Source organism: Photobacterium frigidiphilum (genome assembly GCF_003025615.1).
GTDB classification, from domain to species: Bacteria; Pseudomonadota; Gammaproteobacteria; order Enterobacterales; family Vibrionaceae; genus Photobacterium; species Photobacterium frigidiphilum.
The window spans coordinates 57,672-115,342 of the sequence record NZ_PYMJ01000015.1 but is presented as its reverse complement, the minus strand read 5'-3'; the positions used below and the strand labels follow the sequence as shown (position 1 = coordinate 115,342).

Sequence of the window (57,671 nt, the reverse complement as noted above, 5' to 3'; positions counted from 1 at the left end):
CAATGCTTTTTAATTGTTGCTCGATATAATTAGCTGATACGAGAGAAACTTCGTGTTCAGCACTGCCACCGCCGCAGAGTAATAAAACATGGATCGAGCTCATTTTTATCCCTTTTAACACTGTCGGCAAAAATGTATCGACCGACTAAATTAGTTTGTCTGTAATGACGTATGCAGAAAAATGCAAAAAAGCACGCCAACACAATAAATATAACCCCATATTAATAAAAAAAAGCGAACTATTGCACCTTCTCTTACTTCTATTGGTTAAATATCTCAGTTTTACACTTAAAGCCAGCCGATATGACCAACTAAATAGCATTAATCAGCTGTATCGCTACTGTTAATTACTCGAATAACCTTCGCAGGCGTACCACCAACGAGTGTATCAGGCGGAACATCATGTGTAACAACACTACCAGCCGCGACGACTGAACGAGCACCAATGGTGACACCCTGACAGATCGATACATTACCACCAATCCAAACATCATTTTCGACAGTAATTGACTTACACCACGACTCCCATCGTCGACGAGATTCATGATCGAGTGAGTGTGTTGGCGTAAAAAACTGCGTCGATGGGCCAATTAACACATTATCGCCAATATAAATATCGGCATTATCTAGCATCACGATACCAGCATTAAGAAAAGTGCTGCTACCTATATGAATGGTTTTACCAAACTCGCAGCTGAAAGGCATGCGTATTACTGAGTTATCTCCCAAAGAACCGAGTAACAATTTCAATAATGCTTGGTGTTGAGATGAAGGCGACGATCGTAGCTGAATAATCAGTAACTCTGATTGCTGACGCAAAGTATCAATTGAGGCATCGTTACCATCGTATAGCAACCCTGAGCGCATTTTCTCTAATTCATTCATCTTGCTTAATTACCCTATCCAGCCATCATGGTAGCTTCAGATTATGTTGAGAAAAAAGAGAGCTCAAAGGCTCTCTTAATTTAGGATTAATTCAAACGGGAAAGTTTTGGTGTTGCTGATGCTTTAATCTCATCGAGGCTACGAATAAAGGGGCCATAATCTTTAACGTCTTGCGGTAATGCATTAAGAAAACGCTTAGCTTGTGCACGGCTATCAAATTGTCCATACAATAAGGTGTACCACGGTAATCCCTGCAGCTCTTTTTTATTCATCCATACTGGTTGGTTCGACGGAAGCTTATTCATATAAGTCGTGAAATTTTGATTATGACTCAATGCTAGCACTTGAATGGTGTAACCTTGATTAGTTACATTCGCGTACTTATAAACCGTTTTTTTAGGTTTTTCTACTGGCTTTACTGGCTCAGAAATAGCTTCTTCTGTGTATGCAACGGTTGTATCTTCCGTTGTTTTTTCAACTTTTGCTTCTTGCAAATGATCCATCATTGCAATTTGCTCTGCTGAATACACCTCTTCAGACGAAGACGTCGTCAGTTGCATTGTTTCTGAATCTGATGCACAACCCGCTAATACCGTAACTACGGCTAAAACAGCTATTTTTTTCATTACTTCTCTGCCAAAACGATATCTGCTTTTATTTTGCAGCCGTATGGATTACCGATCAAGCCTAAGCTTAAGATAGATCAATAACTATCGGTCATAAGTCACATGAATTAGGTTCAATTAGCCATATAACAGCCGTACAATATTGCACTATTAACAATTTTGGAGTTAACAATGGCAGATCCTCATATTAAGTGCGAATTAGACGGACTTGATAAACTTACCGTTCTACTGTACCGCTGCGCCCTTACCTTTTCTGCAATTATCATGTCTATTGTTGTATGGGAACCTACATTTGCTATTCCAGCCTTGGTTATAGCGGCACTGATTGCATCATCAACTGTACACATTTACGACAAGCGTTTTCGTTGGCTAATTCAAGGCAGTGGCTTATTTGCAGCAGTATGGTTAATTTCAGGCTTATGGCAACCTTTAGCATTAGGGGCGGCGCTGTTTGCATTTAGTGCATTAGCGATTAAAGAATACTTCTGCTTTCAACTAAAAATATTAATGCTAACACCTATTGCGCTTGCGGGCTTTTGGTTCTGCCTCGTGTTCGGACAAGAACATATTAGTATTGCTTTTAGCATGTCTGGTTCAATTTTACTGGCGGTTACAGCTTTCTCTAAATGGCGTATGCCACTGCATTACGATATTGGTGACAAGACGCGTTACCAAGTATAAATACTCTCTTAGCGGTATTTTTCAAGGTAGTTGGCACTCTTTACTTAAAAGATAAACTCAAGGATGCTACGGATAGAAAGTCCTTGGGTTTGATCACAGCCTCCATACATTAGTCAGAAACTCCCCTCGTCATCCGCTAATATACCCAAGCTACCTCAAGATGCTCGTTTCAGCGAGAATTGAGGTAGCTTGGGTATATCATTATGATATTTCAATATAAATTCGGGGTGAGAATATGAACGGATTGGATAAACTGCTTAAGCCAAAATCCATTACCGTTATTGGCGCATCAGATAACCCAAATAGAGCGGGTAACGTTGTTATTCGTAATTTGCTCGCAGGAAGTTTTCATGGACCGATAATGCCCGTTACGCCAAAGTATGATGCCGTTGCCGGCGTGCTTGCTTATCCTACTATTGATAGCCTTCCCCGAATTCCCGATCTCGCGATACTTTGCACCAATGCGCATCGTAATGCCGATATTATTGATCAGCTGGGTAAAAAAGGCGTGAAGTTCGCTATCGTCTTGGCGGCAGGTATGAATACAAGCGTTTCTTCAAAAGGTGAGTCAGAAGAAACAAAAATGTATAACGTCGCCAAGCAACACGGAATGCGTATTGTAGGCCCTAATAGTATGGGGCTAATCTTACCTTGGTTAAACCTGAATGCATCGTTTTCCCCTATTTCAGCCAATAAGGGTAACATTGCATTTATCTCTCAATCTGCTGCAGTTTGCACCACGATTCTTGATTGGGCTAAAAACAAAAGCATTGGTTTTTCTACTTTCCTTTCGCTGGGTGATGCGTGTGATGTTAACTTTGCAGAGTTGCTTGATTACTTATGCAGAGACAGTAAAACCGAAGCAATTTTATTGTACGTCGACTCAATAAAAGATGCTCGTCGCTTTATGTCTGCTGCACGAGCGGCTGCACGAAATCGTCGAATTCTTGTATTAAAAAGTGGCAGAACAGAAGCAGGTAGTGCAGCTGCACACCTACATACTGGCGGTGAAATTGGGCTTGATGCGGTATATGACGCCGCCATTCGACGATCAGGTATGTTACGCGTACACAATACCCACGAGTTATTCGCAGCAGTAGAAACATTAGCGCACTCAGTGCCGTTACGTGGTGAACGACTCGCCATCATCACCAATGGTGGCGGGCCCGCAATTATGGCGGTAGATGCCTTATCTGATCGCGGCGGAAAACTGGCAGTGTTAAGCAATGAAACCATCGAGAAGTTATCAGACGTTTTACCCTCTTGCTGGTCACATGCAAACCCCGTCGATATTATTGGCGACGCTGATGTCACACGGTATGAAAAAGCAGTCAACATATTATTAGACAGCGATGATTTCGATGCGTTATTAATCATGCACTCACCATCCGCTATTGCCCCTGGTAATAAAACCGCGCAACGTTTAACGGAAGTATTAGCCGCTCACCCTCGCACTAAGCGCTTTAATGTACTTACCAATTGGTCGGGTGAGAACGAAGCAGCACAATCGCGAAAAATCTTCACTGAAGCGGGCTTTCCTGCTTATCGCACCCCAGAAAGTGCTATTTCAGCCTTCATGCACTTAGTCGAATACCGACGAAATCAAAAACAATTGATGGAAACACCTATTTCATTTGGTGATACATCGATTGTATCGGGTGAAAACAAGCGTAACCCACGCCACGTTCACGATGTATTGAACCACTTGCTTGCACAAGACATCACCCATTTAGAAACACATGAAGTACGCCCTGTACTTGAAAGCTATGGCTTTAAAACGCTACCAACGTGGATAGCATCTGACCCTGCTGAAGCCGTGCATATTGCAGAACAAATTGGTTACCCCGTTGCTATTAAACTTCGCTCACCAGATATTCGCCATAAATCAGAAGTACACGGTGTATTGTTGCACTTGCGCACTGCCGATGAAGTAGCCAATGGCGCACAAGCTATTTTAGATCGCGTCTCAATGAATTACCCGAGTGCACGTATCGATGGCTTATTAGTACAGCGCATGGCAAGCCGCTCTGGCGCACAGGAATTACGTGTTTCTGTTCACAATGATTCGGTGTTTGGCCCTGTTATTTTAATGGGTGAAGATGCTGCTGCGTGGAATATTCACAAAGATGCCGCTGTTGCGATTCCTCCTTTGAATATGGCGTTAGCCCGCTATATGGTTATCAATGCAATTAAAACGGGCAAAATCAGACAACGCAGTAGCCTTGAACAAATTGATATTCCTGCACTGTGTAATTTATTAGTGAAGATATCGCAGCTAATCATCGATTGCCCTGAAATCGTCGATTTTGATATTCACCCACTGTTAGCATCGGGCACTGATATGACAGTGATTGATGCATCAATGACGTTACATCCATTCAGTGGCGACAAACAAGCACGCTTGGCTATTCGCCCATACCCCAAAGAACACGAAGAATCATTCACCTTAAAAGATGGGCGTAAAATATTATTAAGGCCAATCTTGCCTGAAGACGAACCCAAGCATAAAGATTTCATCTCGCATGTGTCTGTTGACGATTTATATAAGCGCTTCTTTTCCGATGTTGGCGAATTTAATCATGAAGCGTTAGCCAATTTTACCCAAATTGATTACGACAGAGAAATGGCATTCGTCGCCACCAGCCTAATCACCAACGATGAAGGAAAACCAGAAGAAATTATCATTGGTGTTACTCGCGCTTTATCGGATCCTGAAAATGTTGAGTCTGAATTTGCGATCTTAGTAAGATCTGATTTGAAAGGCGTAGGGTTAGGCCGGATCTTAATGGAGAAAATCATCCGTTACTGCACACAGAGTGGTGTTAAAAGAATAACCGGAATGACGATGCCTTCTAACCGAGGCATGATAATGCTCGCCCAAAAGGTTGGTTTTAAAATTGACGTTCAAATGGCTGATGGCGTTGTTGAGATGCTCTTACCATTAGCAACCGATACACCAGAATAGTGATGAAAAAAGCGAGTTAATAACATTAATAATAAGACTCACCGTTATTAACTCGCCTTCTTACTTTGGTATTAACCGCATAATGCTAACGCTGATTGTAGCACTGTAAACTATTATCAAGACGCTGCGTTGAATTAAGTACTAGTTGAGCTGTTTTTTCCAAAGTTTTTCAATTTTTTTAATACACCACACTTTTGCTTTGCCCATTTGATTTCGATTCCATGCAAGCACCATATCAAGCTCGTAAACAGGATCATCACCAATCACTTCCAGCTCACCGCTTTCAAGTGCCGACTGTGCATAACACATAGGTAATGTGCCAATTCCCATACCTGTTTTTAACGCCGCCAACTTATCATTCATCGTACTGACTGTAACAAGAGCTTGTTCTTCTAGAATATTATGCGATAGAGGTGGCATATTACGTGCGGTGTCAGCAACCGCAATCGCAAGATATTGTTTACGAACAGCAGGATCTAACGGGTTCTCTTGTTTATGAATAGGATGATCAGGATGAGCAACCCACAGAGTCGCTAATTTACCTAACGGTTGAATTTTCACTTCAGGAGGTGCAACAGTAGGTGCCGGTGCAATCAATAAATCGGCACGATCTTGCGCTAATGCTTCCCAACAACCTGCAAGAATCTCTTCTTTAAAGCGAATACGGGTTTTGCTTTCTTTCCCCAATTCAGCCACCAGCGGTAGCATACTATTTACGCTCACTAGCCCATCATAAGCAATTGTTAAATCAAGCTCCCATCCATGCGCGAGTGCACTGGCATCTGCAATCATTTCATCGGCAGCTAATAATAATAACCGACCACGTTCAAGCAACAATTGCCCAGCTTTAGTAAAAACAGCTCGGTGTCCTGAACGATCAAAAATAACTAAATCCAGATCTTGTTCAAGCTTTTGAACTTGATAACTTAATGAAGATGGTGCTCTGCCTAATTCTTCTGAGGCTGCAGCAAAGCTTTTCCGACGATCTATCGCATCAAGTACGATCAAAGCTTCAAAAGATAGTAATTTATTCACGACATCTCCAATCTATGAATTGTTTAGCGTATATATGCCACTATTAATTTATAGTAACTAGTGATTATAATTATAAAAATTATCACGCAGTTATAAGCGATTTTAACCAACAAGGATGGTCAGGTACTTGTCTAGACTGATATTACACGTTATAGGCCACTGGTTTTTAAGTCAACGCTTTCAGAAGGACAAACAAGCATAGCAACACTTTCTTGTTAACTGACTATACTTATTCGTTTTTTTACATCATGGATGCTAACCACTATGTATATAAGATCCTCCTTAGCTATCGCATTAAGCTTTTCTTCTCAGTGTATTCGTTCTTGTGTTAAACCTGCGGTTATCCTGTGGCTAGCCAGTTCGTTTTCAGTGCATGCCAATTCCGAACAAGCTTCGACAACGCCAATAACATCTATTCCTACCGTTACATACCAATATCTAGAACCCAATTTAGCGCAAGATAAAAAAGCCATGCAATTAATTAAGCAATCAGATGCGATTAAGATGGTAAGCGACATAAGCCGCCAGCATGTGCAATTTTCACCCAAGCTCACTATTGTTTTCGGTGCAAAGGATGGCCCTCTCTATGATCCTGAAATCCACCAAATTCAGATTCCCTATCAATACATCAATGACGCGATGATACGCTTTACCCAAAACCATTATGCAGAAACAGGCATAGATGAAGTTCAAGCGACACTCGACACTTTAGCGCATACATTACTTCATGAATTAGGCCATGCATTTATCGCAGACAGAGACATTCCTATCTTGGGTAAAGAAGAAGATGCCGTCGATAATTTTGCAACAATAATACTACTCAACTATGTCGACAATGGTGCTGACATTGCAATCAGTTCAGCTGACCTCTTCGCTTTTGAAGATCAAGACATAGACACATTCGATGACCTCGATTTTATCGATGAACATAGTTTAGATATTCAACGTTACTTTCATATGCTGTGCTTAATTTATGGCAGTGATCCTGACGAATATAAAAGTTTGCTATCAGAAATCGATGATGGATCACGACAAGAACGTGAAGATACCTGCATTTATGAATATGAATCAATCTCTCGGAATTGGTTAAGGTATTTAAACTAATCTTGTCATTGAAATTAGGTATCCAGCCGCATTCAAATAATCAATAAAGTGAATATAATTTCAAAATCGCAAGTGTCACCCTCGGTAAATTTCTAACCTTAGCGATAATTTAGTCATTAGAGTGAATAAGCGGAATTTCTATAAGAGTGTGATCTACATAAAAAAATATCTATCCAATGTTGTTAGAGTATTGCCTCTACAAACGAAAAGTAGACTCTATTCAAAGCAAATATTAAGGATAATACGCATGACACCGAAATCTCTGACAGATACTATTTTATCGTTAAAGCAACACACTGCTCAAATCATAGAGATATCGACCCAAAGCAGTGATGATGTAATATCTCATGATATTCGCGAAATGGCGCTAACCGATTTACTCGAGATAGAACACACGATAGAACATATACAAGCATCTCTTAACACGGCAATCAATGCGCTTGATACCGACAATAAATACTTACTCAAAGATGCGTTATTTTCAGCCATGCATGCAATTAACCATCAATCGCCAGTGCGATCTTTTGACAAATACGAAAGCGCCCCCTCTCTTGCTGGATAAATCGTCAGAGTGGTATAAACAAATTTATCGCACAAAAAAGCCCTCACAATCTGAGGGCTTTTTTATTTGAGCAGTTATCTATTTGAATAAAATAACTATTTAAGATATCGCGGTTACATTAACCACTTCCACCAGATGAATATCGCAAGGAAGCCAAATAGATACGTTAAGCCAGCCCAAGACAACACTTTCATCGAACGGCTCATCGATAACTCTTCAGGTAGCTTAGTACGTGTTACCAGCAAATAGTTAACTAAAGCAAAGATTGGTGTGGTCATGAATGCCAGTACCATTGCGAAATCTAACATAGGCATAAGCGCCGATGTGAAGAACAATAAGATCCCCATTGCACTGCCGCCAACAATTAGCATCCAAGCATTGTGGTAACGACGCTGATCAAGTTCTTTCTTCTGAATAAGTAAATTGGCTTCTGCTAATGCACGTGAATAGCCATCGATTACCGTAATAGTACTACCGAAGATACAAAAGAAGGCGATAACAGCAATAAGGTAACGAGACCACTCACCAATCGTTGAGGCATACATACCCACTAGTTGATGCGAGAACCCAATACCTGATGTTTTCAACTCTGCACCATTACCGTTTAATACTAATGCCCCTAAGGCTAAAAATACGATAGCCAATAATGCTGTACCAATGTAGCCCACATTAAAATCAAACAGGGCCGACTTTACCGTTACATTTTGTTCTTTACGTTGGCTCTTCAACCACAAAGACGTTAAACATGAAATTTCAATTGGGGCAGGCATCCATCCCATCATCACAACAAGAAAACCAATAGAGGCAATGGCCCAAGGTGATGGAGCTTCAAAATCAGCAGGTGCAACACTGCCCTTACTTGCCGCCACAATTACCGCACTTACCGTTGCTATAACAAGTACAACCATGATGGTTTTCGACAGTGCATCAAGCGCCTTATAATGCCCTGCAAACAAAATAGCCAAACATGCCACCATCACGACACCCGCTAAAGTGGTTAACGGTAATTCGAATGGTAAAAAATATCCTAATAAGCTCGCACTAAATAGCAGCAAGGCTGCCGTATTCACAATACCTGAAATTAAGTTAAGCCCAGTGAATAACCATAAGTAACCGCGCCCCATTTCACTGTATCCTTGAATAAGGCTATTACCCGTGCCCATCGTATATTGAACACCAGCTCTAAAAAATGGGTATTTAAAAAAGTTAACTAATAGAATTAGCCCCGCCAATTGCCAGCCAAAAATTGCCCCCGCTTTTGTTGATGCAACAAGGTGTGAGCCGCCAACAGCAGCTGTTGCCATCATAATGCCAGGACCAAGGGAATGTATCAGTTGTTTTAACCGGCTACTCGGCACTGAACCAGTTGAAGCTGAAGCGGTATTTTGCATAATCACATCCTGATGATTTTTATAGTTGTTTTATTTATATTTTTTTAGTGCTATCAGGTTATTTCTTAACGCTGATAGCCTTTTTTCTCAGTTTTAAACAAAATTAGCAACCCTTCAAAATAACCCGTAAAGTGAATAAAACCACAAAATAACCAATACCCAGTTATTACCTCTATTTTATGAGTGTGTAACAGATCTGTTATCAGGTATAAATGATAAAAAAAACAATAAAAAAAACCTTTTATTTCAGTACTATTTGAGAAAAGCAGAATTTACATCTAGAAAACTCTCACTCACCTCGGCGACATGCCGACAGTGGAAAATAGTACGACTCATTGGTATAAAACCTCACCCAAGCACTATTCTTGGTTTTCTCTCTTTAATATGTACATTTCTTCTCAAAACATTTTTCTCATAATATAGACGAAAAAAATCCGCCTAATACACGCTTCACGGTTTATGCTTAAAAGACCTTATCAGACAGCTATCTACCTGATACAGATAATAATTATGTCCCGTAATAACACATTCAAATTCATTGGGAAGTGCATAGAAAACAAAACGAATACAGCAAAACACCAAACAACGCATTTATAGGGTGAAGTAATTACTGAAGGATATGACACAAACCGAATCTGACGTTCCATTAAAAACAACGAGTTCAACACCATCAAGAACTCACAAAAAGCGTTACCTACGCTTCATTCTGCTGTTTTTATTAATCAGTCTTTTGCTGCCCAGTATTTTTATTCCACCTTGGCTAGCCACTAAAGGGATAGAGATCATCTCAATTTCAGGCGTAAACTTTAATAATGGTTTAATGATAGAGAAGATCTCTGTGGTGATAAGCCAATATCGATTAAGGTTCACCAATATTTCTGTCGGGCGATTTATTGATAATGAAAGTGCTATATCTGCCGCCTCGTGGCGTTTATTTGCAGAAAAGACAGACATCCGGTTACCCACAGAGCTAGAGGGTACGCTAAATAAGCAAGGGATACGTCTGCAATACATTCACTTATTCGACACCTCACTCAACTTTACCGATTTATCTTCCCCCTATATATTCAGCGCCCATGCTAGACGTATCACAACTGCTGCATTTCATTCTGACGGTACAGAGCTTAGAGCAAAGCAAGCCGTTAACAATGTGGATTTAGTGCTAGCGACACAACCAGACTTCACGATCAGTGGAATGATTCAGCAAGGGGACTTTTCACTCTTTTTTCCTAACCTAAAAACATCACCACATTATCCACTGCAATTTAGTAAATCTAACTTTTCAATTGCTTGGCGTCCTAACAGTACACCGTTATCGATTCACATCGCTAAAATTGAACCAAGGTGGAAAACCATTAACGAAGGATTTAAACAGCACGTTACCAATGCATCGCTAGAAATGGATATCAACCGCCCAACAAAAACCATGATGTTACATGCAGACACGGCCTTACTCGATCAACCTACCCGACTACCTAGCTTTATCGAACAACCTGATAACGAAAACAAAAGCATTCATTTAGGGCAAACCATTGCAAACCTCGCCCAATTGCCCTTTAAAAAGCTAAAAGTGAAGAAGTTTACTTACGGACAACTGATTCTTGATGCCAAGCTCGTGCTTGAAACACCCACACTACAATCAGGAAAAAAATCTAAACTGGCGAGGTTCACTCTAAAAGGTAAAGCACTCGCCCCTAACCCTTACAACCTTAACGTACACATCAAACATTTAAATCAAGACGATGCGTATTTTACTGGCTTGATGTCGGGTCCTAAAGGTAATTCACTTAACTGTAAGGCAAACATTCGCTTTAGCCAGCCATTACCTAAAGACCTAACCTGTACTGCTGATTTTAAAAATACCAAAGATATTACCGAACGATTCAAATTCAACAATATCCCCAGTGCGAAGCTCATTCACCCTATTGTTATTACAGCAAAGCAATTGGAGAGTGATGAGAAAAACGTGGTGATTGATAACAAAGTAATCGATGCAAAGTATCAGATCGACATATCAATGCCAAAATCGTTACCCGTCGAACTCAATCATTATGCTGTATATGTGGCAGGGTTATTTTCCAACAATTTCACGACATTAAATAAACCGCATTCATTCAAAAAAACGAAGACTTCAATGCAAACTGTTGCCAATATCGAACTCATAACAGATGGGCAATTACGTTTAATCGCGCGATACCATCAAGAAAAATTCAAATTAACCTTAATCAATAAGTCGGAAATAATACGCTTAAAAAACAAAAAGACACAATCAGAAATTACACATGTATTCAAAGCATTAACGTGCGAAAGCAAGACACCACAACACACGTTACAATGTCACATAAAGGGGGATGTAAAAGCGAGAATAGCGTTTTTATCTCCCATCGAAAATCTGCATTTAAAGACATTTTCGCTACGTTCAAATCTCGATATGCAGTTAGGCAGTAATACTGCGATCTCTTTTCTTGATACTCAAATAGCAAGCGAGCGATTAGTCTATTCCGGTCATCCTGAGTTTCTGGTTTCTGAGGCCTCTAATGCCCAATTAAGCATTGATAGTCTATTACTCAATTACAACACAGTGAGTGGCTTAACATTAACCCAAGCCAAACCAACAGATGCCTCTTTTTCTGCGAGTTTATATGCAGAAAAAATTATTAATAACGCCCCTATTTCAGAGAAAAAACACCAACAGATTGAGACTAAAAACACACCGATCCCCACTCAAAAATACAGTGGAAAGCTTGAGCTTAGCATCGCTGAATTTCGTTTAAACAAGCCTATTGATAAGCCACTAAAACTACAAAGTAATTATCAAACAACAATAAGCATGAAACAGAATCAGCAGCGTTTACCCCCTTTTTCTAGTCAGGGAAACCTTTCTTTCAATCCTGAAAAGCTAATAATTACTGGTGATTTAACTAATTACAAAATGGCACGTTTAGCCCGTTTTACCGTTAATTCTTATCTGAAACGTCAAAAAACCCAAATAGAGTTACACCGTAATGAAGTCTCCTTTTCATCAACTAACTCTTTGAAAAAACACTTTTTGCCACATTTACCGATTGATTACGATCTTAACCAAGGCTCTGTTGCCTTACAGGCAAATGTTCTTATCGATAAAGGGGTTACCTCTGGAGATATATCACTCTTTGCAAATAGCTTGTCGGGCTACTATAGAGGATTTCATTTTGCGAATGTCGACTCTTCGACCACACTATTATTTACTCCTCAGGGTATTAAATCAAAGTTCCCCATTAGTATTCATGCCGAATTAGTACATTTAGGCGTGCTATTCAGCAATGTTTCTATGGTATTTGAATTAGACACAGCAAAAGAAAAATACCAGTTACACCGTGTATTTGCAGAGGTTTTCGGGGGCAATATTAGTACGCATAATGTATCAATTAATAGCCTGACTACGATTGAAAATATCCCTATCGTGATACATAACCTTCATCTTGAACAAGCCTTGGCACACATCGAGCACGAAGAAGTAGAATTAACGGGTATTTTAGATGGCCAAATACCATTGGCGATTCATGACGGTTTGCCTGTTGTAACGAACGGTAAGTTACACTCTCGATACCCTGGTGGTGTATTACGTTACTTAGAAGGCTCACGTATCGACAAAAATGTAGAGGCAGCAGGAGAAAATAGCATACTAGTCGTTAGTAAGATTCTCAAAAATTATAACTACGACGCGCTTGCTATTGATATAGACTATTCTAAAGAAGGTAAATTAAAAGCAAGTTCACGATTTAAAGGTCGTAATCCTCAGTTTCAAAATGGAAGACCTGTGAATTTAAACCTAAATATTGAAGACGACATTCCAGCATTACTAAAAACGATGAACGCTATTGATTCATCACAATTGGAAGGTCTATTTTTAAAACAGTTGGGTATAGATGAGTAGCAACTTTTTCGCGCAAATATTAAACTAAGGCTAAGAAGGTCACAGCCCCATGGATATACAACTAAAATTTTCGTTCATACTCACGGTTCTTACATTGGTACTAATGCTATCGATGACGACTGGCTGCACGCCAACGGTACAAGTGACAGCGTCTGATAAACCCATCGAGATTAACCTTAATGTTAAGATTGAACACGAGATCAGAATTAAAGTTGATAAAGAAATTGATGATTTATTTAGTGATGATGATGTATTCTGAATGCGCAGGGAGAATGCCATGAAGAATTTACTATTATTTTGTATCGCGATATTCATGAGTGCAAGTGTGTTCGCACTTGACTTACAGCAAGCTAAATCACAAGGCTTAGTGGGTGAAACCAATAAAGGCTATATTGCTGTTGTCACCTCTAGCGCATCTTCTGATGTCAAAAAACTCGTGTCTCAAGTCAATTCACAGCGTAAAAGTCGCTATAAAAAAATCGCGGTATCTCACGGGTTAAGCGAAGTAGAAGTCGGCAAACTTGCCGCAAAAAAAGCACTCGAAAAAACACAAAACGGACATTACTACCAAACACCTTCAGGTAAGTGGAATAAGAAGTGATACCTTACCTTTGTTCGATATAAATTTTACCGTAATCAAGATAAAAAGCTATTTAGAACCATTTAACGACATGTTCAATAATATTGAACCCTAGCATCAAAATATTTAAATCTACGAAATATTTTTCAACACGTATACTGCTCTCACTTTTATTTCCTCATTTTAGTGTAATCAATGCCATCTAATAAGCCTTCTCGTAAACCGTATACTTTTCAGTTCAAAGGGAAAGAATTTCAGGCGTCTGACTCCCTATTTTTTATCATTGCGCTTTTATGCCTGCTGCCTGTTATCAGCTCACCAGTCGCTCTTATCTTAGGCTTTACATTAGCCAGCTTTGGATTTGTTCCAACCAAAGTGAACATAGCCGCAGCCACTAAGAAATTACTCGCTTATTCAATCATCGGTCTTGGCTTTGGTATTCACCTTGATCAAGCAATAGCGGCCAGTACACAAGGTTTTGGTTTAATTGTTGGCTCAATATTTTTCACTCTGATTTTCGGTTGGTTTCTTACCAAGGCGCTACGCTTAGACCAAAAGACCGGACACTTAATTGCTTCAGGTACGGCTATTTGTGGTGGTAGTGCCATTGCTGCAGTCGCACCTGCGATTAATGCTCGAGACGATCAAACCTCTTTAGCATTAGCAACAGTCTTTGTACTGAACTCCATTGCACTGTTCATCTTCCCTGCGATTGGTCATTTACTTGAAATGAGCCAACACGCTTTTGGCACTTGGGCTGCTATTGCTATTCACGATACATCATCTGTGGTGGGTGCTGCGGGCGCTTACGGTGATGAAGCATTACGAACGGCCACAACCATTAAACTGGCACGTGCATTATGGATTGTGCCCATTGCCTTTTTAAGTGCATTACTGTTCAAAGGTGACAATAAGAAAATTGGTATTCCTTACTTTATTTTGTTTTATTGCCTTGCGATTGTATTCGCGCACTTTGTTCCGTCTTTAGAAAGTATTTATAGCCACATATTCGTTGCTTCTAAACGGCTATTAGTTGTGTGCTTATTCTTAATCGGTTCAGGCATTACCATTCAGAAGCTACGCGCAGCAGGGCTGAAGCCACTGTTATTAGGCGTTTTACTCTGGGTGGCTATTGGCGTGGGCTCTTTAAGCTATATCTTACTCAATGTAGCCTAGGGCGTGTTGACGTTTCAAGATTCTGCCTGCTGAGAGCGCTTTTTTCAGATAAAAAGACAGAAATTGCAAAAACAAAACGAGTGCAGCCGCACTCGTTTTTTATGGGGTAATATCGATGTTTTTACTGTTCGTATAATCTGCTTTAAAAACGGGTGTGCTCTCGTTCCCATTATCGCTTTCGTTATTCTGTTTCTTTTGCTGCTTCTTATCTGATGATTTAACAGCTCGAATCCACACTAAGGCTAATAAAACCAAAAAAGCGGTAAGATCTAATAATGCCGTTACTAAGCCTGATGTCATCAAAGACCCAAGTATCAACAATAAAACAACCACGGCACCAATCCATTTATACATAAGTACTATCCTTCTTTTCTGTTCTATCATTATCGTGAAAGATCAGGTAGAAAGAAAAATACCGTTTACCTCTATGACATAAACAAAAGCTATAAGTGGCGAGGTTTTAATATCTGTTTTGATATAAGGCGAATATTAAGACAGACCCTAGCACTTTGCGATAGGCATGTAGCCCTTAAAAATTGAACATCAAATTGATTGAAGCGTATTTATCACATCGATTTGATGCCTAATAACACTTTCGATATGAGTTCACGCAATTAATTTATTGACTGAAACGATACTTCAACTTTAAAGCAATACTATCAACGTCATTAGCATCGATAAAATATCGCGTTACTCCTAGTCCAACCATCCAGTTTTCACTAATCTCTGACTCAATATCAAACCCTAAGTAAGGGTCTATACCATCATCACTCTGTTTAATCGTGCTTCCCTGCACCGCACTGTCACATAAGCAGCTTTCAAAGTCAGTCTTCCAGTACATTCCCCCTACAGTAGCATTTACAGTAAAGGTATCAGCCTGCCAGAAAGAATAACTCACATCAATCCCGACACCACTTACCAGTACAGGGGTTATTTTGGCTACATCCTGATGGCTTTCATCTGCTACCATACTGTCATTAATTGTGGCACTTCCTTTCCCTTGATCTATGTAACGAGCAACCAGCTCCCACTTAGCATTCAGTGAATAGCCGACCCCAATAGACCAAAAAAAATCAGTCCCATCACTATTAGTAACGGAACTGGCTTTCACATCCGATCGTTCATGTGCATTGCTGTACCCAAGATCTGTTTCAATAAACCAATTTGCTTGGCTGTTAAAACTAATAAGCGCAAGTAACCCAAGCCCTATTTTTCGACCATAACGACGGGTTAAGACCAACAATAACAGTAACAAAATTCCCCCTCCACCTACACTACCGCCCGCCGAGTTCTCAATCACACCGGAACGTTTCAAAGTAATCTGCACTTTCACTACCGCCAACGCTTCTAGTCCGCTATCGTCACGAATTCGGTAAGTTATGGCATCAACCCCTTCGTAACCAGCCAGAGGTGTATAAGTCAACGTCTGGTCACTATTGATTATTACTCCTCCTTCCTGAGCTGTTGCTGAGATAACGGTTAGGCTATCACCATCAGGATCAGTGTCGTTACTCAGCACATTAATAATCAATGCGGTTTGATCATCGGTTTCAGCCTGATCATCAACGGCTATAGGTGTCAAACTATTCACGACATTTACCGTTACATTGGCAAAAGCAGTACCGCCATTGTTATCTGTAATGCTATAGCTAACGGTTGCAACACCATAAAATTCATCTTCTGTGGTATAGAACAGTTGATTGTTGCTTATATCTACCGTTCCGAAATCTGCACTAACGTTAACAATATTGACTAAATCACCATCAGCATCACTATCATTACTCAGCACATCAATATGCACACTGCTATTGAGACTGATTGTGGCTGTATCGTTCTGGGCGATTGGCAATGTATTACCACTGGCTCTTACAGCAACACCGCCGGGATCAACAACAGTACCGTTCGCAATACTGTCATCATCATTCGGACCACCATCTTGAATTGTTACTTGAACACACCAATAGCCCTCTGTTAATCCTCGAACCCAAGTATGATCGCCTGGAGGTGGACAATAACCAGACTCTCCCTCACTCGAAGAGAGGTAATTAAACTGATCGATAGTAAAATCAATCCAGCCACTTTCTTTTTTAAACTTTCGATAAACTGCATTGGCCGGTATAGGTAGGCGCTGAGGAAAAACAACCTGATAACTCTGTCCAACTTGAGGTAGCCCATAAGCAATAAAGTCGAAAACCCCACCGATATTTTCTGCTTCCTTATCAGCGCTTAGTTTGGTGGCAATCTCGCTATCTAGCAGCTGAATCCCCCCCGTTTCATTACCTGAAATTGTATTTCCTTTTCGTAAGCATACACCCGGCTCACCTTCAACAAGATAGCGCCCAGATTCTATAGCCTGTTCCTGCATAACGTTACATTCACTGATCGCATCTTGGTAATCTGGAATACCATCCAGATCCGAATCAGAGAAACCTTCCTGATTATCTGGGATCAAATCACCATCAGTATCTTCAGCGCCTAACACCGCTAGCTGTTCGACCACCTCGATATAGATATCTGTCGATACTGATAATGATTCCACTGCATCGTCGGTGACCTTTAAGTTAAGTACATAAATGCCTGAAGTCAGTAATTCTGGAGAGAAAATATATTGTTTAGATTCTGTGCTGGTGTTGACCAACAACGGTTCTTGACTGCTCCATAAATAATCATGACTATCACCCACATTGCTGTCTGTCACTTCCGTGAGAATAGTGACATCCTTATCGCTACTCTCTATAAGCTGTCGTTGCTCAGATTGCTGGGAAACCGATATCGCGACTTTCGGGGCTATGTTCTGCTCAAGAATAGACAATGTATGCGTATTTTTACTGCCTAAATTACTCGTAGATTCAAGGGTGATGGTCAGTGACTCTTGACCTTCATCTTCGAGGTCATCAAAGATAGTGAATTGAATTTCGCCGACTCTGCCGCTTTCAATGACGACACTACCATCGCGAAGATCATGATCGCTATCATCACTACTTCCAGAGACGGTATAAGGGATCACGACAGGATAGCGTGGTGACAAACCATTCAGATAAACATGAACTTTGTGTGATGTGCCTTCTGTCGTATCGCTATTTTTCTCTATTTCCACCAACGGATGGACAGTCACCTTCTGGCTGGCTTCCGCAATATTGCCTTGTGAATCTTCAGTGCGCCAATAGGCGATGTTATTACCTGGCTGGAAGAAAGTTTGGCTATTTACTAATGAGATTGGTAAAGCCTTACCACTGTTGTCATAGGCTTTCGCCACACCAAGGGCCACTTTGGTAAACAATGCGTTAGCATTCAACTCAACATCCTCTGGAGGAGTGATTTGTGGCCCCTGTAATGCGCTGCTTTCTATCGTTAAGCGTACCAGCCCTATATCACTTCCGCCGTTTCCATCTATAACGTTGTATCTTAGTGTCACCGTTCCGTTTTGCTTAGCGCTAAACAATACTCTGTCATTAATAATGGTAACGATCCCCCACGTAGCACTGACCCAGTCGAGTCGCAAGCTATCATTATCAACATCACTATCATTACTCAGTACGTCAAGGGAGTAACTGCCGCTACTATTACCTTCCATCACATAGCTATCATCACTTGTTACTGGAGAATCATTAACAGCAGCAATCGCGAGATCCACAGTGTAGGTTGCGGAAGATGACTTCCCATCCGTTACCTGATAACTAAAGACATCGTTTCCGTAATAATTGACATAAGGAGTATAGATCCAACGTTGCCCATTATCGGTTGACTCTAGTGAGCCATGTTGTGGCTGGGTCATCGTTAATAGGCTCAAGGTAGCACTATCCACATCCTCAAGATTAGGTTCGATTGTGATACTGCTGTCTTCGTTAACGTTCACTGAAAGATTTTCTGCTATTGGTGCATCATTCACGTTACTCACAGTGATACTAAACGTTGGTAAAGCAACACTTTCTTCACCATCAGTGGCACTAATAACAATGTTACTCACAAGACCAACATCATTATTTGTTGGCGTTCCACTTAACGTACCTGTAGAGACATCAAAGTTTGCCCAACTCGGCTTGTTGATAATAGAGAAGCTTAAAGCGTCATTCGTATCAATATCGTCAACTTGTGGTGTGAATGTATAAGTCTCATCTTCATTAACGTGAGTTGATGGAGACCCTGTTATCGTTGGTGCATCATTAACATTCGTGACTGTGATTGCAAAAGCGGGTAATGCAGCCGTTTCTTGCCCATCACTAACACTCATTTCAATATTAAGGTACGTTCCAACATCTGCGTTATTTGCCGTACCGCTCAATACGCCACTAGATTCATCAAACGTCAGCCAAGCGGGTCGATTAGTTATACTGAATGTCAGCGTATCTTCATCAACATCATTCGCTTGAGGGATAAAGCTGTAACTTTCACCCTGAGCAATCTCTGTATTAGGTGTGCCCGATAGCGTAGGTACATCGTTAACCGCCTCTATTGTTATGCTCACTTGTGCACTATTTGATAGTGCATTTTCATTATCGCGGATGGTATAAGTGAAATTGTCACTGCCCTGACTGTTTTCATTCGGCGTGTAAACCAGCGTGCCATCACCATTATTGATTAGCACTCCACTTGTAGGTGCAGAGTCAATAGTGAGAGCTGTCGTATCGAGAGTCCCGTCCACATCACTGTCGTTGGCAATCACGTTTATCGTAATTGCATTATCTTCTGTTGTAATAACACGATCATCGTTTGCAAGTGGCACATCATTCACCTGTTGCACCGTAATCGTCACCTTCGCAGTATTCGACAATTTGCTCAGTTCATCACTCACCTGATAGGTGAAGTTATCTTCTCCACTAAAATTTGTTGCGGGTGTAAAAGAAATAGTCCCATTTCCTGCTACACTCACGCTACCCTGTGAAGGCGGGCTAATAACGCTAACACTGCTGAAATCTAACTGGCCGTCAATATCATTATCATTCCCTAAGACATTAATTGCATGCGTGCTATCTTCAAGCAAAGTCGCAATGTCGTCATTGGCGACAGGGGCATCATTGACACTATTAATTATCACATCAACGGTTACCTCTTCCGACGTCGCATCTTCATTATCTTTCACGATATAAGTAAAACTGTCTGTTCCATGGACGTTAGCTTCTGGGGTATAACTCACGACACCAAGTTCAGACACACCTATAGTGCCCTCTACTGGCTGGCGAACTACCGCAACGGTTGTGATATCCACAAAGCCATCTATATCACTGTCATTAAGCAATACCGCAATCTCTACCATCGTGTCTTCATCGGTGACTGCGTTATCAGCTAGTGCCACAGGTGCATCATTAATACCCGCAATATTAACTCTTACCTCAGCAGAATTAGACAGACGCCCAGTGCTATCCCGTACTGTATAGCTAAATACATCACTTCCCGTGTAATCTATCTCTGGTTCATAGAGGATCTGACCACTTTCTACGGTGGCTACACCATGCAAAGGTTGAATAACCACTATCAATGTGCTGCTATCCATACTGTCACCAGTATCGGAATCCGTGTCGTTTGCTAGAACATCGACGATAATAGGTTCATCTTCATCCGTTGCCGCCACATCGGCAACAGCAACAGGATCATCAGCGACCGCAGTTACGGTGATAGTGACCTTCGCAACTACCGACTGACCTCCATATACATCGTCCACTCGGTAATAAAAAGTATCGATGCCAGAATAATCATCATCAGGCACGTACGTCACCACGCCTGTACCAGTGTTCACGCTAGTGCTACCGTGAGTTGGTTGAGTCGTTACCGTAACGCTCGCGAGGTTTATTTCGCTATCACTGTCACTGTCATTATCCAGCACCGCAATTGCGACACTATTATCTTCTGCAACTGACTGGGTATCATCCGTTAAAATCGGGACATTGTTACCAATGGTAAAATTGTAGGTAGTCGTATCACTGATACCCGCGAAGGTGTTACCCGCCATATCGAGTAACGCATCAGACGAAAAATTGACATAGTAGCTATGTGTGGAGATAAAAGCGGTACTGGGATTAATCGTCACCTGCGCACCATCAATCAAAACATGACTACTGCTTAGACTGATCGTTTCCAGTAAACTAGTTTCAGCTTTATCATATATGCTGAGGCTACCCACTCCTGAAACCATATCTTCATTGAAACCCAACACCAATGACGCATTAATCAATACGTTATTCGCATCATCATCCGGCGTTAAAGACTGAATATAAGGACGTAAGCTATCATATTGAAGGGTAAATTGTTCGGCAGCTAGGCTAGCATTGCCAGATAAGTCGGTGAAAGCACCCGTTGATACCGTTACTGTTACCGCTCCGTCATTTAATGGCGTTAATGTTGCGTTGTAACTCGTACCGCTGCCGCTAAAACTGCTCAAACTTCCACCAACAACCGTGACATCACCCTCAACAAAGTCAGAACTGGCCTCACTTAAGGTGAAGGTCAATGTCGCGATTTCATCGGCTTTCAGGCTCGGTTTATCGCTGCCGATAGTAATGGTTGGCAACAAGGTATCAAGCGAAATACTAAGCTGAGTTGCCGCGGTATTGTCATTACCCGCGCTATCGATAAAGGTAGTTGCGGCCACATCAATGGTCGCTGCCGCGGTGCGATCACTGTCTGGCGAGAAGGTCGCAGAATAGCTGGTGCCGCTGCCCGTAAAGGCACTTAGGCTACCGCCAACTACGCTAATATCACCGTTCGCAAAATCTGAACTGGCTTCGCTTAAGGTGAAGGTCAACGCCGCAGTCTCACCTGCTTTCAGGCTCGGTTTGTCGCTGCCGATAGCAATAGTTGGCAACAAGGTATCAAGCGAAATGCTAAGCTGAGTTGCCGCAGTATTGTCATTACCCGCGCTATCGATGAAACTATTCGCGGCCACATTAATGGTCGCGGCCGCAGTGCGATCACTGTCTGGCGTAAATACTACCGAATAGCTGGTACCGCTGCCCGTAAAGGCACTTAACGAACCGCCAACAACGGTAATGTCACCGTTCGAAAAATCTGAACTGGCTTCGCTTAAAGTGAAGGTCAACGCCGCGGTTTCACCGGCTTTCAAACTCGATTTGTCGCTGCCGATAGTAATAGTTGGCAACAAGGTATCAAGCGAAATACTAAGCTGAGTTGCCGCAGTATTGCCATTACCCGCGCTGTCGATAAAGGTATTCGCGGCCACATCAATCGTCGCTGCCGCGGTGCGATCACTGTCTGGCGTAAAGGTCGCAGAATAGCTGGTGCCGCTGCCCGTAAAGGCACTTAAGCTACCACCAATTACGGTAATATCACCGATCGCAAAATCTGAACTGGCTTCGCTTAAGATGAAGGTCAACGCCGCGGTCTCACCTGCTTTCAGGCTCGGTTTGTCGCTACCGATAGCAATAGTTGGCAACAAGGTATCCAGTGTAAGCGAAAGCTGAGTTGCCGCGGTATTATCGTTACCCGCGCTATCGATAAAGGTATTCGCAGCCACATCAATGGTCGCTGCCGCAGTGCGATCATTATCCGGCGTAAATACTGCCGAATAGCTGGTACCGCTGCCGCTAAAGCTGCTCAAACTACCGCCAACAACCGTGATATCACCGTTCGCAAAATCTGAACTGGCTTCGCTTAAAGTGAAGGTTAATGTCGCGGTCTCATCGGCTTTCAGGCTCGGTTTATCGCTGCCGATAGTGATGGTTGGCAACAAGGTATCAAGCGAAATACTAAGCTGAGTTGCCGCGGTATTGTCATTACCCGCGCTGTCGATAAAGGTAGTCGCGGCCACATCAATGGTCGCGGCCGCAGTGCGATCACTGTCTGGCGTAAATACTACCGAATAACTGGTGCCACTGCCGCTAAAGCCGCTCAAACTTCCGCCCACAACCGTGATGTCACCGTTCGCAAAGTCAGAACTGGCTTCACTTAAGGTGAAGGTCAATGTCGCGGTCTCACCTGCTTTCAGGCTCAGTTTATCGCTGCCGATAGTGATGGTTGGCAATAAGGTATCTAGTGTAAGCGAAAGCTGAGTTGCCGCGGTATTATCGTTGCCTGCGCTGTCGATAAAGGTATTCGCGGCCACATTAATGGTCGCTGCCGCGGTGCGATCACTGTCTGGCGTAAATACTGCCGAATAGCTGGTACCGCTGCCGCTAAAGCTGCTCAAAATTCCGCCAACAACCGTGATATCACCGTTCGCAAAGTCAGAACTGGCTTCGCTTAAAGTGAAGGTCAATGTCGCGGTTTCATCGGCTTTCAGACTCGGTTTATCACTGGTAATGTTGATGGTTGGCAACAAGGTATCCAGTGTAAGCGAAAGCTGAGTTGCCGCGGTATTATCGTTACCCGCGCTGTCGATAAAGGTAGTCGCGGCCACATCAATCGTGGCTGCCGCAGTGCGATCACTGTCTGGCGTGAAGGTCGCAGAATAGCTGGTGCCGCTGCCGCTAAAGCTACTCAAGATTCCGCCAACAACCGTGATATCACCGTTCGCAAAGTCAGAACTGGCTTCACTTAAGGTGAAGGTCAACGCCGCGGTTTCACCTGCTTTCAGGCTCGGTTTGTCGCTGCCGATAGTAATGGTTGGCTCAGTAGTATCAATGGCAATCGCTTTGCTGGCACCAAGACTATTAGCCGTTCCTGGGGAAGGCAAAGTGAGCGTCGCATCATTACCTGCACTGTCTTTAATGGTTCCGCTGTTAAGGCTAAGCGCACTCGTATTTGTATAGTCCAGATCACTGGTGGTATCGCCTGCTTGTACTGTGTATTGGAAAGTTAGCGCTGCACTACCCGAGCCTGATATATAGTTTGCATATCGATCTGTCGTACCAGTATCTAGAAGCAAACGTGGTGTGCCCATCACCGTTACAGCCTCATCAAAGCTCACCGTTACATTAATGGCATCGCCTTCATTGTAATTGCCATTGCCTGTCGTGGCGCTTACAACCGTTACCGCCGAAGCAACACTATCAACAAGTACATTAGCCAGCGAGCCAACCGCGTTGAGAGTTGCGATTAGATCATTTCCCGCTGTATCTTGAATTTCGTTAGTACTCGTACTTAAAGAGGTAACCGAGATACCATCATCGTCATTCAAGCCAGTTTCAACGGTATAAACAAATACCAATGCTTTTGTACCAGAGCCCGATGAGTAAACCGCCGACTTAGTGGTCCCACCTATAATCAATGTCAAACTAGGCGATCCGCTGACGGTCACATTTTCATCGGTATTAACCGTAAAACTGAGAGTGTCGCCAGCAGTATAGGTACTGTTTTCAGGTACTGATATACTGGTTATCAATGGTTGGGTTGTGTCATCATCATCGCTGATCGTGATTGTTTTTTGTTGTATTCCATTTTCCGAAGCACCGCCACCAGAAACGCCAATAATGTCAATAATAATGGTTTCAGTACCTTCCTCATCACCATCGTCAGTTCCGGTAATTCCGGTTGCAGCATTGGCTGTCGTGGTGCCGCCTGTAATGATAATGCTGCTACTTGGCGACGCATAATCCGTACCGCTTGTTGCGGTTCCGGCATAGGTCAAATTGACTGTAACATCTTCATTGGAAGGATGTTCCAGTGTCGCAGTGATACTTGAGGTACCGCTGTTTTCGGCCACAGTATCGCTACCAACCGACAGAGATACCGTGGGTGCGGATTCAGCATCAGTGATGCTGATAGTCTGTTGCTGGGTACCGTCTTCACTACCAACCGAAACAGAAGAGATATCAACAATCACAGTTTCTGCGCTAGCAGCATCATACAAGGTATCTGCCACGCCCATGATCGCAGCTGAGCCAGAGCTACTCCCAGCGGAAATTAGAATAGTGTCTGATTTGGTATAATCCGTACTTACCGTGGCCGTGCCCAAGTAGGCCAAATTGACAGTAATATTTTCCGGCCACTGATTGTTCAAACTATTCGATAGAGAAGCAGTCAAAGTGCTAATACCTCCATCTTCATTGATGGTATTGGTATCTGCCCCCAGTATAACTTTGGGGTAGTTGGCGTAAATGGCATCATTTGCCTGACTAATCCCTGTGGTATAGGCACTGCTCGTATTGCCGCTTGAATCAGCAAGCGTCAGACTTACGGCAATATCAGAGCCAGCAGCCACATCTGTACCACCATCGGTGATAGTGAAAGTTGCAGTGTAAGCAGTGTCGCTAACTTTACTTAAGCTACCTAAGGTATAACCATTAATGGTTCCGCTGATTGCACCGCTGCCAGAAGTATAGTCATCACTGTCACTTGATACTGTAATGGTGGCTGTGACTGTATCGCCCACTTTATGGTCCGTGTTAGGGATAGAGACCGCGCCAATGGTCGGTACAACGTCATCGTTCACTGTCACGGCCAAACTCTTTTCGAAGGTTGTCGTACCATCGTTGGTTTGAATACAAATAGCATAGTTTCCAGGCGACAGCGCAAGTGCCGTTTCCAATGTACTGCCATTAAGTTGGAAGCTTGTATTATTGCCATCATTACCGCTACACGTGCCATTAGAAGCTGTGCCTGAACTTACCAAGGAGTAACTATGGCTATCACTCGCGTCTGTATCTGTTGTGGAAAATGTGCCGACATTTCCCCCTGTAGCGGTTGAACTTTGGCTAATACTGCTTGAACTCAGGCTAATATCCGTCGGTGCTGCATTCACGGATGCGGTAAATTGGCTACTGTTTGCGATAGATAGACCACTCGCACTTGCTTGTAAATTAAAGCTCTCGTTACTACTTCCCAAAGAGGTATAAATAAGCTGCATCCCGGAAAAAGTCGCAACTCCCGAACTGGGCGAAATAGTCACAGTTGAACTACTGCCATCCGTATCACCGGTAACAGACAAGTTTGCAGTACCAGCACCGTTCACTTCAGCTAAAGTAATACCTAAGCTGTAGTCCGTATCCACCGTGCCATCAGCGTTTTTTGCCGAAACAACGGGAACGATAATTAGGGTTTGGCTGGCACCACTTTGTACAGAAAGTGGTGCCGGTTGGGTGTCAAAAACAAGCTGTGTTGCCACTACGTCAGAAGTCACCGTATTGGCATTCACCGTTGACAGATCAGATCCTACACCATCCTCATCATTGGCAGTGAGAGTAAAGCTTTGCTGATCTGCTGTGGCGGTATAGGCGACATCGGTGAAGGTGGCTGTACCACTAATAGCGGCAACATCGACATCACCGGATAAATTCTCTGCATCCGCTTGGGTCAACTTCACTAATTCTGTGAAATCTGAGTCGGTATTTCCCGCGGCATCTTGTGCCGTCACAACGGGTTGTATTGTCAGGGTGCTGCCAGATGTAGAGCCAGCGGGTTGGGTGCTAAATACGAGCTGGGCTGCCGACACTGTTGTTGCCATATCTCCAGTAGATACAGCATTGTTGTTGCCGCTCATTTGGGTTTTATCGCTATCAACCGTTAAATCGGTATCACCATCGATAGAGATTGCGAAAGTCTGGTTGTCGGTGATTCCCGTGTTGTCGTTCCAATAGGCGGCGACGGTACAGGTGGTATTGCCGCCTTCCGCAATTGAAATGCCGGCTGATGTGAAACTGACGACCGAGCCGCTTGGCACGATACCAGATTGGGTTGTACAGCCGGAAAGATTGAACCTAAGTTTTGAAAAGTTAGTCGAGGCGCTGCCCGACAGGTTAAGGTCGATTTGGCTGACATCAAGAGAGAGACCGTCACCATTGCCGCCGTCTGCAATACTAAAATCAAACACATTTGTCGCATTGCCAGACCCCAAGGCTGTTGTGGGAATATCCACAGGCTCGGAGACGTCACCCGCAGCAGTTAATATGCCGCTACTATCGGCGGTTGCGCTGTTAACGTTATCTATGACCAGATTCTGGAAAGTAGCATTAGCAAGTTGTTCTCCTGGGTTATCTGTTGCGATAGTAAATTCAATGCGGGCGACTTGGCGGACTGGAGTAAAAGATCCAAAGATGGAGGTTAACGTAGAGCCGCCGCCGCTGCTTCCGTTACCGTTTGCAATTGTGCTGGTGCCAGACACAGATAGGGTGGTAATAATAGAGCCATCTGCCTTTTTAAATACAACCTGGGTTCCACTATCTAAAGTGTACGCTGTCCCAAATGAATAAATGTTCATTTCAGCCACATCAAAGTGCGTAGCATTGGTGCCATCGGCTTCGAAGATAAATGTTTCTGGCGATGTTACATATGATGGTTCTGGATATGGAATGGGGAAGAGCTCTGGAAGAAGGCTTGTGTCTAGGTTACTACTATAAGTAATTCTGTTGTCATTAAAACCAATAGTTTCCGTAGCGGCAGAAGTATGACTGAAGTGGGTTGCCACAATAACAACCAATAAGGTCAATAATTTGCAAAAACGTGAACTGGACATATCTACTGTATCCTTACAGTTAACCTGACTTCCACCTAAATTAAGTTGCCACTCCAATGCTGATCTTGGCCAGGAACGCTCTCCTGGCCTTTTCATAAGCAATTAGTTACGACTAGGGAAGTAACCTTGAAGCGCAATAATATATTGCATCCCTAAATTGGGCTGCATAATAGGGAAGTGTTGTCCCCCTCCAGTTGCACCAACTGCGACATCACCACCAGTGATGCCGCCCACTCCTGAAATAGCGACATTGACAGCGTCATCAGCCATAGTGGTGTCTGCTGTACTGGAATATCCATTTTTCACCGGAAGATTTGACCTGCCGTCAACGACATTGCCTAATGCCCAGTAATTCCCTGCGGGGCTATCCTGATTGCCTTGTCCGGAAAATGCATTGACTGATGCAGTCGCTGTGGGTGAAGAGCTAGCTCCTACAGTGGTAGGTGTAAACGTTGCATCATGAGAATGGCTAGGCAAGTGCTGAATACCTAGCTCCATTAGTTCGGAACCACGTTGTTGCCCTTGAAATACCTCAGTTAAACCAACTCCTCGTCCGACCCCAATAGGCACACGGCCCCTCATATCCGGCAATGCAAAATTAGTGCGACCATCACCGCCCCATGTGGTACCTAAAATGGCATAGAGGGCTTGATTCTGCGAAATGGCAATTAGTTGCCCTCCACAAAACCCGAAATCCTTCGGCGCGAAATTGCCCCCAAAAAACTTAATTGACCCCATCATTTCTTCCATAACATATTCTCCATTCACTGTTAGTTAAATTGCATGCCTGTTTTTAACCCAAAGACTTGTGAAAAACGGTAACCGTCAAACACACCCTCTGAATTGGCTACAATATCTAGCCGGATAACATCTTCTTTTAGAGCAACAAACACGCCCTGCTCAGGCGAAATATGAATGATGGTGCCAGGCTTGGCGCCATAAGTTGGAGTGGAGACAATAGATGCTTGTAAAAGTTGAGCGTTACTTTCACCTAAGGAAATAATTGCCCCACCATATATTGGATTGCCTGCCCGAACTTGGTTACATAAAGTTTTCGCGGTAACATTTTTCCAATCTATAAAAAGATCTTGTTGAGTAACGCGAGGAGCGCTTTTCGTCGTTCTCTCTAGTTGCTTTTTTCCCGGTGTTTTATCAATGCATAAATCAAGAAAAAAAAGCTGTTCTAATAAAGATGGCGTATGCTGTAGGACTTTCCCCAATAGTGTCTGATGAGTATCATACTTACCAATGTCGATGCTCAGCTGTGCCACAATGTTTCCGCTATCAACTTTTTTAGTCACTCGATGGGCTGTTAGTTTTAGTGTTTTTTCAGCGTTTCTTATCTGCCAATAAATGGGGTGTGGACCGCGATAGTCGGGTAATCCAGCTGCATGCAGGTTGATGGTGCCAAAAGTTGGAAATGTAAAAATGCGTTCAGGGAGAATCGTTCCACAGTTGAAGACAATCAGTAGCTCTGTCTGCCAATTATCAAGATGCTTAACGGTTTCTTCATCATTATTTTCGGCGTAGACAAAGGGAATAGCACTGCCGGTGAGTTGAGCTTCGAATTGAGCCCGTTCTTGTCCTTTCATGCCATAAAGAAGCACTCCGTTTAAGAACCCTTGTTGGCGCAACCAAAGAATCACTGACAGTGTGCCGTAATTCGACGTCGCCAATGCGACTTTGTTTTTGTACATGGATGGCTGGATATGAGTATTGTTCTCCATGCCGCCTCCTAAGCTAAAGTGGGTAAGAAGCCCGGGGTACCACAAAGCTTGTAGTAAAACTTGATGTGGTCACCGCTTTTAACTAACAGATCATCAGGCTCAGGGACTTTAGGTGTGAAGTCGATACATATGGACATATCAGACCGAGGATGGGTAATACCGGAGTCATACTGCTCAATCTTCTCTTCGCCAAATACCGTGACGCTTGCCGTCATCAATAAAATTCGCTGAGCAATATCTACTACACCAGCTGGAATTTTAATTTGTTCACATTCGATAATTTCAAAGCCATCACCCAGAGGCAGCACTGGCATGGTTCTCAGTTTATCAAGCGTGAGTGTGAACACATTGCCGAGTTCAATGCGATCTGCTTGGATTAACAGATTAACTAATGTTGAATGACAGCGGGGTTGCTGTTGCCACTGGTCGTTGTATTCTCGCTGGCCTTTGGCCAGCACCGCCTTGATCGTGACCTGTTCTGGCAGCATCACAGCGTCTTTAGCCATAAATTGGCTGAGGTGACGGGCAAAACTCATATGACCTTCATGGCTTAAACCATGTTGAAAGGCTTCCATCACTAAAATATCAATAGAACAATCCGGCTGATAGTCCATGACATCCATACATAAGATGGCTTTGATGTAATCACGAACAGCCAGATCGTCGACCAGTCGGTTTAGCATTTTCACTGCGCCAGGCTGAATATCGATTAGAGTGATAGTAAGCTGCTCGGCCGTGATTCCTTTGCCAGCACAATAACTCAACAACGGCAGAAGCAAAGGGGCCAAAGGGCCACAAGCGGGGTATACAAGATGTATTTGTTGTGTGGAATTGTTTCCAATACGCATCATAATGGCTTGCTGTAGCCCTCTAATAAACGCTTTAACTCGATATATATCTTTTAGGGTATGAATGGCGTCATCGACTGACATAACCTGGCCAGTAGCATTAATATAGGAGGTATGGCGTTCGCTTTCAGAAAGCGCTAAATCTTTATATATCGCAAGCAGAGCCTCTGAAGCATCCCCAAAAAGATCTACCCATGCTTGATGTTCACTATCTGGCGTATTTAATAACGCCTGTGTTAAATCATTCAAAGACGTTCTCAATGTTGATGCCAGTTCACTGTGAGTCGATGTATTCAAATGTAAAGCAAGCTGCGATCTTAACGACTGGTTAAAAAGTTTCTCCAACGTCGGATCCACTGAACTAATTTTTGTTGCCAACAAAGGCTTTAACTCTTGATATTTTGACATAAGGTTCTATTTCTACATTGATTAAGTTGTTAGTTATTTGCTTACTGTTATCAATAAAAACTCGTGCTTTCTTGTGTATATTTAATTTATGTTTTGTTAAACATGATTTGTATTATTAGTGTTATCAACAAGCTTAATTATTTCCCATTAAATACACATGAGTTACCATTAACTACACCGCAAACGTCCATCTTTGCTTTCTACTTTGGCCACCGACTACCACAATAGGATCTCTACCATCAATACTTCTCACCATTTGCACCGGACTTAATCGCGCTTGACCATACTGGCGCACAAAATGGTTATCAGAGGTGAAGACTTTTATTTGTCGCGCCCCCGAGTCCCACACGTGAATATTGCCCAAGGAATCTATAGTTAATGAACTGGGTCCGTTCAGCTGCTCCGGTTTATCAATTCCAAACTCACCTATTTTTTGGACAAACGCCCCATTGGAACTCAGGTGAGTAATGGCGTGCTGGCTGGTAAACAGCGTAAAAACATCGCTACTTTCACCCACTGCAAAATCTTTTAATATGCCTAATTGATCACTAAATTGGATTTCGAAACGATACTGCAAAGAGACTGAATCATAGACATGAAATGAGGGCTCGTTCTGGTATGAAAGGTACAAGAGATCCTGATATCGACGCGCTATACGCAGCTGACGTGTTAATGTTAGCGTCTCACCTTCAGGTGTTTCAACCGTAAAGGTTGGCGCGGTTATTCCCATTGAAGCAACCTGTTTTTGCGTAATTCGACTGAGGTTACCTTGAGAAGCAATGTCCGTTAGTAAATGATTGTTGGCAAATGCCGGAGCTGATAACCCGGCCATACAGGCCACACTAAAGACAGCAAAACTAGAGCCGATAAAATGACGACGTTGCTGATCTAATTCTACTGGTGATCCTTTTCGCATTATTATTAACCCTCGGTTTTTGCAGTGTCAGTAGTTGATGGTAAAAACGATAAGGTGTAGCCCGGCTCTGAACCTGCGGAATACGCTAGCTTTACAACACACTTGCCAAAGCTAATACGTGCTGATTTCCATTTCAGGTGCCGTTTTACGATCAAACTGCACCTTAGTTCTTAATGAACGGTTAGTTAACTCGCGATATTCAGGTAGATCCAACATATTTCGCAGCCAATCATTTGCCACACAATCAATCACTACATGAATACGGTCAATGCTTCCCCGATGGTAAACAGCATGTTCCTTATCGGCATTGAGATACCACAGCTCACCTTCTGCCATGTGAATCGACTCACCAGCCACAATGAAATCGACGTGGGGATCGGTCTGCAAGCACAGGTGTAAACGAGCTTGTCCTTGAGAAATGCATAGACCATGATCGCGATGCGGTGCAATCGTTGCTCCGGGCCGTAAGCGCATTAACCGAACGGAAAGTACGGGACAGGAAAGCTGTGCGATAAAGGTTGTTAGATCAGGAAATGCCATTAATGTTGAGTAATCGGAAAAATCATCGACCAAGACTGATTCTTCTAAAGAAAATGCTTGTAATATTGGCGATTGTCGGGAGTACTTATCAAGCCCTCGCAAAGGATACACTTGCCACTGACCTAAATAACACGCTTGGTTAACGTGAGACAGCCAAACACTCTCAGGTAAGGCATGGAGAGCCGTCAATATGGACGGCGTTATCTTAAAATCAGTACGGAGCTGATAAGCTTTCCTGTCTAGCATTCATCACCAGGCTGCATATAAAACTATACACATACTAGCTCATGAATATAATAAATCGGCGTTTGAAGGGAATTAATCTCACAAAATATCACCATATGCGACTACGCTCATATATTTAATGCATTACTTCAACTTCTTACATTCTACCCTTCTTGTATTTACCTATAACAATACATACCCATTATTTCTATAATTAACACTTCGCAATCTGAAGTTCATCTAACCGTGTTGTCCAGCGGTTAGAGCGAAAAGCTTGCCGCATATGCCAGTTTGTTGACCCAATAACAGATGCCGGCTTAATACCGTTTTTAAATCGAGCATTCACTTGATCAGTGATTGCCATTAAATCTCGCCGTTTATGTTCATCAAGTGCACTAGTATCAAACATATCCAATTGAAAGCTATCGTTCTTCGCCTCTGTTAGTTCATTAAGAATTACACCAATCTTTTGATATTCATAACCAAGGCGGTAAAGTTGCTTTAACTGCAACAAAGCAAGATCAAGAAACTTGTAAGTGTCTTGGCTGGGGCAGCTTAGTGGCATAGCACTACTTCTATTATGTTGTGGCAGGTTCTTATGCCTATTCGTACGTAAAAACACACCAACAACATTGGCTTGGCTACCTTGCTTACGCAGTTTTTCTCCCGCACGCTGGCAATGAAACGCTAACGCTGCTTTTAATTCATCGAAATTGGAAATACCCGATCCAAAACTTCGGCTTGATAATATTTGTTTACGCGTTTCATCAATGTCTCCAGGCTCAATACAAGCAATGCCTTGCAGTTCCATGACTGTACGCGCTAAACCAACATTCCACAGTCGACGCATATCTGCAGGGGTCTTGTTCGCCAGTTGCAGCGCGTTATCTATGCCTATAGCACGTAACCGTGACGCTGTTTTAGCACCTATCCCCCATATATCTTGTATATCTGTTCGTTCAAGAATCCATTGGCGACGTACATCTGAATCAATTTTAATGACACCTTCCACTCTACATTCAAATTGCTTCGCTGCCTGATTGCCTAGTTTGGCCAATGTCGGCGTTGCACCGATACCCACACGCACTGGCAAACCAATATTCTCGCGAATGGTTTCTCGTATTGTTGATCCGTATTGTTCAAGAGTATCAAGCCTGAAGCCATCTAAACGCACAAAGGCTTCATCAATTGAATATTGCTCTACATGAGGGGAAAAACGGTGTAGTTCTTCTATAAATCGTCGGCTCATATCAGCATACAAGGTGTAGTTAGAACTGCGAACTTGTACACCTAGCTGCCGTGCTTCTCGCTCAATTTTGAACCAAGGTGCGCCACGCTGTATGCCTAATGCTTTCGCTTGCTCAGAAACGGCAACACAACACCCATCGTTATTCGACAATACCACCACGGGTTTATTGACTAATGAGGGATCAAACAGTTGCTCACAAGAACAATAAAAACTCTTTACATCGACCAGTGCCCATACCTGATTTTTATACCCACTAAGGTGACCTGTCATTATGCTTTCAACAAGTCATGTATGTTACGTGTAACCACGCCAAATATTTCAGCATCTTCCGGTATAGGAAAGGCTTTAAATGTTGGATTCTCTGCTTTTAGCCACCATGCATCGTTGTAACGTATTAAGCGTTTACATGTAAATTCATCATAAATACGCACAATCACAATTCGCCCTGCAACGGCCTGCTCTGCCCGATCAACCACCAGCAAATCCCCGTCAAAAATACCGACGCCAATCATCGATTCACCTGATGCCCTTAACAGAAACGTGGCATTCGGATTTCGAATTAAATATTCATCAAGTTCTAATTGTTCTTGATACCCATCGGCTGGTGATGGAAAACCGCATTTCACCGATTCCATAAATATAGGCAGCGTAAGCATAACGTCCTCGTGTACTTCTCTTGTGCTCGTATTACACGGGCAACTGTATATATATACAGTTTAATCTTAACTTCGTATAATAGTCACTTCTTGTGAGCCTTTTTCTCTTCACATGAGTAATATTTCACCTAAGCCATTGGTTCGTTTGTATTGGTTCATTGGTTTTATCTCGATATTATTCGAGATTCTGCTTTATTTTTTTCACCATTGGCCGTTATAAACACTATAAAGATCTGTATGGAGACAATTGATGCGTAATGTAATAATTCTTGTAGCACTACTCTTTCTTTCTGGCTGTGCCACCAACAATGCCTCAAATGATGCATCTCAATGCGTGGGGGTAATGACCACCACCGAAGCGTATGGGCATATGGACCCAGCACGTTTTACCATTCAGATACTCGCAATCAGCGAAGAGCGTGATGTGCGGGGCTATATCAGCGAGATAAAAGGTCAAGATCCTATCTGGGTGAATTGGAAGCGTAGTCGTGGTCAAAACTGGTACGCTGTTATTTACGGTGATTTCGCAACAAAAGATGAAGCGAAAAGTGTGATTGATGGGCTATCTTCTAGCATTCGTCAACAAGGCCCTTTCGTACGCAGTTTTGCCGATGTGCAAAGTGATCAGAAAACAGACGTGTTCCGTATGCGTTAATCGCTGTGGACTAAGCCGTAATATCAGTATTTATAAAAGTAATAACTAATCAAGAGAAGCAGATAAAAAAACGCCAGCTTATAAACTAAGCTGGCGTTTTTATTTAGACCTATATCAAAAATTACTTATTGATTCGCCACTAATAACATTGAATATTCAGCCCAGGCAGAACTGCCATCTCGTCGACTAACAGAGCCATCACCTACACCAAACACAAAGAGATCTTTCGACCAATGCGCTGGGGTTGATGACCATACAGTACTAGCATTCGAATAAATATCTTTACCTATATTAGGAAATGCATATTCATTAATTGCTGGTTGGTAGCATGAAGACTCATGAATACTTTGCAGCTCTTTAATATTAGGTAAACGCCACTCTGTAACCCCACCAAGTTGATATAAATAATGCTTCGTATTGGTATTAATGTTTTTTACTGTTTGAAGGGCTGGTTGCCATGTTTGCAATAAAGGCTCATTAATACAGCTAGTGCCATCCCACTTCATTCCGACTAAACAACGCATCCATGTTAGATCTGTTTTCAGATCTTTCACTGTGCCGTTTTGATTGACTTCAAAACGGCCATCAGGTGCGGTACGGGGTGCCTGAATACAAATTTGAGCTTCTGTGGCCGCTTGTACATAGCTAGAACACGCAGAGACAACTAATAATGCAGCCGTTAATGTCTTATTCATTTTTCTTATCCCTTATTCTGTAACCAAGCGAACCAATAGCGCATTCTCGTAATAACAACCATCTTCATCAATGGCTTTATCGTTCTTACAAAGGTCAATGCCGTAAGTTAGATCCCCAATGGTATCTCCTGCTTGATCAACACTGGTATAAATAAGCGCTTCAGGATCATCTGTTGTGAAACGGGTCGTATTCCAATACCAACCAAGATCATCATTACCACCATTTACATATGGGAAGAAATTCAAGTTCATACCCGTAAATAAATCAGCATCGGGCAGTTTACGCGATTCACTCAGATCCAATAAATCAAACTGTTCGTTAGCTGTTGGTAAACGCCAATCACTTTTACCACATAGCTTGATTGTATTAATGTGGTTAACGTATTGCTCGGTGTTACAAAAATCACTGTTTCCATCTGTGCTGCACGTCGCAAGAGCATGATCGTTTTTGTTAGGCGTATAGTTTGCCGTTTTCAGTTCATAGTCTCTGTCTTTATAGCGGGGGCTTGTAACATCATCGACCTTCACTTCCCACATCAAACCGGTATTAAGATCTTTGACACAATCCCAATTTTCGGCACTTTGTGTAAGCTCGTTACCTTTATTGTCAATTTTGACTAAGTTAAACCCTGATATTCCATTGCTATCAAGACCATAATCGGCATCTTGCCCAGGAAACTCATCACTGGCTTGAGCTTGCATTTCACCATTTACAAAATGTTGAGTAACACCCGTATCATTAGAACCAAAGGCTTTAATGGTGCTGTTTTTAATTTTCTCTTTAACAATTGCCATCGCATCTTTATCATCGGCTGCAAAGGCTTTTACAACATATTCAACTTCAGCTCCGGCTTTCAATAAGCTTGATTTAAACCCTCCGTTTGCATCAAGTTCTTTCATATACTGCACAAAGTTGTCATTAAAATGATTGAGCTTCTGCTTTTCCGTCTCATCAGATAATTCGATCTCAAAAATATTATCTATATCACTGCTGATATGCGTATTAAGGGATTGTTTAACGCTTTTCACTGCATCTGAAAACAGTAACGGGTTTATCGCATCATTCATTTTTGAAAAAACAAGCGATGATACGGCTGAAACCGTAATCACCTTACCTTCTCCAAACTCATTCGATGCAGGGCTTATCAACTTAAAATCATACCCGTTAGATAGCTTCACTGAATTCACGTTACTGCCATAGACCACGACAGGTTTGGTTAATAACGATGAGCTGTCACTTTTTAACGTAAAAGTACCATTGGTAGATTCAATAACAATATCACTGTCATCACACGTCAAATCACTATTAAGATCGACACAGGCCATTATGCCATCACTGAAACCCTCGCTAAGTTTACCTGTTAACGTATACGTTAATTTAGAGTCTGTGCCGCCCGTGGAAATACCATCTAAAACAGAGTCGGAAGATCCATTACAACCGGTTAATGCAATGCTGACAATTGCACCAACGATGGAAAGTTTAAAATTCATTATTTCACCTATTATTACGGAGTGTTTTTTCTTAATTTATTAATGACGACAAGCATAAACAACGACAACCAACCTAGGCTTCCTCCACCCGATCCGCTGCCATTGTCCGTCGCTCCGTTGTTTCCATTGTTATTATTCGTTTCATCAGTTGCTGTTTCTGGTTTGCTATAACCTGAAATATTAGCTATGCCCCAAGAAACCAGCTCGCCACTTTCACCTACGGCGCGATCGGTTACTTTTAACGTCCACGTCCCTTCAAGTGATTCACCTTTCAAGCGATTAACTTCCTGATTAAATCGGGACATCAATTGCTGGTTATATTCACCTTGTTGAATGTTTTCATAAGCGAGCAACGTAATTTCACGATCGCCGACCGGGGGCGTTAACGTGACTTTTAAATCAGACATGCGCTTATGTTTGATATGCAGCGAAACTGAAAAATCGTTATCCAGCACGGCGGTATCAGCTAAGGTCAGTAAATACGATTTAACTCCAATTTTATTCCCCAAGAGCCCCCCTTCTGTAGAGGTTGCATCGCTCAAGGTTGAATTTTCCACTTTTGGAGTGTGAGTCAGTTTGGGTGTACACACGACAAACGGAATGCTGTATTCACCTTGAGTCGGAATTTGCTGGTTATTAAAATCTGTAACCGTTTCAGCATTAAGTGTGAATGCTTCACCACACTGCACACTGTCGGGTACTTTTACTGTGATCGTGGCTTGTTGTTTCTTACTGCTTAAAGCGGTATCAAACGAAAGAACATCATCAGATTGTTCAAAACGCCCTGTAAATGTATGAATGTTTTTACCTGAAAGATTAAACAGATCGAGTGTAACCTTGGTTTTCCCATCTTTAATCATCAAGAACTGTGGCGCATAAAAAGCAACAGCATTCGTTAAAATATTGTGCGCTTTAAACTGCTTAACAAATAAGTCACTGTAATTGCTTTGAGGATAGAGCCGCTCTGCCGCTTTTACGATACTTAGAGCTGCATCTGGCATTGTTACTCCGCCACCTAATGCCGCAATACCTTCCCAAATAATGCGATCGATATGTTCATGTGCGGGCTCACCGTGTTCAGCAATCGCAAGCTTCAATACTTGAAATAAAGGCGTTGACCATAACTGATCGACATTAGAACCATTTCTGACCACATGCGCCGGATACGATACACCAGGTACATAGCGTGCTTCAGCATCATTCAAAATACGCGTACTTGTTTTCGAGGTATTTACCCCATCCCAACTGAATACGATATCAGGTTGAAATGTTTTATTAGTGCGATAGCGAGAAGAAGCCGCCCAATAATCTCCCAGCCCTTCGCCAATCGCCCCAGTATCACCGTCACGCCAACGTTTAACTAAAGAGAAATTAATCATATGACCCAGCTCGTGCAAAATCACATCGGCATCTTCTGCATCGGCAGATACGCCATTGCCAAATACAATCACATTTTGGGCTAAGTACGCAGTTGAATTATCTTTATTGCCAAAGAAAGCATCAAACTGAACAGGTTTTTCACTGACAATATCGAAGCCAAGTTGCTGTAAATACTGCACTGATTTATCAATGTGATAAAACGCCATAGTATCTAAGAACTGGGTATGCTTATTTTCATAATCTTTTATATCTCGTTCTATCGTGAAATCACTTGCCGACGTTATGATCCCTTGCTGGCTAACATCAGCTTCCAAGGTACCATCGCCATCAAGGTCAAAAGCACGTACATCGACAGCCCTAACACGGCTATTTTCTAAATACCGTGTACCAGCCACTTCTGTCACTTCAATATCGGAATACAGTGAATAGGCCGCATTTGATATCACATCGGAATATTCCAATGTTGTATCTTCCAACGCCGTTAGTGGATCAGGATCAAAAACATTAAGTGACGTGGTAACAATTTGTTTTACATTACCCGCCGTAACATGAGGACCATAGGTTTGCTCTGGTGTATCAAGATCAATCGCTCGATTATCTTCTTTCGCTGATTGGCATTCATTTTCGTCTAGAAGGTGCGTGTAAATTTGCATCACTTCTTTGGTGTTTCTATCGACGGTAACAACCACCGAGCTACTACACGCTACAGCGTTAGCAAAGCCTTGATAAAATCGATATTGCGTAGACAACAAACTCGTTGAAACGCTTTCATTCACTAAGCCAGTTAACGTATAACGCTGCGCGAGCAGTTGCTTTGCTTCATCGCTAGACGTTACATAAAAAGGGTCTAACGGAAAATCGATCATACTTGCTAACGGTGCTGAACAGTAAGAGCCTACAATAGGGAGCAAGAGTGCTAAAAGGTGCTTTTTCATTACAACACCCCCTTAGAAGTTATACTTCACGAAGACGTTGAAATTACGTCCCGCTTCAGCATTGTATTTTGATAGCGCATCCGACATGCCACCTACATCTTGGTAACGTACATACTCGCGATCAAAGAGGTTATTAAGGTTGCCACTAATAAATAGATCCGTAATAGGCTCATAACTTAGACCTAAATCAACCGTGCCCCAGCCTGCTGTGGTCACACATTCACCATCAGAACAGGTTGGTACTTTATTCATCGCAGCCGCGAAATTCCAACGCACAAACGCATCAAAATCTTGGCTGTAATGAAGCGCTAAATTACCTTCCCACGGGGTCGATGTTTCAACGTATGCGCCGTTCTCTTCTTCTGCGGTCACTATGCCGACACTACCAGAAGCGGTTACTGTTTCGCTTACTTCAGCGCTCGCACCCATCTCAAAACCGTATGACTTCACTTTGTCGAGATTCACATATTGAATGGTTATACGACCATTATCACTGTTCATACCCGTTCGGTTTGTGCGAATAAAATTATCGAAATCACTGTAGAACACAGCAGCATTGACACTGTAAATACCCATGCGAGATTTCACACCGATCTCAAAGTTGTCGCTGGTTTCAGCTTTCAGATTATAATTCGGTACTATCTCAAATGGCGGTACACCATCATGAGGTACATAGCCATACACTTTGGCATAATTAGGTGAATTGAAGCCGTGGTTATAGCTAAAATACGTCTTCAGCTCATCGGTAAAGTTATAACCTATCGAGAATGACGGTGATATTTCACTTGATGTGGTATCACTAAGTGCGAAGTTATAACCATTGCTGGCTAGTTGATTTTTATCTTTTGGGGTTAACTGGTGAAAATCATATCGAACGCCGAAACCGATATCCCATGCATTCCACATAATGTCATCATGCGCATACATACCAATATTAAATGTATTGGCATCAGCAAAAGGATTCGTTTGGGAAGTAGATGTAGAACCATCGCTAATAACGGCTTTTCCAAGCGTTCTTGAGTGCTCTTTAAAAACAGTATCAACACCCCATACTATATTTTGGTTATCAAGGTGGCGTTGGAATTCTGTTTTCAGTCCCACTTTTTCTTCATCAAACTGACCGTTCTCAAGTAACAGCAATTTGTAATTTATATTTTGAACTAGCTTAGTTTTATATCGTGTTTTGTTATTGTTGCTTTTGGTCGATTGGTAGTAACCCAGTACTTTCGCGTCATCAAATAATACAAAGTCAGCATCGTTATACAAATACGTCGCTTGATATTTATTAGAAGAGGTCACTGTATTTTCGTTAAAATCACCAGACTTATAATTATCATGATCATTACGATCCATTGTATCTTCGTAATAAGAGACTTTGGTTTTAATTTCTTGGTGATCACCAATATAAAAATTACTGGTTAGAGAAAGATCAAATCCGTCAACATCTCGATCATATACTTCACCAGTATAATTCTCAGATTCACTACCCGTCCATTGGCTATAACGTACTAGATGCTCTGAAGAGCCAATGCGCTGTGCAAAGTTTACTGTGCCTTTGATTTTGTCACTTTCACCCACATAATTAGTGCTGACTTCAACTGCTGTATTTTTATGTGGTGTTAAATAATCAGATGCATCTTTGGTCGTTATTACGATTAGGCCACCAAGGGCGCCAGAACCATGAAGAGAAGATCCTGCACCTTTTACGACTTCGAGCTGTTTCGCCGCAGACAGATCAAAACTATTGCGCCCCACTTTGTCACTCAAATCATCAGCACCGTAACCGTCACCCGTTTCAACACCATCTTCAATGATTTTGATACGGTTACCGCGCATACCACGGATCGTGATATTTTGAGGACGCCCCGCACCACCGCTAACACTGACACCGGGAATATTTTTCAAGCTATCATAAAGCTCTGTTGCACCTTCGCGTTCCAGTTCGTCGGATGTAATAACCGTTACGGAGCCATTCACTTCATAAGGCGCTTTTTCAATTTTTTGAGCGGTTACCATTACAACATTTGTTTGAGAAACAGATGTATTTTGTGATGGTGTTGATGACATATCAGCAGCGTGTACATTTCCGCAGAGTGCAGAAACCGCTACAGCAAGCACTGTCTTATTCATGGGTATACTACTTATTATTATTTATTAAGGTTGGTCAGATTGAGCAAAAATGCGTAATCCATCGCTTGTTGGCGTAGTGCCTTAGTGCGGTCTGTACTATGTCCAGACTGCAAATCGGTGACTAACAAATAAGGATTATTTGCTGTCGATAATGCTTTAATACGTGCGGTATATTTCGCTGCTTCCCAGTAAGGTACACGGCTATCAAATAAGCCACTTCGAACCAACAGAGCGGGATAGTCTTGTGCTGAAATATTGTCAAATGGGCTATAAGCACGCATTACATTACGTTCTTCAGGCTTATTCGGGTTTCCCCATTCAGCATATTGTTGGCGAGTTAATGGAATCGATTCATCAGACATACTGCTTAAGACATCAACAAATGGCACCTGCAATGCAGCCCCTTTAAATAAGGTAGGACGCTGGTTGATTGCCGCTGCGACAAGCGTACCGCCGGCACTGCTACCTAGTGCTAAAATGTCTCGGTCCACGACCTTTGCGGATGATGACTCTATACGAAATTGCTTCATGACCTGAGCGACAGCAGTAAAATCTTGAATACTATTAAGTCGGTTTACGCCTTTGCCCGCCTGATACCAATCATCACCTTTAAATCCTCCACCACGAACATGCGCAATGGCATAAACTGCACCGCGATCAACCAATGAAATAATCTGTGGCATAAAATAAGGGCGCATAGTGACGCCATAAGCACCATAACCGTAAAGAAATACGGGGGAATCGTCCGTAAGCATATCTTTGCGGTATACCAGAGATACAGGTACCTCTACACCTTGATGCTTTACACTTATCAATTCTGATACGTAGTTATTTGTACTAAATTGGTTATATACATCAGCATCTGAACTGACTGTTTCACCTGTCTCTATATTAAGCTTTGTCCATGCAGGTGGTTGGCTTAACCCCATGGTACGTACATTAATCGTCTGACTGGCGGGGTTAGTATTGCGAGCCATCCATCCAACGGATGCCGCTTTTGACAGATTATTACTGAATACTTTTTTTCCCTGAAGATCAAAACCTTCCAGTAATGTTATTCCTTGTTTTTTCTCTTCAATCACAATACGCCGATTAGCAAGATACCAACGGGTGAGATCCCCTTTAGGCTGGATAATAGGCGTCCATTCACGTTGCACATCCTGCGCAGTGTAAATTGCAAATTTCCCACCTTGATTGGACTTTATGTAATACTTGCCATCCAGCACATCGACATAATACTCAACACTACTTTTTCGAGGTTTAACTAATCGAAGCGCTGCCTTTGGGTCAATACCTGATTTTTTTTCCGAACGTAATAGGTATTGAACACTCGTATTATGATTATTACTCTGAATAAGAATGCTTTTCGCATCGGATGCGATATAAGCAGAAACTAACCAAGCAGGATTGGTTTCTTGGTATAACGTGACTGACGTGTTTGTCTTAATATTTCGTAATACCGCTTTATATGGTCGATATGTGTTGGCTTCATTTTCAACAACAATCACTTCATTGTCTGATTTCCACACCAAGGTATCAGCATACTCACCCAGAAATTGAGTTTGTATTTCACCTGATGCTATATCGATTATTGAGATAATATAATTATCATCACCTACAGTATTCTCTGCGATTGCAACTAAACGGTTATTGGGACTAACACTCCAATTCCCTAATTTATAATAAGCATGATCATGCGCGCGTTGATTCATATTAATCACAACATCTTCTCGTTGCTGATTTTTACGAACCACTACACCACGTTCCCCTTTATTTAAGGTTTTATAGCGGTACCCATTCATATCTAGCCAAGGCTTTTCTGCTTTATTTCCAGCCATAGCTCCCCATTCATTGAGCAGATTTTTCTGCTTGCTCACCAATGGTTTTAAATAGTGTTCAGATGTCTTATTTTCATTTTTTAAATATGCTAAAACCGTCGTATTTTTACGACTATCATCACGTAACCAGCACATATCACAAAGAGGATTCTGTAGCATCGAAGCTAACAACACAGAACTTAACAACATAATAAACTTATAGAAGCGATTTTTTGCAAATAATACACACCAACACGAATGAGATCAAGAATGATTCTCATTTAAATTAATTAATACCCTTCCACGCATTCACGCTAGCTATGCTTAAGCAATAAAAAACCGTTGCTTATCGAAGCAACGGTTTAAGAAAAATAACAATATAAGTTACAGTGAACGTTTACTGCTTTTTGATGAAATTACAGAACTGTAATCGTTTGCGGGGTTACATTAGCGCTCTTAGTGTGATTATGCGCATCTTCATCATTTTGTTGCTTAATCTGCTGTTCAAAGCGTGTTAGTGATTTAAATAACAATATAACTAACATTAAGCCTGTTGCAGCTAAACCAACGGCAAAACCCGCCCATACACCTTTTACACCCATTAATTTCATGAGTAACCACGCTGCAGGTAAACCAATAAGCCAATAACCGATCACCGTCGAAATCGTTGGCGCTATTACTACTTTCATACCGCGTAGTACACTAATCGCTGTTAGCTGCCATGCATCAACAATAAAACACAACGCAACCATAATCATCACTGCTGGTAAGGCTGTAACTAACTCTTGTGCCATTACATCACCTTCTATACTGAATACTTGTGTTAAAAACTCAGGCCAAATAATCAAGAATAAACCAATGACGGCACTGGTCGCGGTTACAACAAGTAGCCCTTGTTTAGCATACTGCCTTACCATATTAGGTTCACCACGCCCAAAATGCTGACTAACTAAAATAGAGGCTGCTTGTGAAAAACCAAAAGCAATATTCCATGACAAATTCAAACATTGCATCGCTATCTGATGAATGGCTAATGAAACTGCACCCAATGTACCGGCCAATAATGCGCCACCAGAAAACAAGGCATGCTCGAGTAATGTCGCGATCATAATCGGCACACCAATGGCCAATAATGGTTTTATGGTACCCAAACGGTATTCATGTAACTTAGAAAATGGATTAAATTGACGATAACGAGGACGATTAAAGACCCAATGCCCATAAACAGCCATAATAATCAGCGACGCCAACGACGAACCATAGCCTAAACCCGCAATTCCCATATCCATCTTGAATGCGAGAACATAGCTGATAGGAACATTCAAAATAACAGTTGCAACCGACATCACCATTATCGAACGCGTATCACCAAACGCACTGACTAAGCTTCGTAATACTAACAACATTAAGGTGGGTAGCATTGACCATTTTAATGCATTTATGTAATCCATAGCCAAGGCGACAGCTTGTGGATCTTGATCTGCCATTAATAACCAATCTTTAAGCATGACAAAAAATGGCTGAAGTGTAACGGTAAGTAATAAAGATAACAGTATTCCGCCCTTCACTGCGGCTCTAATTTCAGTGTTACCCGCATCAGGTTGTCGTACTCGCTTGCCATACGCGATAGCAATTAAGTTCGCGACACACCCGACTGTACTGCCCGCAATAATAAAGACAAAGGAATAAACCGATGCACCTAATCCGCCACCAGCAATCGCCAGTATGCTCATTTTTGCCATCATCCAGACGTCGGTAAAGACCAGTAATTGCGCAACCAGTTGAGAAATAATAAGAGGTATTGCAAGAGTGAGAAGTTTTTTCATTTATTACCTAATCGAAGTAACTAACCATGCTTATTCATTAAATGGTTATGCATTTACTATTTGAATCCAAGAAACATTATCAGCTTAATGTAAAAAAAGTAGCCTTGCTTTTCAAACGACTTTTATGGCACTTTAGCATTCTAAAAACTCATGCGAAGAAATGGTGACTAATGATTAAAAGACATACGCTACTACCTTCGTCATTAAATGGGCTTCGCGTGTTCGAAGCAGCAGCTAGACACCTCAGTTTTACCATTGCAGCCCAAGAGCTAAATGTAACACAAAGTGCGGTTAGCCGTCAGATACGTTTATTAGAAGAACAGCTTGGTTTTACACTCTTTATTCGTCAGCACCGTGCGTTAATACTGACAGAGGAAGGCAAAGAAATTGCTTTGCTACTGACTCGCCAATTTAGTGAACTAAATAACACCATTCACCAGCTTAAACAGCAGGAAGATAACACCCTAAAATTGAATGTTTCAATGAGCTTTGCGGTACGTTGGTTGATCCCCCGTTTGCATTCCTTTAAAGAACAGAACCCAAACTTAGACATCATTATTTCATCAAATATTGGTAATAACGGTAATTATGGTGATCAACTTAATCTCGATTCAGATGATTACGATATTGCAATTTCAAACTACCAAGATCCCACAACAATCAAACAACCTATCGTATTTTTACGTAAAGAATATTTAGCGCCTGTTTATTCGATGTTATTAGTAAAGGGCGATACGCAACTAACAATCGATGAATTACTGACTTACCCTCGCCTACACCCCACAAAAGATCGTTCTGATTGGCGAGCTTGGTTTGTACAAACGGGTATACAGCAGCCTCTCGGTAAGACGGAACTCACTTTCGATACATTAGACATGGCGCTAACATCTTGCTTATCAGGGCAAGGAGCAACAATTACCGATCTGCTTTTTGTGACGAACGAACTGAAGCAAGGGTTCTTAAAACTGCCCCTTGAAGCAAAAATCATTTATAGCCCATGGAAGTATTATTATTACTGCCGAACAAAAAGTGACAAGGTCACAAACTTTATCAACTGGTTAATCAAGGGATTAGACGAAGAAACTGAGCAGCTACTTAGTCTAATCAACCAGTATAACTGGCACCCAATAGAAAAGTGACCGCGTCACTGAATAGGTGGCGTTTAGATACTTTTTAGTTGGTATTGGCTTTGATAAATGCAATATACAAAAAAGGCGTCACTGTTAATAACAGTTAACGCCTTTCTTTATTACACGTTTCTCCGAGAGAGAAACGGGGTAATTAGTGTCTTTATGCGTCGTCTTTACTTACATCAACGTCACGCTTTTTCTTAGGCTTAAATACATTTTCGCCTACAGCAACGTTATCGTAAAAACGCTTATCAACTTTCTTCTTCGCTTTAGGCGCTGTTGATTTCTTAGCAGCAGATGCTTTTTGATCTGTCGGTTTCTTCTTAATGAACTTTTTCTTCGGTGCAGGTTTAAGACCTTTAAACTTACCCGCTAAACCTTCAAGTACACTGAAAGAAATAGACTGTTGTAAGTAGGCTTCAACACTTTTAAAGCTCTTCCAGTCTTTAGGGCCAACAAGTGAAATTGCGTCACCTTTGTTACCAGCACGACCAGTACGCCCCACACGGTGAACATATTCTTCAGCGTGTTTTGGCATATCAAAGTTGATAACATGCGATACACCATCGATATCTAGACCACGAGAAGCAACATCTGTTGTTACCAAAATCTTATGACATACACGTTCAAACTGACTCATGATGCTGTTACGTTGATTCTGATTTAAGTTACCGCTTAGTGCGACAGCTTTCAGTTTACGTTCATTCAGCTCAGCCGTTAAGCGATCAGTATCTGCGCGGGTTGCCGTAAAGATAATGACCTGATTGTAATCTTCAGTCTCAAGCACTTTATCAAGTAGTGCTTGTTTATGATCTAAGTGATCACACAGGTAGAAACGCTGTGTAATATCAGTATGTTCTTCATTTGAGTTACCAACCGAAAGGCGCTTAGGTGCATTTAGCATCTCTGACGCCATTTCAATCACATCTTCATTGTCCATTGTTGCAGAGAACATTAGAGTTTGACGACGACGGTGGTTAGCCAATTCGTGAATACGGCGTAGCTGAGGTGCAAAACCCAGATCAAGCATACGGTCTGCTTCATCAAGAATTAGCATTTCAAGACCATCAAGGCTTGTACTACGGTGCTCAAGGTGATCAGCAAAACGACCCGGTGTTGCTACAACAAACATTGGGTCTTTACGGAATTCTTTCACTTGATCGTTGAAGTTTTCACCACCAACAATCAGCGCGCCATCATACGGTGTACCCGCATTTAACGTACGTAATTGAGCAAACACTTGTTTTGCTAACTCACGCGTTGGCGTTAAAATAAGTACACGCTGATCGCGACGAGTAAATGGCTTACCACGATACATACGCTGCATAGCAGGCAATAAGAACGCCAGTGTTTTACCAGAGCCTGTTTTCGACGAGGCTAGCACGTCTTTCCCCATAATAGCCACGGGGACGGCTGTTCGCTGAATTTCAGTTGCTCGATCAAACCCAAGGTGTGTCAGTTTCTTAAGAAGGCGTGGGTCTAATCCAAGATCTTTAAAATGCAAAATGATGCTCCGGTAAAAACGCTCTGATTCAGAGTTTACAATCAATAATATCTCGACCTTTATGTGATTAAGTTCACACAAAAGTGAAAAATGTTAGCTGCAGATTATAGCACAGTATTTCTAAGGTACATCTAGACCTCATGATATAAACTGCAATAAAACACGTAGTTTCTGTAATTACACACACAAAACCGCTATTCAATCTGTTATCACAGTTGATATAGCGGCTTAGTTTTTATTCTAAGACTCTTAATGCCATTAACGCATCAATAGACTCGTTATGCGTCAGGGTAACCGTTCGGGTTATTTGACTGCCAACGCCATGTATCTGTCGTCATGTCTTCAACTGAAAGCTTCGCTTCCCAATGAAGTTCTGCTTTTGCTTTCGCTGGATCTGCCCAACATTCTGCAATATCACCAGGACGACGTGGGGCAACCTTATAAGCAACCTCAACGCCAGATGCTTTCGAAAATGCATCAACCATTTGGATTACGCTGCTGCCATTACCAGTACCAAGATTGTAGATATGCAAACCAGCTTCTGAACCTTTGTAGTTCAATGCCGCTAAGTGACCATCAGCCAAATCAACCACGTGAATATAGTCACGCACACCGGTACCATCGACTGTTGGGTAATCATCACCAAACACAGATAAGAACTCACGACGGCCAACTGCAACCTGAGAGATAAACGGCATTAAGTTATTTGGAATACCCTGCGGATCTTCACCCATTGTGCCCGATTTATGAGAGCCAACTGGGTTAAAGTAACGCAGTAGCGTAATGCTCATTTCTGGGTAAGCCAATTGAATATCGGTTAGACATTCTTCAACCATTAACTTACTACGACCATACGGGTTGGTGGCGCTTGTTGGAAAGTTTTCTGTTATTGGCACAGAGGTAGGATCGCCATATACCGTTGCAGAAGAACTGAAGATAAGGCTATTAACACCAGCAGCACGCATTGCTTCAACTAATACCAAGGTACCGTGCACGTTGTTATCATAGTATTCTAAAGGCTTAACAACAGATTCACCTACCGCTTTTAAGCCAGCGAAATGAATAACAGCATCGATTTCATTTTCAGAGAGAACTTTATCTAAAAAGGCACGGTCACGAATATCACCTTGAAAAAACGCAGGCATAACACCCGTTAATGCTTCAATGCGAGCCAATACTGTTTCTTTACTGTTATATAGGTTATCAACGATAACTGGGGTCATTCCTGCTTCAATCATTTGAACACAAGTATGGCTACCGATATAACCCATTCCTCCAGTAACTAAAACACGCATGTTCTCTCCCTAAATTTTGATTGTTAATAAATTTTAAATAACACGCTATTTATAAACGTTTTTTTACAACAAGACATTCAAAAAAACTTTATAGCATGTTATTTAAAACTGACAAGATACGGTTCATATTCTATATGAATATGACTCAGTATATCTAAAAACAAATGCTATAAGAATGATACTAGCAATTATAAAGCCATTTTTTTACATAAAATGACCATTGTTTACGTTTATGTATAATTCGAATATAAAACGTCCATATCAAAATGTTACTATAATGAATAACGTTAAAAACACTGTATAATACACTTTAACCAGTTTATGCCATCACCCAAAAGGAACCTTTGATGCCAAGGCTATTTCGACATGTTATGCTTTTTTTTGTGCTTATATTTACCCTTTCAGGCTGTGAAATTGTTAAATGGAAAGCCACACAAGACGGAGAGTCATTAGTCAATGCTGGTTACTCTGAGCAATTTCTGCCCTTAAAAGAAGGTGGCAGCATGAAGTTCTGGGTCGGCGGTACGGGTAAACCATTATTGTTACTTCATGGCTTTGGTGGCACTGCAATGTCCACATGGAAAAAAGAAATGATGGTGCTAAGCCAAGACTATCAAGTTATCGCACCTGATCTTGCTTGGTTTGGCGATTCTCACAGTAAAGGTCTACCCGATTTAACCACCCAAACAAATGCCATTTGGCAACTTATGGATCATTTAAAAATAGACAAAGTAAATGTCGCTGGCATCTCCTATGGCGGATTTGTAACCTACAACATGATGACCACACCTGAACGCATTGATAAATCGATCATCATTGCCAGCCCTGGTCCGTTATTCTCAGAGAAAGATCTTGACGATTTATGCCTACGCGCAGGTGTTGATAAACCCGAGAATTTATTTGTGCCTCAAAACAGTGATGAAGTAAGGCGATTATTTGACAACGTTTTTTATGAAAAGAAATACATGCCCGACTTCATAGCCGATCAAATTTACACCAGCTACTTCTCGCCTTGGCAAGCAGAAAGAACGTCATTAATTCAAACACTCATCAAAGATAGAGATCGTATTGCAGAATTCCCGCCTAACAATCTACCCAATAGCATGGTGATTTGGGGAGACAGTGATCAAATCTTCCCGCTAAAAAGTGGCATTCAGCTCAGTAGGTATTTGAATGCCCCGATTGTCGTTATTCCTGAGACTGGTCATGGGGTCACGAACGAGCAACCTGAAGTTGTCGTTAAATTGATAAAATCATTCTTGTCTTAAATCAATAGATTACATTTGTTGCTAAAAATAATTAGACATAATCGACATTACTGTTATTCTACAATCGTCAATGCATCACGTTGCGCATTGACGGTTTTTTTGTGTAACAAGGATGTAAGACCGTATTATGGCAACAGTTATAAAAAGCACTCAACTTGAATCCTCCAATTTTGCATACATAGAATTAAGTGAGAAAACCCTTCAAAAACAACTGACTATTCTATTTCCATTTTCAGGCATGATTTGCGCGATCATTGCTTTCACTTATTTTGTCTCTAACGTTCCTGTTAACTTCACCTTTTCTGCCGTTATCGGCATGGTCATTTGTTATACACTTTCAGTCATTAATAAATATAAAATAAACCCCTATTTACTGATTTGGATTTTTATCTTTTCAACAACAGCAGCCTGTGCACTCGGTTTTTACGCAGACAGCTCTCGCCATATCAGCAATACCATTGGTCTGACTATTCCATTATTGTGCTTCTTTGCGTTACAACAGAAATACGCTTGGTGGTATAGCTCATTATTTGGTTGTTTCTACATTGTACTGGGCGTCGCTGAAGTCTCTGATAAACAACTTCAAATAACGGAAGCATTACAAAACATCAGTGCGTATTCTATTGTTTTAATTATGGCTTATTTACTTGCTCGTCATCGTAACGAAGCGATAGCACGAGTAAAACAAACGGCAACCACCGATTTTTTAACTGGCTTACACAATCGTTCTGGGTTATTGCCGATTTATCAAAGTGAATCAGCACGTAGTCAACGTTATTTACGTGATTTCTCTATGCTCGTTCTAGACATTGATGAGTTTAAAGCCGTCAATGACCGCTACGGTTTACATGCTGGCGATCAAGTCTTGATGATGCTCGCCAAATGCTTACGCGAAAATACACGTAAAGGTGATCACCTAGCACGGATCGGTGGTGAAGAGTTTTGTTTACTGCTACCCGAAACTGACATAATAGCCGCTGAAGAGTTCGCATCTCTCTTAAAAGATGAAATTGCCAGCTGGTCTTTAGAGTTAGAGTCGGGCCATAATGTAAGTATTACCGTTAGCATTGGTATTACGCCTATCGAGTTTCAGGAATATAGTTTTGATTACATAAAAGCAGAGAGCGCCCTACATCGTGCAAAAAGCTGGGGACGCAGCCAAATTGCAATTAGCTAGAAGTGGTTCATTCTGATTTTCACTCAATGTTCATGATTTATAAATAAGCTTGGCAGTATCGAAAAGCGATTTCATCAGGTTTATCACCTATAATGAAATCGCTTTTTTTATACTATAAGCCTCTGGTTTATTAAATGTAATGGAGTTGCCTATGTCTACCAAAACGCCTGCCAAAACACTTTACCAATGGAAGTGCTTTTCAATAGAACAAGAACAGCACCAGCTACCTGATGGTCGAAACATTGAATTCACCACCGTAAAACATCCTGGTGCCGTGATCATTGTGCCGATTAATCAATGCGGTGAGCTTGTTTTAGTGCATCAATACCGCCCTGCTATCAAGCAATGGATTCTTGAATTTCCAGCGGGTACGTTAGAAAGCAAAGAAGACATTCTAAATTGCGCGAAAAGAGAGCTCGCAGAAGAAGTAAACCTGAAAGCTGAAAGTTGGCAAAGCCTTGGTGAACTTCTGCCTGTACCAGGGTTTTGTGATGAGGTTCAGTACTTGTTTCTCGCTCAAGGCTTATCAGAAACCGCTGGAGAATTAGATGACGATGAAGTAATTGAAGTCGTCACCATGTCTGTTAATGAGTTTGAACAAAAAGTATTAAACAATGAGATTCAAGATGGCAAAACATTAGCGACCTATCTCAAAATAAAGATGATGGGCATTGTTTAATGTCCCTTTAATAATCTAAGACTCTATAAATTAATCAATGGTCATCATCTTTCGCAGCAAAAAGTGCTGATACTGGTATCAATTTGCATGAAATGTTCAACTTTTATGAGCTTTAATAGACATCTCGGAACTTATCAGTATCATTCCCCTCGATGATCCAATTTCATTCATGTAAATGGTTCATAATAAAGTACGTTATTTGTACACCAAACATGTGAATATGCTTCAATAAGCTTATTCTTGCAAAAAGGTTAGCTCGTGATTAGAGAAAATACATTTACACCAGTCAACAATTGGACCAAGCCTTTCGTTTCTGAAGTTGCAGAGGTTTTAGCATTACTGCGCGAATACGGTTATGAATCAGCTAAGTTAGTTAAACTTACTGGTATTTCTGAGCGCAGATTTTGTGATTGGACTGCTGGCTATAAAAAAGAACCGTACGAGGTTTCATACATTCCATATACTTGCTGGTGTTTTCTTGTTGCTTTAGTAGGCAGACCTAATATAAACAATCGCGGTGATGCACTTTCTGTCGATGTACGTAAAGTACTATCTGCATTTGATAGAAATGCTTTTTTACCTGCAAGTAAATTTGTATCCCCTTCACGTTTACAGCTTAACCGCGTTGTCGGCGAAGGCGTATTCACGGGTTTAACGTTTACTGATTTAGCTGAATCATTCAACTGGAGACTAGACCACTTTGAAGACAACTTAGAAAAGAACAATATTCCTTTTCTAAATTGGTGTCTGATTTTGATGTATCTTGGCTTAGATATTCAAAAAATGATCTTAACAGATCTTGATGAAGAGCTGATCATCGGACAAAGCTAAGCGCCATAGTGTATGAATTGATTCATCTCTAACAGTGCTTAAATACAGATTTAAAACAAAAGGTCTTAGATACTTGTCGTATTCACAGCGACAGTACTAAGACCTTTTTTGTAAGTACAAACACGTGTACGCATCAGCTTAATTATAATTCAACATTTACTAAATGAACGTTCATAAAAAACAACGCCATTCGGTGAATCGCCAGTTGCTTCATTGAACCCATTATTTTCTAATAATTTAATTGATTGAGCATTACCCACATCAACGCCACCAAGTAATTTAGAGACTAATTGAGAACGATTGCACCATTCAATTAGCCCCTCCATAAATTCATTCGCATAACCTTTCCCCCAAAAACGCTCATCAAGAAGATAACCAAGATGTACATTGGAACCAGACTCTTTTGGAGTGAATACATAGAAAAAAATGAAACCAATAATTTGATGACTCTCTGATTGCTGGATGATAAGGAAATGGCTGTTAGTTACCATCTCATTTATCCATTTACTTGCAGATTCAACACACTGAACTGATTGAAACTCTGGAGGAAGAGATTGAGTTACATTTGGTGTTAATATTTTTAAAGCAACACCCGATAGTTCTGCTTCAGAAACAGACTGATTTAAAACACTCAGTACATTACTCACCTTCAGCCGTTCAGTGTCAAAAGAGCACGTTCGAAAGCTATATTCTTGAGTCATACATCACCTTGTTGATTTTTAGACTAGCGTTCCGTTTAACTGAACATACATCAAAGCGGAGCTTGATTCCAATTTCACATATTCCTACAAAATAACTGCATTTTTCAATCATAAATCACAAAATTCTCTTCGAGAATTATCTATATTGCAGTCCAAACTGTGAACTTAAGTGACTAATATAATGAAAAAGACAATTATTGCTTTTACTCTTGGTAGCCTATTAACCCTTTCTTCTGCCTCACTTTTTGCTGCAAATCAAACAGATACTCAACAAAGCATTCAAGCAACTGTCGAATATAGTCAGTTCACAACAAAGCGTCAGGTAGTTGATCAATTGCTCATTGATGCGGCAACAGCATTCAAATCACCCGCTCGTATCTCACATGCTGGCTTTACCGCAAAAATGCCAAGCAACATGGAGATAGTGACTAATCGACTGCTAGAAGCCTACGACTTAGAACCTTATCGTACCGATTTGTTAATTTCTGCCGCGAATGCACAAATCTATAACAAGAACGCTGAACGCGCAATTGAGCTTTTTGAAAAAGTATTAAGTGTTGCACCTGAAGATGTAGATGCACATTCTTACCTTGCTGTGTGGCAGCACTTTACAGGCAACGATACAGAATCAGCAAAACACATGAAGGTGCTGGAATCACTTAATCCAGGACGTGCCGCAGACATGCAACGCATTTTTGATACCGTGAATCGCATAGTGGAAACCCCACTTAAAACCACGTTTGATAAAGCGCAAGACGGCAATACCGCTATCATCACATTGGGCTATGCCCTAAACCCAGATGGCAGCATGCATGACATACTCATTCAACGTTTAGAAATGACATTAGCCTTTGCTAAAGAACAGCCTAAGTCGCTAATCGTACTGACTGGTGGCGTACCAAAAAACCATAAAACTGAAGGTAAGTTAATGGCAGATTGGTTAGTAGAGAAAGGAATAGACCGTAGCCGTATTATTGAAGATAACTATGCACGCAGTACTGTAGAGAACGCTCTATACAGCAGCTATGCCCTAGCCCGTCATGATATTGATCATGCCACTATTATTAGCTCTGCAAGCCACGTACGTCGCGGACAAACATTGTTTGAAATCGCAAGCTGGCAGACTGGCCCTAAAGACATTACGTTTGATACTGTTTCAGCCGCAGACAAACCACTCGACGAATTAAAAGTACCTACAGATGGTGAGCTTCTAGGTATCTACCGCGATGCACTTCGTACTTATGGCATGTGGAGCTACCGTTCATACCCATTAGAGCAACGTTAATTTCGACGTATCTTCTAAAAGAAAAATGTAGTAATACGTAAAATAAAAGCCCGTGCCACATCGCGATAATATAGGATGTTGCACCGGCTTTTTTAGTTCTCTGAATAATGTGCTTTAAGATTCTATCGCACGTTACTTGGCAAACTTATCAGCCCATTCTGGCCACAATTTATCAAGCTTCATGTACTCTTCAAGTGTGTCGGCAACACGATCAATACCTTGCTCGCGTATTAGATCAAAATCAGGTGTTTGCGTGGCTTCTAGCCCCGCCCAAGATAAAATAGCATTACATGCTTCAGTCTGTTCAAAAATACCATGTAGATATGTTCCAAACACTTGATTATCAATACCTAGCTGGCCATCCGGCCCGTCTTGAAGTTGCACTGGCGCATTTGCCTGAATGCCTGCTGTAATACCGGCGTGAATTTCATAACCACGTACAGGTACAGCTGGTTGTTCAGGTAATTGAAGTGTACCAACGGTTTGCTTAAGCTGCTTTTCTGGTGCAAGTATCGTGGATGTTTGTAAATAGCCCAGACCTTGGCTTTCACCCGCCTCCCCCTCAATTCCATCAGGATCGGCAATACTTTCACCCAACATCTGATAACCACCACAAATGCCCATCACTTTGCCCCCTAAGCGCAAATGACGTTCGATCTGCTTATCCCAGCCTTGCTCGCGTAAGAAAGCTAAATCACTCCGCACACTTTTGGTGCCAGGAATAATAATAAGATCAGTAGGAGGAATTTGTTGCCCTTTACCTACGAATTGTAAATTCACTTGCGGGTGCATGCGCAACGGATCAAAATCTGTATGGTTGCTTACCCGTGTTAATACTGGCACAACAACATTGAGCTGCTCATCAGCCGCTTCGACTTGCTGAACATTAATCGCATCTTCCGCTTCTAGCATCAAGCCATGTAAATACGGTAAAACACCCAAGACTGGTTTACCGGTTTTTTCTTCGAGCCAGTCAAGACCAGATTCAAGTAACTTTATATCGCCGCGAAAGCGATTAATAACAAAACCAATCACACGTGCCTGTTCTGATTCAGACAATAATGCCAATGTGCCGTACAAATGCGCAAAAACACCGCCACGATCAATATCTGCAATAATGATGACTGGCACATCTGCCTTTTCTGCAAACCCCATATTCGCGACATCGTTTTCACGTAAATTAATCTCTGCTGGGCTGCCTGCACCTTCAATGATCACAGTTTGGTATTCATCTTGTAAAATACCAAAAGACTCCATGATAGGCCCCATAACTACTTTTTTATAGCCGTTGTAGCCTATCGCATCCATATCTGCGATGGCTTTACCTTGAACGATGATTTGAGCACCGACATCGGTATTGGGTTTCAACAATACAGGGTTCATGTGTACTGTCGGTTCGATACATGCGGCTTGTGCTTGAACTGCTTGTGCACGGCCAATTTCACCACCATCTTTTGTTACTGCACTATTGAGTGCCATATTTTGAGATTTGAATGGCGCTACCTTTATACCTTTTCGCGCAAGTACACGGCATAAACCCGCTGTAAGTACGCTTTTGCCTGCGTCTGATGTTGTACCCTGAACCATTAAATGTCTATTATTCAAAACCTTAAACCCAAGTCAATAATGAAACAACCACGACGTATCTATAACCGTTATATCTCGTGGATATAACACGCTTTGTCATGGGGAATTATTTGGTACACTTTTTGGTACATACTTGGTTTGATACAAGTTGGTACTCATTAGTGGAAAAGTATCATAGCATATGGCCATTAATTACAACTTATACAAAATCTTACTGGCATGGAAGCAGAATGGATCAGCCGTTTAAATTGTCCTTTTATCCTCACTTCTTTTAAGTTCAAAATTTTCCCCAGCACCATATTCTCTGTGCACAGTTCAGATCGTTTAAAGTGAACTTATAATTAATAACAGAGAAAAAAAGACGACAAAAAATATACTTACAAAACAAAATTTTAAATCACTTCGATTGATCCTTCGCCGAAAAGTGGCAGAGCTTCTTCGTGTGAAATGGATAACACTCTATAGTTGGATTCAGCGAGGAAATTTTGACTTACCAGCCTATAAAATAGGTAACCGCTATCACTATTGATTAGAAGATGTGCAAGCGTATATCGATGATTTTAAAGTCAAATAAGCAAGTTTTTTTATATAAAATGCCCTTTTTTCCTAAACGAAAATACAGACTAAAGGGCATTTGAAAACAATTCTAGATACGATATTAACACTTGATATTAATTATGCTTATGCAACTGGGTGTGAAATAGTTAGCTGAGATCACGCTGAAAAGTCTCTGGATGTAAACGAGTTAGTTCATCAATTCTAAATACAATTCTTCGCACCAACAGATATTAACATCACAAAAGCCAATAAATTGCAACGCCCTTTGTGGCCTGAATTGATTTACCTTATTATGAACTTATTCTTCATTCGATTGGAGACGGTAAATTTCAACCTTTAGTGGGCCACCTTCCTTAGGTTCTAGTACGTAATTATTTCCGTATCTTGTTTTCCAATCATTGGCAAATAAATAAAGTTTCCGCTCTTCTGGGTTCAAGTCATTAAGCCCCGATGGAAGCGCCCATGTATTCCTATCACCAATGCAAAATGTACGGTCTTCATCGTTCCAATTCTTACCGATGTTTCCACATAGAAGGAAAAGAGGTTTCCACTCAATTCGGTTATTGTAATTTAAAGGATTCCAATTAGGCCCCCATCCGTGTGGCCCACATTCCAGAAACCAATCTTTCCAACACCCTTCGGCTTTGAAGAAATATTCTACACCCACCTCGATTACTACTTCTGTAGGATTATTTTTGTTTTTTGGATTCACTTCGACGATGTCTACCAAGGTCGCTCCCTTTGGCAAGTACGCCTTAGGTTCTGTTTTATACCAACCAGCCTTTAACCAGCCGATACCGAACAGCGTTAATCCCACCAATTCCGCCCAGAAGGTTGATTCATACAACGAGGTTAATTCTCCAATAATATATACTGTTGGTATACCAAATAACA

40 protein-coding genes (2 of these 40 cut by a window edge) are annotated in these 57,671 nt (G+C 41.7%); 15 read left to right on the top strand and 25 right to left on the bottom strand.

Translation table 11 applies throughout. The features are described from left to right. From C9J12_RS15575 to C9J12_RS15565, 3 genes are all read right to left on the bottom strand, one after another. Window positions 1-103, bottom strand: the 5' end (the start) of a protein-coding gene (locus C9J12_RS15575; RefSeq protein ID WP_107243553.1) for a D-alanine--D-alanine ligase. 890 nt of this gene lie to the left of the window's left edge; 103 of the gene's 993 nt are visible here — the first part of the coding sequence; it begins with the start codon at window positions 101-103; its stop codon lies off the left edge, out of view. A 218-nt stretch (window positions 104-321) separates the two neighbouring features. Further along, complete coding sequence (locus tag C9J12_RS15570; protein WP_107243552.1) at window positions 322-885, bottom strand: sugar O-acetyltransferase; 564 nt, start codon at window positions 883-885, stop codon at window positions 322-324. A gap of 86 nt (window positions 886-971) precedes the next feature. Continuing rightward, window positions 972-1,511, bottom strand: coding sequence for an SPOR domain-containing protein (locus C9J12_RS15565; protein WP_107243551.1), 540 nt, complete (start codon window positions 1,509-1,511; stop codon window positions 972-974). 171 nt (window positions 1,512-1,682) lie between these two features. Between C9J12_RS15565 and C9J12_RS15560 the strand changes: the two genes are divergently transcribed. Together C9J12_RS15560 and C9J12_RS15555 are read left to right on the top strand one after the other, a co-directional pair. After that, window positions 1,683-2,192 carry a DUF2301 domain-containing membrane protein gene (locus C9J12_RS15560; protein ID WP_107243550.1) on the top strand — a complete coding sequence of 170 codons (510 nt, stop codon included), beginning with the start codon at window positions 1,683-1,685 and terminating at the stop codon, window positions 2,190-2,192. A 235-nt stretch (window positions 2,193-2,427) separates the two neighbouring features. Further along, the gene (locus C9J12_RS15555) at window positions 2,428-5,157 is read left to right on the top strand and encodes a bifunctional acetate--CoA ligase family protein/GNAT family N-acetyltransferase (RefSeq protein WP_107243549.1); all 2,730 of its coding nucleotides are present in this window, start codon (window positions 2,428-2,430) and stop codon (window positions 5,155-5,157) included. A gap of 141 nt (window positions 5,158-5,298) precedes the next feature. On the opposite strand, the gene C9J12_RS15550 is transcribed toward C9J12_RS15555, so the two are convergent. Then, window positions 5,299-6,192 (bottom strand): LysR family transcriptional regulator, encoded by an 894-nt coding sequence (locus C9J12_RS15550; protein ID WP_107243548.1) that lies wholly within the window; start codon window positions 6,190-6,192, stop codon window positions 5,299-5,301. 264 nt (window positions 6,193-6,456) lie between these two features. Here C9J12_RS15550 and C9J12_RS15545 point away from each other — a divergent pair, with 264 nt between their 5' ends. Together C9J12_RS15545 and C9J12_RS15540 are read left to right on the top strand one after the other, a co-directional pair. Beyond that, window positions 6,457-7,296, top strand: coding sequence for a DUF4344 domain-containing metallopeptidase (locus C9J12_RS15545; RefSeq protein WP_107243547.1), 840 nt, complete (start codon window positions 6,457-6,459; stop codon window positions 7,294-7,296). Between the two features lie 247 nt (window positions 7,297-7,543). Further along, window positions 7,544-7,858, top strand: a complete 315-nt coding sequence (locus C9J12_RS15540; RefSeq protein ID WP_107243546.1) for a hypothetical protein — start codon at window positions 7,544-7,546, stop codon at window positions 7,856-7,858. 113 nt (window positions 7,859-7,971) lie between these two features. Here C9J12_RS15540 and C9J12_RS15535 read toward each other — a convergent pair whose 3' ends face one another. Next, window positions 7,972-9,249, bottom strand: coding sequence for an NRAMP family divalent metal transporter (locus C9J12_RS15535; protein WP_193944678.1), 1,278 nt, complete (start codon window positions 9,247-9,249; stop codon window positions 7,972-7,974). 619 nt (window positions 9,250-9,868) lie between these two features. On the opposite strand from C9J12_RS15535, the gene C9J12_RS15530 reads away from it, so the two are divergent. The 4 genes from C9J12_RS15530 to C9J12_RS15515 all read left to right on the top strand — a co-directional run bounded on the left by C9J12_RS15530 (window position 9,869) and on the right by C9J12_RS15515 (window position 14,921). Then, the gene (locus tag C9J12_RS15530; RefSeq protein WP_107243545.1) at window positions 9,869-13,165 is read left to right on the top strand and encodes a YdbH domain-containing protein; all 3,297 of its coding nucleotides are present in this window, start codon (window positions 9,869-9,871) and stop codon (window positions 13,163-13,165) included. Between the two features lie 49 nt (window positions 13,166-13,214). Next, entirely contained in the window at window positions 13,215-13,424 is a 210-nt protein-coding gene (locus C9J12_RS15525) for a YnbE family lipoprotein (protein WP_011221035.1), read from the top strand. An 18-nt stretch (window positions 13,425-13,442) separates the two neighbouring features. After that, on the top strand, window positions 13,443-13,766 hold the full coding sequence (locus C9J12_RS15520) for a YdbL family protein (RefSeq protein ID WP_041395118.1): 324 nt from the start codon (window positions 13,443-13,445) through the stop codon (window positions 13,764-13,766). A gap of 174 nt (window positions 13,767-13,940) precedes the next feature. Next, the gene (locus tag C9J12_RS15515; protein WP_107243544.1) at window positions 13,941-14,921 is read left to right on the top strand and encodes a YeiH family protein; all 981 of its coding nucleotides are present in this window, start codon (window positions 13,941-13,943) and stop codon (window positions 14,919-14,921) included. 99 nt (window positions 14,922-15,020) lie between these two features. On the opposite strand, the gene C9J12_RS30720 is transcribed toward C9J12_RS15515, so the two are convergent. From C9J12_RS30720 to C9J12_RS15470, 9 genes are all read right to left on the bottom strand, one after another. Continuing rightward, window positions 15,021-15,275 carry a hypothetical protein gene (locus C9J12_RS30720; protein WP_170111794.1) on the bottom strand — a complete coding sequence of 85 codons (255 nt, stop codon included), beginning with the start codon at window positions 15,273-15,275 and terminating at the stop codon, window positions 15,021-15,023. Between the two features lie 265 nt (window positions 15,276-15,540). After that, window positions 15,541-27,264 carry an Ig-like domain-containing protein gene (locus C9J12_RS15505; RefSeq protein ID WP_170111793.1) on the bottom strand — a complete coding sequence of 3,908 codons (11,724 nt, stop codon included), beginning with the start codon at window positions 27,262-27,264 and terminating at the stop codon, window positions 15,541-15,543. A gap of 102 nt (window positions 27,265-27,366) precedes the next feature. After that, on the bottom strand, window positions 27,367-28,002 hold the full coding sequence (locus C9J12_RS15500) for a phage tail protein (RefSeq protein WP_227876375.1): 636 nt from the start codon (window positions 28,000-28,002) through the stop codon (window positions 27,367-27,369). A gap of 32 nt (window positions 28,003-28,034) precedes the next feature. Then, complete coding sequence (locus tag C9J12_RS15495; RefSeq protein ID WP_107243540.1) at window positions 28,035-28,991, bottom strand: methionyl-tRNA formyltransferase; 957 nt, start codon at window positions 28,989-28,991, stop codon at window positions 28,035-28,037. 8 nt (window positions 28,992-28,999) lie between these two features. Beyond that, the gene (locus C9J12_RS15490; protein ID WP_107243539.1) at window positions 29,000-30,247 is read right to left on the bottom strand and encodes an SAM-dependent methyltransferase; all 1,248 of its coding nucleotides are present in this window, start codon (window positions 30,245-30,247) and stop codon (window positions 29,000-29,002) included. A 172-nt stretch (window positions 30,248-30,419) separates the two neighbouring features. Then, complete coding sequence (locus C9J12_RS15485) at window positions 30,420-31,163, bottom strand: NHL repeat-containing protein (RefSeq protein WP_107243538.1); 744 nt, start codon at window positions 31,161-31,163, stop codon at window positions 30,420-30,422. Between the two features lie 111 nt (window positions 31,164-31,274). Continuing rightward, window positions 31,275-31,949 (bottom strand): aspartyl/asparaginyl beta-hydroxylase domain-containing protein, encoded by a 675-nt coding sequence (locus C9J12_RS15480; protein ID WP_107243537.1) that lies wholly within the window; start codon window positions 31,947-31,949, stop codon window positions 31,275-31,277. A 193-nt stretch (window positions 31,950-32,142) separates the two neighbouring features. Next, complete coding sequence (locus C9J12_RS15475; RefSeq protein WP_107243536.1) at window positions 32,143-33,447, bottom strand: Y-family DNA polymerase; 1,305 nt, start codon at window positions 33,445-33,447, stop codon at window positions 32,143-32,145. Next, window positions 33,447-33,833 (bottom strand): LexA family protein, encoded by a 387-nt coding sequence (locus C9J12_RS15470; RefSeq protein WP_107243535.1) that lies wholly within the window; start codon window positions 33,831-33,833, stop codon window positions 33,447-33,449. The genes C9J12_RS15475 and C9J12_RS15470 overlap by 1 nt, the downstream gene beginning before the upstream one ends. Window positions 33,834-34,083: 250 nt before the next feature. On the opposite strand from C9J12_RS15470, the gene C9J12_RS15465 reads away from it, so the two are divergent. Next, entirely contained in the window at window positions 34,084-34,488 is a 405-nt protein-coding gene (locus tag C9J12_RS15465; protein WP_107243534.1) for an SPOR domain-containing protein, read from the top strand. Window positions 34,489-34,613: 125 nt separating this feature from the next. Here the strand turns inward: C9J12_RS15465 and C9J12_RS15460 are convergent, their stop codons facing one another. From C9J12_RS15460 to C9J12_RS15435, 6 genes are all read right to left on the bottom strand, one after another. Beyond that, complete coding sequence (locus C9J12_RS15460; RefSeq protein ID WP_107243533.1) at window positions 34,614-35,183, bottom strand: Lcl C-terminal domain-containing protein; 570 nt, start codon at window positions 35,181-35,183, stop codon at window positions 34,614-34,616. Between the two features lie 12 nt (window positions 35,184-35,195). Next, the gene (locus C9J12_RS15455; protein WP_107243532.1) at window positions 35,196-36,674 is read right to left on the bottom strand and encodes an Lcl C-terminal domain-containing protein; all 1,479 of its coding nucleotides are present in this window, start codon (window positions 36,672-36,674) and stop codon (window positions 35,196-35,198) included. A 14-nt stretch (window positions 36,675-36,688) separates the two neighbouring features. Beyond that, a complete protein-coding gene (locus C9J12_RS15450; RefSeq protein WP_107243531.1) occupies window positions 36,689-38,989 on the bottom strand; it encodes a proprotein convertase P-domain-containing protein in 2,301 nt (766 codons plus the stop codon). 12 nt (window positions 38,990-39,001) lie between these two features. Next, window positions 39,002-41,119, bottom strand: coding sequence for a TonB-dependent hemoglobin/transferrin/lactoferrin family receptor (locus C9J12_RS15445; protein ID WP_107243530.1), 2,118 nt, complete (start codon window positions 41,117-41,119; stop codon window positions 39,002-39,004). 17 nt (window positions 41,120-41,136) lie between these two features. Beyond that, window positions 41,137-43,146, bottom strand: a complete 2,010-nt coding sequence (locus tag C9J12_RS15440; protein WP_107243529.1) for a prolyl oligopeptidase family serine peptidase — start codon at window positions 43,144-43,146, stop codon at window positions 41,137-41,139. Window positions 43,147-43,352: 206 nt separating this feature from the next. Then, complete coding sequence (locus C9J12_RS15435) at window positions 43,353-44,762, bottom strand: MATE family efflux transporter (protein WP_107243528.1); 1,410 nt, start codon at window positions 44,760-44,762, stop codon at window positions 43,353-43,355. A gap of 170 nt (window positions 44,763-44,932) precedes the next feature. Here C9J12_RS15435 and C9J12_RS15430 point away from each other — a divergent pair, with 170 nt between their 5' ends. Beyond that, window positions 44,933-45,901: a LysR family transcriptional regulator gene (locus tag C9J12_RS15430; protein ID WP_107243527.1), complete on the top strand. Its 969-nt coding sequence runs from the start codon at window positions 44,933-44,935 to the stop codon at window positions 45,899-45,901. 151 nt (window positions 45,902-46,052) lie between these two features. Here C9J12_RS15430 and C9J12_RS15425 read toward each other — a convergent pair whose 3' ends face one another. Together C9J12_RS15425 and galE are read right to left on the bottom strand one after the other, a co-directional pair. Further along, the gene (locus C9J12_RS15425) at window positions 46,053-47,396 is read right to left on the bottom strand and encodes a DEAD/DEAH box helicase (RefSeq protein ID WP_107243561.1); all 1,344 of its coding nucleotides are present in this window, start codon (window positions 47,394-47,396) and stop codon (window positions 46,053-46,055) included. 278 nt (window positions 47,397-47,674) lie between these two features. Next, entirely contained in the window at window positions 47,675-48,691 is a 1,017-nt protein-coding gene (gene galE / locus C9J12_RS15420; protein WP_107243526.1) for a UDP-glucose 4-epimerase GalE, read from the bottom strand. Between the two features lie 347 nt (window positions 48,692-49,038). Between galE and C9J12_RS15415 the strand changes: the two genes are divergently transcribed. The 4 genes from C9J12_RS15415 to C9J12_RS15400 all read left to right on the top strand — a co-directional run bounded on the left by C9J12_RS15415 (window position 49,039) and on the right by C9J12_RS15400 (window position 52,646). Further along, window positions 49,039-49,959: an alpha/beta fold hydrolase gene (locus C9J12_RS15415; protein ID WP_107243525.1), complete on the top strand. Its 921-nt coding sequence runs from the start codon at window positions 49,039-49,041 to the stop codon at window positions 49,957-49,959. Between the two features lie 127 nt (window positions 49,960-50,086). Then, on the top strand, window positions 50,087-51,136 hold the full coding sequence (locus C9J12_RS15410) for a GGDEF domain-containing protein (RefSeq protein ID WP_107243524.1): 1,050 nt from the start codon (window positions 50,087-50,089) through the stop codon (window positions 51,134-51,136). Between the two features lie 151 nt (window positions 51,137-51,287). Continuing rightward, the gene (locus tag C9J12_RS15405; protein ID WP_107243523.1) at window positions 51,288-51,815 is read left to right on the top strand and encodes an NUDIX hydrolase; all 528 of its coding nucleotides are present in this window, start codon (window positions 51,288-51,290) and stop codon (window positions 51,813-51,815) included. A gap of 258 nt (window positions 51,816-52,073) precedes the next feature. Further along, complete coding sequence (locus C9J12_RS15400; protein ID WP_011221054.1) at window positions 52,074-52,646, top strand: hypothetical protein; 573 nt, start codon at window positions 52,074-52,076, stop codon at window positions 52,644-52,646. 149 nt (window positions 52,647-52,795) lie between these two features. Here C9J12_RS15400 and C9J12_RS15395 read toward each other — a convergent pair whose 3' ends face one another. Continuing rightward, the gene (locus C9J12_RS15395) at window positions 52,796-53,347 is read right to left on the bottom strand and encodes a GNAT family N-acetyltransferase (RefSeq protein ID WP_107243522.1); all 552 of its coding nucleotides are present in this window, start codon (window positions 53,345-53,347) and stop codon (window positions 52,796-52,798) included. Window positions 53,348-53,528: 181 nt separating this feature from the next. Here C9J12_RS15395 and C9J12_RS15390 point away from each other — a divergent pair, with 181 nt between their 5' ends. Next, on the top strand, window positions 53,529-54,632 hold the full coding sequence (locus C9J12_RS15390; RefSeq protein WP_107243521.1) for a YdcF family protein: 1,104 nt from the start codon (window positions 53,529-53,531) through the stop codon (window positions 54,630-54,632). Window positions 54,633-54,764: 132 nt separating this feature from the next. Here the strand turns inward: C9J12_RS15390 and C9J12_RS15385 are convergent, their stop codons facing one another. Beyond that, the gene (locus tag C9J12_RS15385; RefSeq protein WP_107243520.1) at window positions 54,765-56,219 is read right to left on the bottom strand and encodes a cobyric acid synthase; all 1,455 of its coding nucleotides are present in this window, start codon (window positions 56,217-56,219) and stop codon (window positions 54,765-54,767) included. Window positions 56,220-57,075: 856 nt separating this feature from the next. After that, on the bottom strand, window positions 57,076-57,671 hold the 3' portion of the coding sequence (locus tag C9J12_RS15380) for a DUF998 domain-containing protein (RefSeq protein WP_170111792.1). Its footprint extends 511 nt past the window's final position; only the last 596 of its 1,107 coding nucleotides appear in the window; its start codon lies off the right edge, out of view; the stop codon is at window positions 57,076-57,078.

Excerpts from the sequence above, each read along its gene's own strand:
- C9J12_RS15570 (WP_107243552.1), bottom strand. The coding sequence starts at position 885 with ATGAATGAATTAGAGAAAATGCGCTCAGGGTTGCTATACGATGGTAAC.
- C9J12_RS15565 (WP_107243551.1), bottom strand. The coding sequence starts at position 1,511 with ATGAAAAAAATAGCTGTTTTAGCCGTAGTTACGGTATTAGCGGGTTGT.
- C9J12_RS15560 (WP_107243550.1), top strand. The coding sequence starts at position 1,683 with ATGGCAGATCCTCATATTAAGTGCGAATTAGACGGACTTGATAAACTT.
- C9J12_RS15555 (WP_107243549.1), top strand. The coding sequence starts at position 2,428 with ATGAACGGATTGGATAAACTGCTTAAGCCAAAATCCATTACCGTTATT.
- C9J12_RS15545 (WP_107243547.1), top strand. The coding sequence starts at position 6,457 with ATGTATATAAGATCCTCCTTAGCTATCGCATTAAGCTTTTCTTCTCAG.
- C9J12_RS15540 (WP_107243546.1), top strand. The coding sequence starts at position 7,544 with ATGACACCGAAATCTCTGACAGATACTATTTTATCGTTAAAGCAACAC.
- C9J12_RS15535 (WP_193944678.1), bottom strand. The coding sequence starts at position 9,249 with ATGCAAAATACCGCTTCAGCTTCAACTGGTTCAGTGCCGAGTAGCCGG.
- C9J12_RS15530 (WP_107243545.1), top strand. The coding sequence starts at position 9,869 with ATGACACAAACCGAATCTGACGTTCCATTAAAAACAACGAGTTCAACA.
- C9J12_RS15525 (WP_011221035.1), top strand. The coding sequence starts at position 13,215 with ATGGATATACAACTAAAATTTTCGTTCATACTCACGGTTCTTACATTG.
- C9J12_RS15520 (WP_041395118.1), top strand. The coding sequence starts at position 13,443 with ATGAAGAATTTACTATTATTTTGTATCGCGATATTCATGAGTGCAAGT.
- C9J12_RS15515 (WP_107243544.1), top strand. The coding sequence starts at position 13,941 with ATGCCATCTAATAAGCCTTCTCGTAAACCGTATACTTTTCAGTTCAAA.
- C9J12_RS30720 (WP_170111794.1), bottom strand. The coding sequence starts at position 15,275 with ATGTATAAATGGATTGGTGCCGTGGTTGTTTTATTGTTGATACTTGGG.
- C9J12_RS15505 (WP_170111793.1), bottom strand. The coding sequence starts at position 27,264 with ATGTCCAGTTCACGTTTTTGCAAATTATTGACCTTATTGGTTGTTATT.
- C9J12_RS15500 (WP_227876375.1), bottom strand. The coding sequence starts at position 28,002 with ATGGGGTCAATTAAGTTTTTTGGGGGCAATTTCGCGCCGAAGGATTTC.
- C9J12_RS15495 (WP_107243540.1), bottom strand. The coding sequence starts at position 28,991 with ATGGAGAACAATACTCATATCCAGCCATCCATGTACAAAAACAAAGTC.
- C9J12_RS15490 (WP_107243539.1), bottom strand. The coding sequence starts at position 30,247 with ATGTCAAAATATCAAGAGTTAAAGCCTTTGTTGGCAACAAAAATTAGT.
- C9J12_RS15485 (WP_107243538.1), bottom strand. The coding sequence starts at position 31,163 with ATGCGAAAAGGATCACCAGTAGAATTAGATCAGCAACGTCGTCATTTT.
- C9J12_RS15480 (WP_107243537.1), bottom strand. The coding sequence starts at position 31,949 with ATGCTAGACAGGAAAGCTTATCAGCTCCGTACTGATTTTAAGATAACG.
- C9J12_RS15475 (WP_107243536.1), bottom strand. The coding sequence starts at position 33,447 with ATGACAGGTCACCTTAGTGGGTATAAAAATCAGGTATGGGCACTGGTC.
- C9J12_RS15470 (WP_107243535.1), bottom strand. The coding sequence starts at position 33,833 with ATGCTTACGCTGCCTATATTTATGGAATCGGTGAAATGCGGTTTTCCA.
- C9J12_RS15465 (WP_107243534.1), top strand. The coding sequence starts at position 34,084 with ATGCGTAATGTAATAATTCTTGTAGCACTACTCTTTCTTTCTGGCTGT.
- C9J12_RS15460 (WP_107243533.1), bottom strand. The coding sequence starts at position 35,183 with ATGAATAAGACATTAACGGCTGCATTATTAGTTGTCTCTGCGTGTTCT.
- C9J12_RS15455 (WP_107243532.1), bottom strand. The coding sequence starts at position 36,674 with ATGAATTTTAAACTTTCCATCGTTGGTGCAATTGTCAGCATTGCATTA.
- C9J12_RS15450 (WP_107243531.1), bottom strand. The coding sequence starts at position 38,989 with ATGAAAAAGCACCTTTTAGCACTCTTGCTCCCTATTGTAGGCTCTTAC.
- C9J12_RS15445 (WP_107243530.1), bottom strand. The coding sequence starts at position 41,119 with ATGAATAAGACAGTGCTTGCTGTAGCGGTTTCTGCACTCTGCGGAAAT.
- C9J12_RS15440 (WP_107243529.1), bottom strand. The coding sequence starts at position 43,146 with ATGTTGTTAAGTTCTGTGTTGTTAGCTTCGATGCTACAGAATCCTCTT.
- C9J12_RS15435 (WP_107243528.1), bottom strand. The coding sequence starts at position 44,762 with ATGAAAAAACTTCTCACTCTTGCAATACCTCTTATTATTTCTCAACTG.
- C9J12_RS15430 (WP_107243527.1), top strand. The coding sequence starts at position 44,933 with ATGATTAAAAGACATACGCTACTACCTTCGTCATTAAATGGGCTTCGC.
- galE (WP_107243526.1), bottom strand. The coding sequence starts at position 48,691 with ATGCGTGTTTTAGTTACTGGAGGAATGGGTTATATCGGTAGCCATACT.
- C9J12_RS15415 (WP_107243525.1), top strand. The coding sequence starts at position 49,039 with ATGCCAAGGCTATTTCGACATGTTATGCTTTTTTTTGTGCTTATATTT.
- C9J12_RS15410 (WP_107243524.1), top strand. The coding sequence starts at position 50,087 with ATGGCAACAGTTATAAAAAGCACTCAACTTGAATCCTCCAATTTTGCA.
- C9J12_RS15405 (WP_107243523.1), top strand. The coding sequence starts at position 51,288 with ATGTCTACCAAAACGCCTGCCAAAACACTTTACCAATGGAAGTGCTTT.
- C9J12_RS15395 (WP_107243522.1), bottom strand. The coding sequence starts at position 53,347 with ATGACTCAAGAATATAGCTTTCGAACGTGCTCTTTTGACACTGAACGG.
- C9J12_RS15390 (WP_107243521.1), top strand. The coding sequence starts at position 53,529 with ATGAAAAAGACAATTATTGCTTTTACTCTTGGTAGCCTATTAACCCTT.
- C9J12_RS15385 (WP_107243520.1), bottom strand. The coding sequence starts at position 56,219 with ATGGTTCAGGGTACAACATCAGACGCAGGCAAAAGCGTACTTACAGCG.